The following is a 49,445-nucleotide window of genomic DNA, read 5'->3' as shown; positions in this document are numbered from 1 at the left end:
CCACTATTTTCCCAGTTCAGAGCACCCTTTCCCTGATTAAACACGCCTACCCACCGGCCCGCCATGAAAACCCCGGGTTAGAAGGCCGAGCACGCAAGCGTGTTGGACGCCGGTTACCAGCAGCACCGCGCCCAAAACGGGAGGGTAGGGAGTCCCCAGTACGGTGGCAGTGCCAACGGCAAACAAATAGGGAACTGTCGTGGCTAGCCATTTATGAGCATTCGATGCTGCTGGGCGACCGTGGTGCTGGGCCTTCAGGGAACATAGGGCAAATCCAGTGCCAACGACCAGCCCAACGAACCCTAGAACGGAGAGGTAGAGGCCCAATACAATTGCGAAGCCGATGTATTTGGAATCGGCCCAGAACTCATAACCTGGATTCACTATCAGCGTCAGCAAAATAGCAAAGAGTGCGGCGAGTGTGATGACTGAGAACCAATTCGCTGCGACGCGCAATGGGAGTAAGCGGCTGGTGGCCGGCGACCGGAGCGCGTAACCCCACCGTTGCCCCCAGGTCTGTTCAAGACGCCCCGCTCGATGGATGACCTCGTTGAGGTGCAACTGCCTTTGAATGCTTTGAAGTCCATAAACCGTCCCCATGGGTCCGGCAAGGAGCAGGAGGAGCCACAGGATGACGCAGGCTCCCGCGCTCGCGGCTGCCTGCTGGCTCCATCCAGGAGCGCCTACATGGAGAAACGTCCAAGTGATGGCACGATAAGGCGCTGTTGCCGCGAACAGCGTCAGGACAAACTGGATCAAACTCAAGAAATCCAAGCGCGTCGAGAGCTTGGCGGCGGCTTCCATTCCCAGTTCGTCTGGCGAGTGCCTGTCAAAGCGACCTATTGCAAGAATGACACCGGCGACAGCCAGAAAATGCGCCATGCCGGAAGGGTCGACGGCGAGGAATGACAAAGCATCAAGGAATATTGGCGCGAGGGCGGGGAACCCTGGCGCGGTAATCATCCACCTAGGGCCGACAAGCAACAAGACGAGCATCGCGTACAGGGTCAGGCCGCCGACGAATACTATCCCCACTTCGAATGCAATGCTCTTGCGCTCGCGTCGTCCCGAGTCGTGCAGGTCATTTATTGAAGTCAATGTTTCGGATGTGTTCATAACTCGAGCGTAGAAAGTACCTCGGACATATCAGTCTGGGCGCGGGCCGTTCTGGGTGACAATTGACGGCTGCCACGTGGCTTGGACTTGAGGCGTCACGCAGGGCAGGTTTCTGGCCGGCTTCCTCCTTGGAAGCCCGGAAATCCGCAGATCGCTCTGCCCGGTCAGCCCAAAAGCCTGTTGCATGTGACGCCAAGCCGCTGAGGAAAGTGAGAGAGGGTTGCAGCATTTGTTGCATTAAGTGAGAGAGCGTTGCCTAGCCGTGCAGTTTCCGGTAAGCGGCGGCGGCTGCCGGGTGCAAGGGCAGTCCGGCGGTGTTGATCAGCGATTCGGGGCTCAGGAACTGGACTCCCAGGCTGGAGCGAGGGATCAGTTCCTCGGCATGGCCCACCAGCAGTTCGACCGTCCTCTTCACGGTGCGCTCATCCAGGTCACTGCGGCACAGGAGAAGGTTGGCCACACCCACCGCCCAGACAGCCGGGATGCCCTCATAGGCGCCTTCCGGGATCAGCACCCTGTCGTAGAACGCGCCGTACTTGGTGCGGAGCTTCGGGAGCAGCGGGGAGAGGTCCAGGAATCCGAGCCCGACCTGGCTGTTGGTGGCGGCAATGGCGGCTGTGGGCACACCGCCGGACCAGAACAACGCATCCACTGACCCGTTCTGCAGGGCCGCAAGCCCCGCGTTGAGTCCGAGGTTCATCACGGTGACCGTTTTTTCGACGCGGGCGGCGGGGGAGGCGCCCACAGCCACAGACGCCAGCCCGGCAGCCTCAATCAGGCGCGGAGTGGTCAGCGATGTCCCGGAACCAGGCTCACCGACAGCCACGGTCCTGCCGGCCAGTTCCGTGAGATCGCGGATGCCGCTGGCCTTCCGCACCACGCAGTGGACGTAGTTTTCGTACACTCGTCCGAGGGCCGTGATGCCAACCTTTGATGAGCTGTTCCTTTTACTGGTTTGAGCCGCGGCATCCGCCAGTGCGACAGCCAGCGTGGCCTGCCCGGTGAGAAGCTGCTCCAGGTTGTCCAGGCTGCCGCCGGTTGTCAGTGCTGTAGCGTGGCCGGCTACGCCATGGCGCTGGAGGGACTCCGCCAGCAGCGTTGCGAATTCAAGATAGAAGCCGCCCGGTTCGCCTCCGGCAACCGTCACGGTGCCGGGCCTGTCCTCAGCGGTGCAGGCGTTGAGGGCCGGGATGAGCAGCCCGGCCAGCCCGGCGGCCAGCCCGGCTTTGAGGGCGGCCCTCCTCGGCGGAAGGGCTGCTGTCAGGTCAGCCATGCCGGTCATGAAAGGGCCTCCGGCCCGTCGTCATGATCCGGCCCGTGGCCATGGAAAGCACGCGGAAACTCGAGGCCCGCCATCAGGCCGTGCGGCGAGGCTTCCGTCAGCAGCAGGCGGCCGCCGTTGGCTCCCGCCAGTTTGTCGACGATGGTCATGCCCAGGCCGTTGCCGCGGATCTCCCGGGCCTGCGGGGAGCGCCAGAACCGGCTGGTGGCAGCAGCCCGTTCCGCAGCGGAAAGCCCGGGGCCGTCGTCGGAGATTTCCACGGTGACCGTGTCCGGACGTTCACGGACTGCCACGGAGATCCGGGCGCGGGGTGCGTATTTGATGGCGTTGTTGATCAGTTCCCCCACCATCTGGGCGAGTTCGGCGGCATTGCAGGCAATGTGCACCGCCGGGTCCGGCGGGTCCGCCAGCAGGATCGTCGAGCCGCTGCGCCTCGCGGCGGGTCCCGCCCGTTCGGTTTCCTCCTGCAGGACCGGGTATGGATCGATGACGGCGGGGCGGCCGCGGGAAGGGGTCCCCAGGGGCCCTCCGGCGGAGTCTTCGAAGGCCCGGTGCTCGGCGGTCGCGAGCCTCAAGACGCCGTCCAGGATTTCTTCCACCCGTTCCAGCTCCGCAAGGACGCCCGCCGCCGCTTTGTGTTCCCGGGCTGTCTGCAATTCGAGCTGCAGCAGGTCGATCCTCAGCCGCAGGGCGCCCACGGGATTCCGCAACTGATGCGACGTGTCGGCAATGAGCTGGCGCTGGGAGTCGATGCTGGCGCTGACTGTCCGGGCCATCCGGGTGAAGGAACGGCCCAGTTCCCTCAGTTCCGGCGGTCCGTCCTCCGGTAGCTGGCCCGTCCGGCCTGTCGCCTCAAGCTCCGTCACGGCGGCATTCAGGCGGTGCACGGGACGCAGCACCCAGCCTGTCACTCGGGCGGCACCGAGGAGGAGCACCGCAGTCAGCACGGCCGCAGCCAGTCCGACGAGGAGCCACCGTTCCCGCAGTTTCTGCCGGGCCGCGTCCAGGTTGACCTCCAGGACCGCTTCGCCAAGGACCTGGCTGGCGCTGCCGAAGGAACGTGAAATCACCTCGGAACCGGTGCCGAATGGCTGGAGCGGGCTGAGGGTGGTGTCATTCAGGTTCAGCTTTGCCCGGGCAACTGCATCGCGGACGTCCGCCCTGTCCTCGCTCAGGCCGCCAGAGCGCAGGGTGCCCTGCTGGAGGCCGATCAGCACCCCCTCACCGTAGAGTTCCGAGTATCTGTCCATCTCCGCCTGCAGCTGCGTGGATTCCCCGTCGGTCGCGGCGTCGAACGCCACCTGCGCCAGCCTGTTGAGGGCGGCCGCCCTGTTGATCTGGAGTTCCTGGGTGAGCTCCCTGCTGGCGGAGGTCAGGATGGCGGTGGAGGCGAAGACGACGATGAGGACGGACAGCACACTCAGGATTCCGAGGACACGCAGCTTCACGCCGGATCCGCCTCGACCCGGTAGCCCACGCCGCGCACGTTGATGATGAAACCGGGAAGTTGGAGCTTGGCCCGGAGGCCGGTCAGATGCACGTCAAGGGACCGCGACGAGGCCACGAAGGCGTCTCCCCAGAGCGCGTCCAGGATCTGTTCCCGGGTGACCACCGACCCCGCGTGCTTGGCCAGAAGGGCGAGGAGGTCGAACTCGGTGGCCGTCAGGGGCAGGACCTTGGGGCCGACGGCGGCCACCCGCCGTTCGAGGTCCACCTCGAGTTCCCCCAGCACTATGCTCTGCTGACGGCTGTCCTTTGCACGGCCCGAACGCCGCGTCACAGCCTCGATGCGGGCCAGCAGCTCAACCAGTTTCACCGGTTTGACGAGGTAGTCATCGGCTCCGGACCGCAGGCCAAGGACCACGCTTCGCTCGTCGTCGCGGGCGGTGAGGATCAGGATCGGGACCGGGGTGACCTGGCGGAGCTTCCGCAGCACGTCGAGGCCGTCCATGTCCGGAAGCCCCAGGTCCAGCAGGATGACCTCGAACCGGCGGTGCTCCAGGAGGGCGTCAGCCCCGCGGGCAACCCGGGACGCCGTGTGTCCGGCGGAAACCACTGCTGCGTCGAGGGCGGACGCCATGGCGTCGTCGTCCTCGACGATGAGCACATCCATTGCCTGGTCCTGTTCGTTGACGGGGCATCTTCGATCTGCCCGCTGTGGAGATTATCCCTTGTCCCGGCGAAACCTAAGGAAGTGTTAGGAATTCCCCTTTCACGTAGGTAGTGGGGTGGATCACCCATAGCGTGGATGGGTCCTCGGCTTTCGGAGGACCGTCAATGTCGAGGAGGAACCATGAGCAATGTTGCCATGGACAGCACAGGAATATGCCCGGAACGGTTCCCGGGAGCACAGTCAAGCGAGGTTCAGCGATGAGCACCCAGCAAGCCGAAATCCAGAGTGAGTCAGCCCAGACCCACCGCGCCGTGAGCAACATCCTCAAAGGCTCTGCCGGCAACCTGGTGGAGTGGTACGACCTCTACGTCTACACAGTTTTTGCCGCCTACTTCCAGTCCCACTTCTTCAACTCCAAGGACGAGCTGCAGGCCGGCCTGGAAGCGATGGCCGTCTTCTCGACGTCGTTCCTGATGCGCCCCATCGGCGCCTGGTTCTTCGGCCGCTACGCGGACCGCAAGGGCCGCAAGGCCGCGCTGACGCTCAGCGTCACTCTGATGTCCGCGGGCTCCTTCGCCATCGCGCTCCTGCCCACAACGCAGCAGGTCGGCGTCTGGGCCCTGGTGCTGCTGATCCTCATCCGCCTGATCCAGGGGTTCTCCGTGGGCGGCGAATACGGCACCAGCGCCACCTACATGTCCGAGGCCGCCACGTCCAAGCGCCGCGGCTTCTTCTCGAGCTTCCAGTACGTCACCCTGATCGGCGGCCAGATGCTGGCCCTTCTGGTCCTGGTCATCCTGCAGAACGTCATGCCCAAGGGCGACCTGACCGAGTGGGGCTGGCGCATTCCGTTCGCGATCGGCGGCGTGGCTGCGCTCGTGGTCCTGTGGCTGCGGCGCTCGATGGAAGAAACCGTATCGGCCGAGCAGGTCCGGGCCGCCAAGGCACCGGTCACGGCCGGCGAAGCACAGCCTGGCACCATGAAGCTGCTGTTCACGCAGTACTGGAAGCCGCTGCTGATCTGCATCGGCGTCACACTCGGCGGCACCGTGGCGTTCTACACGTACACCAACTTCATCCTGAAGTTCATGAACGATACGTCCGGCATCGCCAAGACCGACACCTCGGTGATCAACTTCTGGGCCCTCTTCATCTTCATGCTGCTCCAGCCCGTCTACGGCCTGATCTCGGACAAGGTGGGCCGCAAGCCGCTGCTGCTGTGGTTCGGCATCACCGGCGTCCTCTTCACCTGGCCGCTGCTGTCCACGCTCTCCAACACCAAGGACCCGTTCACGGCGTTCCTGCTCATGATGGGCGGCCTGCTCATCGTTGGCGGCTATACCTCCATCAACGCCCTGGTGAAGGCCGAGCTGTTCCCCGCGTCCATCCGGGCACTCGGCGTCGGGCTGGGCTACGCGATCGCCAACTCGCTCTTCGGCGGCACCGTCCCGCTGATCGGCGCCGCGTTCCAGAAGGCCGAGCGGGTGGACCTGTTCTTCACCTACGTCACGGTGGCCATTGCCATCTCGCTGGTGGTCTACATCTTCGCGCTGAAGAATAAGAAATCCACGCATCTTGATCACGAACAGGGCCACGCCTGGTCGCAGACCCGCAAGGACGACGACAAGGACAAGGACCTCCTGAACGTCTGATCCCGGTTCAGTCCGGTAAGAGTACGACGGCGGCTGGCCGGCCCGGCGGTGACCTTCCGGTCCCCGGGGCGGGGGCCGCCGTCGTCGTTCCCGTCCAAAACCTGGGAACGGCGCCAAGGTGGGCGGACTATATTGGCCCTGTCAGCTCATCGGACCCGATCGCGGGAGTGTGCACTCATGGCCAAGGAACTCGCCACCCAGCTCGTTGAACAACTCCAGGCTGCCGGAGTGCAGCGCATCTACGGGATCGTGGGCGACAGCCTCAACCCGATAGTCGATGCGGTCCGAAAAACCGGCGGCTCACAGCAGGGCGGCATCGACTGGATCCACGTCCGCCACGAAGAGGCAGCTGCTTTCGCCGCCGCCGCCGAAGCCCAGCTGACCGGAAAGCTGGCCGTCTGCGCGGGATCCTGCGGCCCCGGCAACCTGCACCTGATCAACGGCCTGTACGACGCGAACCGCTCAGGGGCACCCGTCCTGGCGATCGCCTCGCACATTCCGAGCAAGCAGATCGGCAGCGGATTCTTCCAGGAAACCCATCCGGACCGGCTCTTCAACGAGTGCTCGGTGTACTCGGAGCTGATCAGCACGGCAGAACAGGCGCCCCGGGTCATGCACAGCGCCATCCAGCACGCCGTCGGGCTCGGGGGAGTCGCCGTCGTTACGCTTCCCGGCGACATCGCCGGACTGGAAGCCACCGGCGAAACGCCGCTGCCCGCAACGTTCCGGCGCGCCACGCTGACTCCGGACGCTGCGAGCGTCCGGGAGCTGGCTGACGCGATCAACGCTGCCAACAAAGTCGCCATTTTCGCCGGTGCGGGAACGCAGGGTGCCCACGACGAGGTGGTGGCGCTCGCCGAAGTGATCGGCGCCCCGATCGGCCACTCGCTGCGGGGCAAGGACTTCATGCAGTACGACAACCCGTACGACATCGGCATGACCGGGCTGCTCGGCTACGGCGCCGCGGCCGAGGGCATCGAGGACGCCGACCTGCTGATCCTGCTCGGCACGGATTTTCCGTACGATCAGTTCCTTCCCGGCACCCGCACGGCCCAGGTGGACCGCGCCGCGCACAAGCTGGGGAGGCGGACCGACGTCGACATCGCCGTCCATGGCGACGTGCTGCCCACGCTCGCCGCGTTGAAGCCGCTGGTCGCAGCGAAGAAGAGCCGCCGGTTCCTTGACCAGATGCTCAAGAAGCATGACCGGCTTATGAACAAGGCAGTGGGCGCCTACACCCGCAAGGTGGAAAAGAAGCAGCCGATCCATCCGGAGTACGCCGCATCGCTGTTGGACCAGGTAGCCGCGGAGGATGCCGTTTTCACCGCGGATACGGGCATGTGCAACGTCTGGACTGCCCGGTACATCAATCCGCTGGGCACGCGCAGGCTGATCGGGTCGTACCTGCACGGCTCCATGGCCAACGCCCTGCCGCACGCGATCGGCGCCCAGCTGGCCTATCCCGGCCGCCAGGTCATTTCGGTGTCCGGAGACGGCGGGCTGTCCATGCTGCTTGGCGAACTGATCACCGTTGCCGCGCACCGGCTCCCCGTGAACGTGGTGGTCTTCAACAACTCAACACTGGGCATGGTCAAACTGGAGATGCTGGTGGACGGGCTGCCTGATTTTGGCGTGGACGTGCCCGACGCCGATTACGCGGCCGTCGCCCGAGCGCTCGGCTTCCACGCGGTCCGGGTCACGGATCCTGCCCGGATCGAGGGCGCTTACCGGGAGGCTTTCGCCCACCCGGGGCCGTCGCTGGTGGAGCTCATCACGGATCCGAAGGCACTGTCGATCCCGCCGAAAATCACGGGTTCGCAGGTCCTCGGCTTCGCGACCGCCATGTCGAAGGTGGTCCTGAACCGGGGCGCCGGCGAGGCCGTGAGCATGGCCAGGAGCAACCTGCGCAACATCCCGCGGCGGTAGTTTTCTGACGACAACGACGACGACGACGACGACGGGCGGCCGCCGTCGTCCGCTCGCTATGTGGGTGGAGAACCGCGGCGCTCCGCCGCAAGCAGCGCCGCGGTTTTTTCGATGAGTTCGTAAGGAACCGGCTTGCCCAGCGGGAATTTCAACGTTCCCTTGGCCGAGCGGTACGGGTCGATGTCAGCCTGGAAAGCGGGATCGCCTGACGGCACCGGATACACGGAAATGTGGTGCGCCCAGCCGGCAAAATACACCACGTACTTTCCGTTCAGTGTGACCGTGGGAATGCCGTAGCTCATCATCTCGCCGGAGTCCGGCACGGCGGCCCTGCACCGGCGCCGGACTTCCCGGAGGATGTCCTGCACGTCGGCCGGGAAGGACGTGATGTACTCCTCGACGCTTGTAAACCTCTGTACCATCCGTGCTCCTTCGACGTGTCTTGAGGATACGCCGCGGCTGTCCGTGCGTGAGCGTTTCCCGAAACGTTGCAGCAATGGAGAGAGGGTTCCCCGGGCGAGACCAAAACGACGGCAAACCGTGACCCTACGGGCATCGTGCTGCAGCGGGCAGGCTGGTTGACTGAAGGGGACAGGCGGATTCCCGCCGAGTGCCGGCATGGCATTTCCAAGGGGGAAACATGAAAACGTTCCGTTTGGCCAGGCTCGCGACGGCAGGTGCGCTGGTGGCGCTCACCGCGTGCTCGGCGTCGTCGTCTCCGGAGATCCTGAAGGCCGACGGCGTGCAGCGGGTTGCGGTGGACGGCGCGGCGTACGCCGCTGAACTGCGCTCCTTCCGCACCTCCGCTTTCGGGCTCGGCGAAGCCCTGCTGGCCGACGGCGGCGACGGCGCCCAAGGGAACGTGGTGTCCTCGCCCGGGAGCCTGCTGATAGCCCTGGCCATGCTTCGAGCCGGTGCTAGGGGCGGTACGGCCGCGGAGATGGATGCTGTCCTGAAACTCCCCACCGAGAACCGCGACGAGGCGATGAACGCGCTGCTCGCATCACTGGAGAAGTTCGACGGCGATCCGGGAGCGGTGGACGAGGAGAACCCGCCGCGAAAGCCCGTGATGCACGCCGCCAATGGCCTGTTTGTGGACAAGGACGTCCCCACTGGTAAGCCGTTCCTGGACACACTGGCCCGGCACTACGGAACCGGGGTGTACCCCGTGGACTTCAAGGACGAGGGCGCAACGAAGCCCGCCATCGATGCCTGGGTCAACAGGAACACCGGCGGCCGGATCAAGCAAGCCCCGGCAAAATACGACCGGGACAACACGTTCAGCCTGCTCAACTCCCTGTACTTCGCGTCCGCCTGGAGCGCGCCGTTCGACCCGAATGACACCTCGGATCTGCCCTTCACCACGGCCGCCGGCGAGGAAATCGAAGCACCGGCAATGCACAACGAGCTGAAAATGAAGTATGCGGAAGGGACCGGGTGGCAGGGCGTGGACCTTCCGTATGCCGACGGCTTTGTCATGCGTCTGGTTCTGCCGGAGGCCGGCGCGGACGCCGCATTGGGTGCTGCAGCACTCACCGACATCGCGGACGCGTTGGACAGCGCCCCGTTGGAGACCGTGCAGATCCAGCTGCCGCGCTGGGACCACAAGTGCAGCTTCGACCTGAGGAAAGTGTTTGAGTCGCTCGGACTGCAGAAGACGCTCAACACCACCGAGGACTTCAACAACATCCAGCCCAGGATGATGATCACCCAGGCCGCGCAGGCTGCCAACATCACTGTTGCCGAAAAGGGCACCGTCGCCGCGGCGGTCACGCAGATCAACGGAGCTGTCACCAGTGCGCCGCCGGAGCCTGAACGGACCATCACCTTCGACCGGCCGTTCCACTACCAGATCGTGCACGTGGAAACCGGGCTGCCGCTCTTCATGGGACGGGTGGCCGACCCCCGCTCCTAACACCACGGCCCGGCGGGGGTTAGCGCGGGCCGCCCTGCCAGAGGGCGTCGAACGGTGCGCCTGAGGCCACGCGGTTGCGGATTCCGGCGGTGACGAAGGCCTTGGCCGTGCGCGCAGCCTCGAGCGGGGTCGCGCCCTTGGCCAGTTCGGCCGCCACTGCGGCAGCGAGGGAACACCCGGCACCGGACACGGCCACTTCGCCCACCTTGGGGGCGGAGAGGATTTCCAGGGTGTCGCCGTCGTAGTAGACGTCGACGGCGTCGGGCCCGGCCAGGCGCACGCCGCCCTTGGCCAGCACCGCCGCGCCGCTCAGCTCATGGATACGGACGGCCGCGGCCTTGAGGGACTCGACATCGGTGATCTCCAGCCCGGACAGCGACTCCGCCTCGAAATGGTTGGGCGTGACGAAAGTGGCCAGCGGCAGGATTTGCGCCTTGAGTGCCTGGTCCGTGTCCAGTGCGTGGCCCGGCTCCTGCCCCTTGCAGATCAGCACGGGATCCAGCACCACGTTGGTGAACCCGCCGTCGGCCATGGCGGAGGCCACGGTCGAAATGGTGGCAGGGCTGCCCAGCATGCCGATCTTCACGGTGTCCAGCACGGACGGTGCGCCGGAAGCGGCACCGTAGGCCGCCGTCGTCGCCTCCAACTGATCCGCGATGACCTGCTGGTCTACCGGGACGAAACGGTGGTTCCAGTTGTCGTTCGGGTTGAAGGAGACGATGCAGGTCAGGTTGGCGATGCCGAAGACGCCAAGTTCCTGGAAGGTCTTCAGATCGGCCTGTGCGCCTGCGCCGCCGGTCGCCTCGGAGCCGGCAATGGTCAGGGCAACGGCGGGGAACGTGTCAACAGCTGCAGAAGTCATCCACCCATACTGCCACCGCCGCCGAACGGGCCGCATTGTGCGGATGACCAATGTGAACGCATGCTTCGGGCAGGGCCCGCCTGCCCGAAGCATGCGTTCCGCCAGCGGGGTTGTATTGGTGCGAGAATGGGAGACGGTTCCGGCGGAAGCACTTCGCGGGGGCCGTCTCCCAGTGCTAATACAGCCGGCCGCCGCCGCGGTTCATCACCGCGACTTGCCGTGCAGCCGAGCGAACCACTCCGAATGGATCACCCATGACCTCCGCCAAGACTTTCCCGGCCTCCGCGGCGCCGAAATTCGCTTCGATCGGTTCCCCCTATTTCGGCATCATGCTGGCCTGCATGGCCGTGGTGCTGATCCTGTCCAATATCGGGGCATCCAAAGGCGTGGCGATCGGTCCGATCATCACCGACGGCGGATTCTTCCTCTTCCCGCTGGCCTACATCCTGGGCGACGTCATCAGCGAGGTCTACGGGTTCAAGGTGGCACGCAAGGCCATCATCACCACGTTTGCCCTGTCCGTGTTCGCCTCCCTCTGCTACTGGGTGATCATCGCGCTGCCCGGGTTCGACGACGAGTTCGGTGCCTCCAAGCAGGCCGCCCTCGAAGGGGCGCTGGGGCCGGTTCCGCAGATTGTGCTGGCCTCGCTGCTCGCATTCTTCGCCGGGCAGACCATCAACTCCTGGATCCTGGTCCGGATGAAGGCGCGCACCGGCGAGAAGTCGCTGTGGGCGCGCATCATGGGCTCGTCGGTGGCCGGTGAGTTCGTGGACACGCTCATCTTCTGCAGCATCGCCGCGTCCGTCATCGGCATCACGGGCTTTGGCACGTTCGTGAACTACGTGCTGGTGGGCTTCCTTTACAAGACCCTGGTGGAGTTCCTCTTTGTGCCCGTGACCGCCCTGGCCATCGGCTGGATCAAGAAGCGCGAACCCAGCTACGGCGCCCCGACGGCCTCGGTGACGAACGTCGCGTAGCTGCCGCCCGGCGTCGTACCTTGTAGCCGCATCCATTGCTCCGTAACGGCCGTTTTGAGCCTTCAAAAGGGCGGGTACGGAGCAATCGATGGGGCTGCCCGCGGAACGTCAGCCCTGGAGCGTCCCGTCGAGGAGGTTGCGAAGCTCGCGGAAGTGCCGCTCCGTGGCCTCCGCATGAAAGGCCGAGGTGTCCGCCATCGAATAGCCGTGCGGTGCGCCCGCGTAGATCTCGTTGGCAGCCTCGAGCCCGGCGGCGCTAAGAGCCTGGCCCAGGCGGCCAACGGCGTCGGGATTCATGCTCCGATCGTGATCCGCGTGGCCGAACACGAACCGGGCCCGGGCGTTGCCGAGTCCGAGATGAGGGCTGTCGGGAGCCTCGCTCGCCAGGCCGCCGCCGTGGAAGCCGGCGCAGGCTGCAACCGCTTCACCGTGGGAGGTTGCCGTGCGCACGGCAAGGCGTGCGCCCATGCAGTAGCCGACGGTGCCGATCGGCCCGGGCGCTACGCCGTCCAGCTTCCTCAGCGCATCCACCCAGGCATCGATGTCCGGCAGCGCTTTGTCCGTAGTAAGCCGGCCCACCCGCGGGAACGCGGCCGCGCCTGCGGCTTCGCGGCCGGCCGGAGTGGTCATGTCCGTTTCCGGCGCCAACTCCTCTGCCGTTCCTTCGCGGTAGAAGACGTTCGGGGCCAGGACAATGTAGCCCCAGTCGGCGATTCGCTGCGCCATGTCGTGGATCCGGGGGCGCAGGCCGAAGGCGTCCATGTAGAGCAGGACGCCCGGGAACGGACCCGCGCCGGTGGACGGGCGGGCGACGACGGCTTCGGCAACGCCTTCTGCGGCCGGGATCTCGATGAGCATCCGGTCAGGATATCGGAGGACGACGGCGGGAGGCGCCTTTTCGACGACGGCGCCCGGCGGCGCGGCTCAGGCGTAGTAGCGCCCCAAAGTCTCGGCCTTGAAGTCGAAGAAGTTGCCGGCTTCGATGGCGAGCCGGGCGTCGTCGACCATCTTCACCACAAAGCGTTCGTTGTGGATCGAGATCAGGGTGGCCGAGACCATCTCCTTGGCCTTGAACAGGTGGTGGATGTAGGCCCGGGAGTAGTTCAGGCAGGCGTAGCAGTCGCAGCCTTCCTGCAGCGGACCGAAGTCGCGCTTGTATTTGGCCCCGGACAGGTTGAACCGGCCGTCGGGGTGGTAGAAGGCCGAGTTGCGGGCCACCCGGGTGGGGGAGACGCAATCGAAGGTGTCCGCGCCGTTCTCGATGGCGGTGAAGATGTCGTCCGGCTCGGAGATGCCCAGCAGGTGCCGCGGCTTGTCCTCCGGCAGTTCCTCATTGCACCAGCGCACGATCGTGCCGAGGTTCTCCTTCTCCAGTGCACCGCCGATGCCGAAGCCGTCGAAGTTCATGGCGCCGAGGTCCCGGCAGGCCTTGCGGCGCAGGTCCTCGTACTGGGCACCCTGGATCACGCCGAACAGCGCCTGGTACGGCTTGCCGGTGCGCTCGGACGTCAGCCGGAAGTGCTCGGTGATGCAGCGTTCGGCCCAGCGGCGGGTGCGTTCCAGCGACTCCTCCTGGTAGCCGCGGGAGTTCTGCAGCGTGGTCAGCTCGTCGAAGGCGAACATGATGTCCGCACCGATCTGGTGCTGCACACGCATCGAAATCTCCGGCGAAAAGCGGTGCCGGTCCCCGTTCAGGTGCGATTTGAACCAGACGCCGTCCTCGTCCACGTGGGCCAGCCGCTCCTTGCCAGGTGCCACGGCGTCTTCCGGGCCGGAGGAGTCAACAGACTTCATGTCGATGACCTTCTTGAACCCGGAGCCAAGGCTCATTACCTGGAACCCGCCGGAATCGGTGAAGGTGGGCCCGCGCCAGTTCATGAAGGCGCCCAGCCCGCCGGCCTCGTCCAGGATGTCCGCCCCGGGCTGGAGGTAAAGATGGTACGCGTTGGCCAGGACCGCCTGCGCACCAAGCTCGGCGACGGACTCGGGCAGCACGGATTTCACCGTGGCCTTGGTGCCGACGGCGATGAAGGCGGGAGTCTGGATCTCGCCGTGCGGGGTGCTGATGGTGCCGGTCCTGCCCAGGAAGCTACCGCCGTTGGCGGCTACCTGCTCCGGCGTCGGAGAGCAGGTTTCACTCAGCCGTTTGCCCACGGTGAAGGAAAACTCGGACTGCAGGGCTGCGGCACCGGGCTCGAGAGGCGAGAGTGAAGGTTCAGTATTGGCTGGCACGGTTCAAGTGTGCCAGCTTGGCTCCCGGAAACTTAGCCGGCGGTCAGTGCACGGGGTCCGATGTGGGATAGTTCTCAGCCCGCCAGTTGTCCCAGCCGGTGCGGATTTCCTCCAGCCGGTGCGCCCCCAGGTCGTAGGTTGAGATGATCACCATCGACCCGCCGTCGGGCCTTACCTCGGCAATGGGCGGCTGGTCGGCCACAATCAGCAGGCCGTCGCCGTGCTCGGCGTAGCTGTGGACCGTGAGGCCCACCTGGTGGTTCGTCCGGTACCAGACCTTGCCGGAGATCTCCTCGCCGGTTGGAAGCGTCAGCGAGTACGGCTCACCCCGTTTGGGAAGATCTGCCAGGCCGAGCTTGTCGATCGCGGAGCCGTCCCCGCCCGGAACGGAAAAGAAGGCAGTGCGGCGTTTACCGTGCGGGTGGTGTTCCAATGCGAACCGGAGCTGCTGGAGGAACGTCAGCCAGCTTTGGGTGATGTCCTCGTCCCAGGCGGCCCACTCCGAATTGTGGTCCAGGGCGGCCCGTGTCACGCTGACTTCGGTGCCGCTGGGAACGGGTTTCAGGTTGAACTCGTCCCCGCCGTCCACGGTCAGGCTGGTGTGGTCCGGGCCTTCGACCACGGTGTCCTTGAAGTAGATTTCGTTGATTTCGGCGGCAAGGTCGTCGGCCTCCCAGCCGTGCCACTGGGCCACCTTGGCCGGTTCACGCAGCATTGTCCAAACCTGCTGCGCATCGGAATTAATCACAACGCTCAGATTGTTCGTCATGGGGTGAATCTACAACTCCCGGAGCCCGCGGGGTAGGGCCTAACGGGTGGCGCACGGCCTCAGGCCCGCACGGACTCCAGTTCGTTGCCGATCCGGCGCTCCAGTTCCTTGAGCCCGATCGTTTCGGAGCCGCCGTGCGCCCGCAGGAACATCAGGGCCTCAAGCCGCAGCAGCCGCCATTCGCGTTCGGCGTCCGGGTTGGAATTGTCGATGGCCCGGAAGATTTCCTTGTCATACAGGTTGGGCTCGTTCAGCGAGCGCTGGCGGACCTTGGCGTTCATCCGGGCTTTGAACGGGTCTGTTTCCATCGCTTCGGGGGCCCGGAGGAGCTTTTCGTACACGTCGGCACGGTCCTCCTGCCCGGTCTGCCGGCAGATGTAGCTGGACAGGGAAAGCGCCGCCTCGACCGACGTCCACCGGCCCGGATTGCCATCGAAGGGCAGGACGTTGAGGAGGTCCGCAACGGCCAGGGCGTTCTCGGCGTCCTTGAGGGCGACGAACAGTTCGTGGGCGAGGTCGTTGAGGTCCTTGAGGCAGCTGCCGGACTTGGTGTTGATGCCCTTGGCCAGGCGGTCGCTGAGTAGCATCACGCCGAGCGCGTCCGGATGGGCGGCCGCGGCTGCCTCCACCACCGACTCGGGCGTTCCCGACGGCGCCGGGATCAGCGCCAGCTCTTCCTCGCTCGGGCCGGCCGGGACGGCCGCTGCGGCCGGGGTGGTGGCCGGGAGGGGAGGAACGACGACGGCGGGAGTCGCCGGGGCGGCGCCCTCCCCGGCAGACTCTGCCCCGGCGGCGGGGGACTCAACGAGCTGAAGGGAGGCGGCGGCGTCGGACTCTTCGGAAACTGCTGTTTGTTCGGGACCGCCGCTAAGCCCGGGAGTCCCGGTGGAATCTGCCTCAGAGCCCGTGCCGGAGCCCGCCACGAGAACCGTGGACCCGGCGGCGATGCGCAGGATCCCGCCGCCGGTGAGCGTTGCCAGGACCACAGCCGGTGTGCCGAAATCGTCTTCCTCGACGAGGACGCTCTGGATTTCGGCGGACCGTTCGCCGTCGGGGAGGAGCAGCAGGTGGCCGGTCTGCAGAGAGCCAGCCTTGAGCTCGCTGTAGTGCTGGGCGGCTGGGCGGTGGGTCATCGGGAGTCCTTAAGTTCTCTTGCGGTCCGCCCTACAGTCTACAAAGGAGCATGCCGAAAATCGGGGACGCCCGGGTTCCTTCGAGCGTCCCCGGTGAAGCCCGGGGAACTTAGCTGCCTACGCCCGCGAAGGCGAGAGCCTGCCGGACCAGCGCGCCGCGGCCGCCGCTGAATTCCAGCTGCACGTCCGGGCTCAGGACCTCTTCCGGGGTCATCCACGTGAGCTCAAGGGCGTCCTGGCGGGGTTCGCATTCGCCCGTGACCGGGATGATGTAGGCCAGCGAAACAGCATGCTGGCGGTCGTCCGTGAAGCCCGTGTGGGACGGCGCCGGGAAGTACTCGGCCACGGTAAACGGCACCGGGCTGATGGGCAGCTGCGGGAACGCCAGCGGGCCGAGGTCCTTCTCCATGTGGCGGAGCAGGGCGGCCCGGATGGTCTCGCGGTAGAGGACGCGGCCGGACACGAGGGAGCGGACCATGGTGCCGTCCTCGTCGGCCTGCAGCAGCGTGCCCACTTCGTTCACGAACCCGAGGGGATCAAGGCGGACGGGTACGGCTTCCACATAAACCATGGGAAGCCGGCCCCGGGCTTCGAAGAGGTCCTCATCGGACAGCCAGCCGGGATTCGGGTCAGGAGTGCGCACGTTCATGCTTAAGTTCTACCCCATCCCTGCCCGAACCCCGCGCCGGACCTTCACGCGTCCCGAATGCTGGCCCCGCAACCACGCCCCCGTCAGTGCCGCGAAGAAACCCAAAGCGCAGGAACGTCCCCGCCTGCGGCGTCGGGGTTGGCCACATGCAGGGTCCGGCCGAAGGCCTCTTCCGTCATGGTCACTTTGGTGCCCGCTGCGTCCAGCCGGTCCCGCAGCACCGAAAGCTCGCCCGTGTACTCGAATCCCAGCCCGGTCCGCGGAGCGCCGCTGGAGGGGCGCACCATCAGCACGCCGCCGTTCTTGGCGGTGAAATCCGCCGTTTCGTCGTCATCCGGCACCGGCCGGAGCCGCGCGCCCATGTTCCGCAGGGTCTGCGCCGCGGCCGTTGCGTCCGGCGTGAACCAGACTTCGACGACGGCGAGTCCCGGATCGGCGTCCGCGCACTGGGCGCCGTGGGCGGCTTTGTCCGCGAAGAAGCTGAAACCGTCCTCGCCGGTGATCCGGCAGGAGCCCCCGTGGTCCGCGTCGACCAGCTCGGCCGGCATGTTCCCGTCCTCCACGGAGGCCGCGTTGGTCCGCCGGGCGAATTCGGCGAGGTCGCCCACTTCGACGCCGAACGCCGTCGTGCCGTCCTCGGCGGAACCGGCTTCGGCGGCGTGCAGCGCCAGGCGGCCCGAACCGGAGTCGTACTCTTTCCAGGGACCGTCATCGACGGTCTTCACCATTCCCAGCTGCGTGAGGAGCTGCTCCCACCGGTCAGGACGGGACGTGAAATGGACGGGACGGACACGCAGCATGTGACACTCCTGGGCTGGCTTTGCGGTGGCGTCGACGGCGACACTGCCATGATGCCACGCCTTGATTAAGGAATCCCGGGTAGCAGAATGGTGCCATGGCCATCGAACTTGAAGAACTGCTGGTGAAGGACGCCGCCGAGTGGCGCAGCTGGCTGGAACAGCACCACGCCACCAGTCCGGGGGTCTGGCTGGTGCTGCACAAGAAGGGCGGCAACACCACAGAGCTGGACTACGAGGCCGCCCTGCAGGAGGCGCTGTGCTTCGGATGGATCGACGGCCAGGGCAAAAGGCGCGACGACGACAGCTCCTTCCAGCGGATGACGCGCCGGGGCCCCAAGAGCGTATGGTCGGCGCGGAACGTGGACCGGATCGAAAAACTCGAAGCAGCAGGCAGGATGACCGCGGCCGGCCGGGCCGTCGTCGAGGCCGCCAAAGCGGACGGACGCTGGGAGTCGGCCTATTCCGGAGCGGCTTCCGCCGAAGTCCCTGCGGACCTGGCAGCTGCCATCGCCGCCGAACCGCGGGCGCAGGCCATGTTCGATGTGCTGACGTCGGTGAACCGCTTCGCCCTGATTTACCGCACCAACTCGGTCAAGCAGGCTGCCACCCGGGAACGGAAGATCGCCGGATTCGTGGAGATGCTGGCGCGCGGCGAAACCCCGTACCCGCAGAAGAAGCGCCCCGCGGAGTAGCAGGCCTCAGGCGGTGGCGTCCTCGTCCATCGGGAAGGCCACGGCTTCGCCCACCACGCGCAGGCAGAGCTCCATGCCCGGCCGCGCGATGGAGGCGTTCCAGTGCCGGATGGTGATCACTTCGCCGCCGCCCGGGAAACGGTGGTCCGGGATGGCGCCGTCGGCCAGTTCCGGCGGCACGGCCAGTTTCAGGCGGACCGTGGTTTCCGGGCCGAAGTAGTCCGTGTCAACCACCACGCCGCGGATGGGGCCGTCCTCCGCGATGCGGATCTGCTCGGGCCGCAGCATGAGCTGCACGCGGCCCTGCGCCGGGGGCCTGCGGACCGGGATGCCGCCCAGCGAACACGTGGCCAGGGAACCTTCCATCCAGGCGTCCAGGATGACGGCGTCGCCCAGGAACTCCGCCGTTGCCCGGTCCGCGGGGCGGGTGTAGACCACGAAGGGGTTGCCGATCTGGGCCAGCCTGCCGCCGCGCATCACGGCTACCTGGTCCGCGAAGGAGAGCGCCTCGGCCTGGTCGTGCGTGACAAGGATGGTGGTCACCCCGGCTTCGCTGAGGACCTTGGCCACGGCGCGGCGGGTGGCCACGCGGAGCCCGGCGTCCAGTGCGGAGAAGGGCTCGTCCAGGAGCATCAGCTCCGGCTCGCGGGCCAGGGCACGGGCCAGGGCAACGCGCTGCTGCTGACCGCCGGAAAGCTGGTGCGGCCGGCGCTTGGCCATGGACGGATCGAGGGAGACCATCTCCAGGAGCTCGCCCACCCGGGCCGCGATCTCGCGGCGCCCGCCGGACAGGTGGCTGGCGCTGAGGCCGAAGGAGACGTTCTGGCCAACGGTGAGGTGCGGGAACAGGGCGCCGTCCTGGGCGACGTAGCCGACGTGGCGTTTGTGCGCCGGCACCCAGAAGCCCTCGCCGGCCACCTTGGTGCCGTTGAGCGAAATGCTGCCGGTATCCGGATGCTCGAAGCCTGCGATCAGCCGCAGCAGGGTGGTCTTGCCGGAGCCGGAAGGGCCAACGATCGCGGTGGTTCCGCCCTTGGCCACGGACAGGTTGACGCCCTTGAGGACCGCCTGGGAACCGAAGTTCTTGGTGACGGCCTCGATCTCCAGGTGGCTGTTGGTGCTGGGCGCCACGGACGCGGCGATCCGCGGTTCCGGAAGCCTGGAGGGGGCATCGCGGGAAGTGTAGGAATCGGTCACTGTCCGGCCACTTTCTTGGACTGCTGGAAAAGGAGGTAGGTCATGGGGGCGGAGATGAGGATCATCAACAGCGCATACGGCGCCGCGCCGGCGTAGTCGATCTCGCTGCTCTTGCTCCAGAATTCGGTGGCAAGGGTGCGGGTGCCGCTGGGCGAAAGCAACAGGGTGGCGGTGAGTTCGTTGACGATGGCCAGGAAGACAAGCGCCGCGCCGCCCGCCGCGGCAGGCGCGGTGAGCCGCAGCGTGACGCGGATGAAGGACACCAGCGGCGGCTTGCCCAGCGCCTGGGCGGCTTCGTCGAGTTCCTTGGGCGCCTGGGCCAGCCCGGCCCGGATGTTCACCAGTGCCCGCGGCAGGAACAGCAGTACATAGGCCGCAATCAGCAGCACCGTGGTCTGGTAGAAGCCGGGCGCGACCCTGATGCTGACGGTCACGAAGGCCAGGCCCACCACGATGCCCGGCATGGAACTGGTGATGTAGTTGGACAATTCCAGCGCCTTGCTGAACCAGCTGGGGTGCCGCACGGCCAGGTAGGCCATGGGGAAGGCCACCACGGTGGTTGCCAGGGCACCGGTCAGGCCGTAGCCCATGGTCTGCAGCAGGGCGGGAAGGAATTCGTCTGCCACCCAGATGTCTGCCCCGCCGGCGAAGATCCAGCGCAGCACGAACATCAGCGGAAGGCCGAACGCCAGGGCGGTGAGGCCGGTCAGGAAGAGCTGCGCCGGAACCTGGTAGGCGTGCAGCGGCAGGCGCAGCGCCCTGGCCTGTGCGCCCGAACCCACCCGGGCGTAGCGTGCGGTGCCGCGGCTTCGCACCTCAACCAGGAGCAGGATCAGGCAGAAGAACACCAGGACGCTGGCCAGCATGTTCCCGGCGGTGCCGTTGAACGTGGACTGGTACTGCACCATGATCGCGGTAGTGAAGGTGTCGAAGCGGATCATCGCGAATGCGCCGTATTCGGCCAGCAGGTGCAGCGAGACCAGCAGCGCCCCGCCGGTCATGGCGATGCGGAGCTGGGGGAGGACCACCCGGAAGAAGGTGCGCCACGCGCCCAGGCCCAGCGACGCCGCGGACTGCTCGATCGCGGGGTCAAGCCGGCTCAGTGTGGCCGCGGCCGGGATATACACCAGCGGGAAGTAGGACAACGTGGCGATCAGGACGCCGGACCAGAGCCCGCCTAGGGACGGCACGGCGGAAACCCAGGCATAGCTGTTGACGAAGGCCGGGATGGCCAGCGGCGCGGCCAGCAGGACGGCCCACCATTTGTGGCCGCGCAGCGTGGTGCGTTCCACCAGCCAGGCTCCGCCCACGCCCAGGACCACGCAGAGCGGCACGGTGATGGCCATCAGCAGCACGGTGTTGAGGAGTAGCTCCCCGACGCGCTCCCGGAAGATGAGCGCGACGGCGGTGTCCCACCCCGTGGCGGCCGTCATCACGATGACGTACCCCAGCGGGATCAGTGAAAACAGGGCAATGAGGACGGCGATGACGGATACTGCGGAAACGCCGAAAGGCGGGCGGGGGCGCTTGCCCCTGCCCGCCGTCGTCGTGCTTCCGGAAGTGTCCGGTGCCGCTAGGTCAGTTGGCACTGATTTACAGGAGTCCTGCCTTGGTCATCAGCTCGGTAGCCTTTTCGGAATTGAGCTTGGCCGGGTCAACGGTGGGCGCCTGCAGTTCCGTCAGCGGAACCAGCTTGTCGTTGGCCGGGACATCGGAGGCAATGGCGTACTCGAAGGAAGTGCCCTTCTGCAGGACCTCCTGGCCCTTCTTGCCGGTGATGAACTTCAGGAAGGACTGGGCCGCCGCCGCGTTCTTGGAGGACTTCAGCACGCCGCCGCCGGACACGGAGACGAAGGCGCCCGGGTCCTGGTTCTTGAAGTAGTACGGCGTGACGTTCTTGGAGTTCTCGCCGGTCTTGGCCTGGTCGCCGTAGTAGTAGTAGTGATAGATCAGGGCGGCATCGACTTCGCCGGCATTGACAGCCTTCATGGCAGTGCTGTTGCCCTTGTACGCCTTGAAGTTTTCCTTCATGCCCTTGAGCCATTCCTCGGCGGCGGCTTCGCCCTTGAGCTCAAGAAGTGCCGACACGATCGCGTTGAAGTCAGCGCCGGACGGAGAAGCGGCCCACTTGCCCTTCCACTCCGGCTTGGCCAGGTCCAGCATGGACTTGGGCAGCTTGTCTTCGCTCAGCTTGGCCTTGTCGTAGACCAGGACCGTGGAGCGCGCGGCAATGCCGGTCCATTTGCCGGTGGAGGGGCGGAAGTCGGCAGGCACCTGGTCGATGGTGGCCTTGTCCACGTCAGCGAACAGTCCGGCGTTCTCGACCTGCGCCATTGCGGGTGAGTTTTCCGTCAGGAACACGTCGGCCGGGGAGGCTGCGCCTTCCTGGATGATCTGGTTGGACATTTCCGTGTCCGAGCCTTGGCGCAGGGTGACCTTGACGCCGGTCTCCGCCGTGAAAGCGTCGATCCATTCCTTGGTGAGGCTTTCGTGCTGGGCGTTGTAGACGGTGATTTCGCCGGCAGCCTTGCCATCCGCTGCCGCAGTGCTGGCGGCGGGGGTGGAGCTTCCGGAGCCGCAGGCGGCCAGGCCGAGGGCTGCGGTGGCGGCGAGTGCGATTCCCGCCAGCGCGTTGGTGCGGATCTTCATGGGGGCTTCTTTCTGGAAAAAAGTCTTGGTGGACCGGAGTCCGCGTGAGGGGGAAGTTAGGGCATGCTCACTGCCAAAAACTGTAGGTTAGCCAAACCTAAGAGACCAAGTCGAAGCGGCCTTAAGTGATCAGGATCACATCAATTACGGAACTTTTACGTGACTTAATTCTGGATGGCCCATACCGCGGCTGCGGCTTCCAGAATCATCCAGGCCTGCAGCTGGGTGGAAAGTTCGACGGCGGCACCGGCCGGATAGGAGCCGCTCGCCGGCGTCTCGGGAAACACCGGGAACACGAGGTGCGCACCGTGGCGTGCCAGCGGCTCCCCGGGTCCCACCGCGCGGCGCCCCTCCCAGAGCGCCTGCGCGGTTTCGATGACCAGGGCTGCCGCGGTGGCCCTCGTCCGGTCGGACAGCCGTCCGTCCACTGCCCCCAGCGCAAGGTACCGCGCCAGGATCCCGGTGAACAGGCCGCCGTCGCCCGTTCCGTCACAGCGGAGCACGGCGGCGGTCTTGCCGGAGGCCAGGAGGGCGGGGCGGGTCAGGTTGCGGGACACGGCGTCCACCAGGCTGGCCGCCCTGTCAAGGTTCGGCTGGCCGCCGAGCTCCAGCAGCGCCCCCAGCACGGGTCCCTGGTTGTACGTGTAGATGGCGGCTTCCAGCACCACCGCACCGCCGGGGCCGATCCGCAGGCCGTCCTGGTACATGCCCTGGGCGGGGTCGAACAGTTTGGCGTGAAGCCAGTCCACCAAGGCCTGCGCCTTGGCCGTGTTCCCGGTGCGGGCGTAGTAGAGCGCCACCGGCGCCGTGGCAGGGGTGTTCTTGAAGTCCCGCTTGGTGCTCCAGAAGGTGCCGCCGCCCAGGTCATCCGTGGACGCGGAATCGAACTGCAGCGTGAGGCTTTTCCGGATCCGGGCGTGGCGGCGGGCGCCGGGCTTCCGCGTCTGTTCGGCGAGCTTCGCCAGCCGGAGGGTGGATAGGGCGAGCCAGGCCATGTCGTCGTAGTAGTTGTTGACCACGGTCAGGAAGTTGCGCAGCCGGATGCCGGTGACCAGCCGGGAGGCCAGCCGTCCGGCGCTGGGCCGGCTCCCGCCGTCGAACCGCGCGCCTTTCGCCAGCTCCCGGCGTCCTGCATCCACCAGGCAGTCCACGTAGTGGGCCTGCCACCAGTAGTGCCAGGGACGCCTCAGGTTCTTCAGCCCGCCGGAGGGGCGTTCAATGGCCGCGATATGCGTTCCGGGCAGGAAGAACAGCCGTTGCCCGAACATCCTGGTCACGGACCGGGCGGCCTCGTCGGCGCGGGCAGACCAGTCCGCGGTGGTGGCGTCGTCCGGGGAGATCATGGTGCCAGCCTAGCCCGGAGTCCGATCGGTGCGCAGGCGGGATGACCGCGCGGGGCGCGTCCGGGGCGGCGGCCGGGTGTGCGGTTTGGTCCCATTCCAGTTAACATTCATTAACTAGCGTTACGCCGGGGTTCCGGTTCCACATCAAGGAGGATGCATGGACATCAAAGGTACTGTCGCGCTCATTACGGGCGGGGCCTCCGGGCTGGGCGCCGCAACGGCACGGCGCCTGTTCGACGCCGGAGCCTCGGTGGTGCTGGTGGACCTGGCGTCCTCGCGGGGCATGGAGTTTGCAGCCGAGCTGAACGGCCTCGGCGGGGCCGGAACGGCTGTTTTTGTTCCGGCCGACGTCACCAGCGAGGACCAGGTGCAGGCCGCCGTCGACGCCGCCGTTGCGCTGGGGCCGCTGCGGATTGTGGTGAACTGCGCGGGCATCGCCACACCGGGGAAGGTCCTGGGCCGCGACGGCGTGCTGCCGCTGGACACTTTCAGCCGCGTCATCCAGATCAACCTGGTGGGCACCTTCAACGTGATCCGCCTGGCGGCCGCTGCCATGGCCGCCACCGAGCCCGTCTCGACCGAACTTGGCGGACCGGAGCGCGGCGTCATCATCAACACCGCCTCCGTGGCCGCATTCGACGGCCAGATCGGCCAGCCCGCCTACGCGGCTTCGAAGGGGGCAGTGGCGGCGATGACCCTGCCGATCGCCCGCGAGCTGGCCCGCTCCCTGATCCGCGTGGTCACCATCGCGCCGGGCATCTTCGAGACGCCCATGATGGCCGGGCTGCCGCAGGAGGCCCAGGATTCGCTGGGAAAGCAGGTCCCGCATCCGTCCCGGCTGGGCCGGCCGGCCGAATACGCCAGCCTGGCCGCGCACATCGTGGACAACGCCATGCTCAACGGTGAGACCATCCGCCTCGACGGCGCCATCCGGATGGGGCCGAAATGATGCCGGCAGCCATGCCGGGGGTGCCGGCTGCGAACGCTCTGGATTCACTGCCTACGGCCGACTTCTTCGGCTTCGAATCGCTGCTCAGCGAACGGGAACGGCTGAAACTGCAGGAGTTGCGGGACTTCCTGGCTGTCGAGATCGCGCCGTTCGCCACAGAGTGGTGGAACAACGCTGAATTTCCAGCCCACCTCCTGCCCAAACTGGCCGCCCTGGAACTGAGCGCACCGGCCCAGCGCGGCTACAGCCACCTGTTCGCGGGCCTGGTGATTGCCGAGATCACCCGGGTGGACACCTCCATTGCCACGTTCTTCCTGGTGCACCATGACCTCTTCGTGGAGTCGCTGTACGGATTCGGCTCCGACGAGCAGAAAGCCCGCCTGCTCGACGACGCCGCCAACCTCCGCACCACCGGCGCCTTCGCGCTGACCGAGCCGGAGCACGGCTCCGACGTGGCCGGCGGAATGGAAACTCGGGCCCGCCGCGTGTCCGGCTCGACGGGAGCTGCCGACGGCGGCGGGGACGTCTGGATCCTCAACGGAGCCAAACGCTGGATCGGCAACGGGACGTTCTGCGACTACATGCTGGTCTGGGCGCGGGACGAAGCCGACGGCGCCATCCGGGGATTCATCGTGGACGCGGCGCTGCCCGGGGTGAGCCGAAGCCGGATCGAGAACAAGATCGCCCTGCGCACGGTGCAGAACGCGGACATCGTTTTCCGGGATGTGCGGGTTGCGGAGGCAGACCGCTTTGCCGGCATCGGAAGCTTCGAGGACACCAACGAACTGCTCCGCGGCTCCCGGATCATGGTGGCATGGCAGGCGGTGGGCCAGCAGCTGGCGGCGTTCGACGTTGCCCGGCAGCACGCCGTCGAACGCCGGCAGTTCGGCCGCCCGCTGGCCAAATTCCAGCTGATCCAGCAGCAGCTGGTGACCATGCTGGGAAACGCCGTGGCCAGCATGGGCATGATGGTCCGGATCGCCCAGCTGCAGCAGGAAGGCAAGGCGGACATGGCGCAGGTGGCGTTGGCGAAGTCCTACACGAGCGCCCGGATGCGCGAAACCGTGGCCATGGGACGGTCCATCCTGGGCGGCAACGGGATTGTGTCCGATTTCCGGATGGCCAAGATCTTCGCCGACGCCGAGGCCATTTACACCTATGAGGGGTCGTTCGAGATCAACACGCTGATCGTGGGACGCGCCGTCACCGGGGTCTCCGCGATCGTCTAGGTGCCTCCCGGTCAGTCGGCGATCATCGGGTCCTTCTCGCCGGCTTCGATCCGGTAGTCCAGGCTGTTGTTCTTCACCGGCATGGGGCAGGTCCCGAAGGGCGTGAAGGCGCTCGGGTAGTTGATGGCGCGGTTGAAGTCGAGGACCACCGAGCCGTCCGGGCGGGGTCTGGCAGTGGACACCTTGCGCCAGTCGTCCGTTGAGTCCCCGTTGGTTTCATCGTGGAACGTGACGGTCAGGGCGCCGAGCTTCTCTTCTTCGGCCTGCAGGTGGAACTCGTGGTCCTTGCCGGGCAGCCGGAACACCAGTTCGCCCACGGTCCGGTGCACGCCGTCCACCAGCGGATTCGCGGTGCCGATCGGGACGTCCACGGGCTCCGGATAGGGGCGGAAACGTGCTTCGACCACCAGATCGGGGCGGTACTCAAAGGTGGGCACGCCGTCGAACTCGGTAAACACCGGCGACATCGAATCCCTGGTGCGGATGGCGTACTTGTCCGCCCGCATGGCCAGTTCCACCACCACCTGCTTGCCGTCGTCGCCGCCGAACTGCACCCACATCAGCGACTCCTCGTCCGCCAGCACGGCGGAAATAGTGCCGTCCACCGGCTGCCCGGAGTCCACCAGCGTCAGTCCGTCCGCCGCCGCGGCGGTGAGGAACGCCGTCGTGCCGTCCGTTGACCAGAGCCCCGGGACGAGGTCGACGGCGGCGGGCTGGCTTTCCAGCCACTGGAACGACGTGAGCGTCAACCAGCCGTAGTCGCCGGCCAGAGCCTTGTTGCGGTTGGCGCGGAACCGGTTCCAGCGTTCCACGAGGGCGTCAGGGGCAGTGGTCATTGTTCCTCCAAAGCGGGCGCGGGCGTCGCGGCAACCTTACTCCGCGGTGCCCAAGCTTGCAGCTATCAGGCGGGAGGCGGCATCCCGGGCCGTCTCGGCGGCCTCCGGGTCACCGTCCAGCACGCCGCTGGCCAGGCCGCCGTCGAGGATCAACGAGAGGCTCCGTGCGAGCCGGTCCGGACGCGCGGCGCCCGCCTCGGCAGCCAGCCCCTGCATCCACGCCAGCACAGCCCTCTTGTGCGCAACCGTGCGTTCGTGAACAGGAGTCCCCGATGCCGACTCGGCCGCAGCGTTGATGAAGGCGCAGCCACGGTAGCCGTCACGGCGGCAGGCTGAGGTGAGGGCATCGAACAGCCCGACGAGCTGCGCCGCCGGGTCCGGTCCAGCGGCCTCTGCGGCAGCGTGGAGCTGGCCGGTCCAGATGGCGTCGACCCTGTCCAGGTAGGCGAGGATCAGTTCGTCCTTCGCCGGAAAGTACTTGTAGAACGTGGCCTTGGAGATCCCGGACTCGGCGATGATGGTGTCAATGCCGGCGGCGCGCAGGCCGTGCGCATAGAACAGCCTGAAAGCGGTGGCCAGGATCTTCTCCCTGGCGGGGCCGGCGGAAGTTCGGGCAGCCTGCGGTGCAGAGGCTGCTGGCGTCGTCATACGCCAATGGTACACAGACAAGTCTGTCTCACGCCGGGTGGCCCGGGGCAGGGCGCAGGTCACGCCGGGTGGCCAGGTCAGGGGCGGGTACCCAGGCCGTTCACCAGCAGCTTCCACACCGCCGTCAAATCGTCGTGGATCGCCGGATCCGCCCACTCCGCGGCGTGCAGCGGGTGGTGGAAGCGGGCGGTGGCGTACAGGACCGCGCGGCCGGCAGTGACCGCGTCCGTCCGGGCGAACTCGCCGGTTTCGATGCCGTCCGCGATGATTTGCGTCAGCTGCGCGGCGAGGTGGTCCACGTGGGCGGCCACCACTTCCCTGGCTTCTGCGGTCAGCTGGCTGAAGGTCGCGAACAGTTCAGGATCTTTCAGGGCCATGCCCTGTTTGATGGCCGCGAGCCGCTGAAGCCAGCGAAGGAGGCGCTCGGCAGCCGGGCCGGCGGTGTCCAGCGACGGATCCAGGGGTTTGATGATCCGGTCAAGCCACCTCCTTGCCACCGCGTCCCGGAGGGCCACTTTCGTGGGGAAGTGCCGGTAGACGCTGCCGTGGCTCACGCGGAGGACCTTGGCAACGTCCACCACGGTGGCCTTGGCCAGGCCGAAGCGGCGGAGGACGTCCTCGGCGGCGTCCAGGATGCGTTCTTCCGTCAGTACGACGGCGGCAGGGCTCACTTCCGCTCGCTGTCGAGCATGGCCATCTGGCCTGCGTCGTATCGGGTGCCGGCTGCGGCGTCCGCGGGAACGGCTGCTTCGATGTCGGCGAGATCCTGGCCGGAGAGGGTCAGTGCGGCGGCGCCGAGGGATTCGGCCAGCCGGTCGCGGCGGCGGGCGCCCACCAGGGGGACGATGTCCTCGCCGCGCGAGAGCACCCAGGCGATGGCCACCTGGGCCACGGTGGCATCCTTGCTGTCGGCAATAAGGCGCAGCCGCTCCACGAGCTCGAGGTTGCGCTGCAGGTTTTCGCCGGAGAACCGGGGGAGGTGGGCGCGGAAGTCCCGGCGGTTGCCCTCGGCCTGGGCGGGCCAGTGACCGGAGACGAGGCCGCGGGACAGGACCCCGTAGGCGGTGATTCCGACGCCCAGCTCACGGGCTGCGGGCAGGATGTCTTTTTCGAGGCCGCGGGAAATCAGTGAGTATTCGATCTGCAGGTCTGAGACCGGGTGAACGGCGTGCGCGCGGCGCAGCGTTTCAGATCCCACCTCGGAAAGCCCGATGTGGCGGATAAGTCCCTGTTTCACGAGCTCGGCCAGCGTGCCCATGGTTTCTTCGACGGGGACGGCGGGATCGAGGCGGGCGGGCCGGTAGATGTCGATGTAGTCGGTGCCGAGGCGGCGCAGCGAGTAAGCGAGGAAGTTCTTGATGGCTGCCGGCCGGGTGTCGACGCCGTTCCAGCCGCCGCGCGCGTCCCGCAGGACGCCGAACTTGACGCTGATCTGCACGTCTTCGCGGCTCCGGCCGCGGATGGCATCGCGCAGCAGGAGCTCGTTGTGCCCCATGCCATAGAAGTCGCCCGTATCCAGCAGGGTGACGCCTGCGTCGAGGGCGGCCTGAATCGTGGCGACGCTCTCGGCGTCGTCCGCGGGTCCGTAGAGGTCGGACATGCCCATGAGGCCCAGTCCGATGGGGGCGGTGGCGGGTCCTGCGGAGCCGAGGGTGCGGCGGGACGCCTGCATGGAAGTGGTCATAAAACGAGAATACAACAATCAGCTGACAGATTTCAATAATTGTCAGCCAATACCACTGTGCCTTCAGTCGATCCCTTGCGGTGCTCAGGTGGGCCTGATAGCGTCAGGCCCAGCGGTAGACGGACCTGTCTACCCCGAGATCCCAAATGCCCAGAGGATGAGGACGCCATGCAAATTGCTGTACTAGGAACCGGGACCGTTGGCCGGACCATGGCCGGAGCGCTGGCAGGCCTCGGCCACGAAATCGTCATCGGAACCCGCGATCCGAAGGCGACCCTGGCCCGCACGGAGCCGGACTCCATGGGTGCGGCTCCCTTCAGCACGTGGCTCCAAGAGCACCCCCACGTCCACCTGGCTGCATACGCAGACGTGGCCGCCGGGGCGGAGCTGGTGGTCAACGCAACTGAAGGCGCGAGTTCCCTCGCTGCGCTTGCTGCCGCCGGTGCGGAGAATCTTGCCGGCAAGATTCTCGTGGACATCTCGAATCCCCTGGATTTCTCCCATGGCATGCCGCCGACGCTCAACCCGGTCAACACGGACAGCCTGGGCGAGCAGATCCAGCGGAAGTTCCCCGACGCCAAAGTGGTCAAGACCCTCAATACGATGAACGCGAGCCTGATGGTTGACCCCGGCCGTGCGGCTGGAGGGGACCATTCCGTGTTCGTCTCGGGCAACGATGCCGACGCCAAGCACGAAGTGGTCACGCTCCTCAAGAGCCTTGGGCATCAGGACGTGATTGACCTGGGCGACATCACTACGGCACGCGGCACCGAAATGCTCCTGCCGGTCTGGATCCGGCTCTGGGGGGCGCTGGGTACCGCAAACTTCAATTTCAAGATCGCACGCTGAGTCAGGGGCGGGGCATGGATGCACTGCTCACCGTAGTGGCCTGCCTCGCGCTTGTTGCCGGGTTCACCCGCGCAGTCCGGTAAGGGGCCCGACCACAACGAGGCCTACACCGGAAAAATCACCATCAGGGCTGTCCGGCCGCCCGCGGCGGCACCTGAGCAACCCGCGGCAGCACCTGATAGGCCCGCGGCGGCACCTAATAAAACAGGGGCCGCCGCGGACGTCAAGGGCACGAACACTATCTGAGACAAATTCCCACGCCGCAACAGTGCCGGGTAACATCCCATAGGAACACGTAACCCGGCTCACAGTATCCAGCGCAGTGTACGAGCCAAGTCCGAACCCTCGAAAGATAGTTTCCATGGCTGACACTGCAGTAAATCCAGGCTCCCATCTCGCAGCAGGCGCTGACCCGGCAGGCTCCGATGCCAGTAGCGATCTTGCGTCCGAACTCCGGGCGGATGTCCGCCGCGTCTCCACCCTTCTGGGCGAATCGCTGGTCCGCCAGCACGGGCCCGAGCTCCTCGACCTTGTGGAGCAGGTCCGCCTCCTGACCAAGGAATCCAAGGAAGCCGCCCGCGGCGGAGCCGATGCCACCGGCCCCTGGAGCTCGCACGACGTCGTCGCCCAGGTCCGCGAGTTGCTCGGTTCCCTGCCGATTGACCAGGCCACCGACCTGGTCCGCGCCTTTGCGTTCTACTTCCACCTGGCCAACGCCGCCGAGCAGGTCCACCGGGTCCGCGGACTGCGGACCCGCCAGGAAAAGGACGGCTGGCTGGCCAAGGCCGTGGAGGAGATTTCCGGCCAGGCCGGACCAGCCGTGCTCCAGGAAGTGGTCAACGAACTGGATGTCCGTCCCATCTTCACGGCCCACCCCACCGAAGCGTCCCGCCGCTCCGTCCTGGACAAGATCCGCCGGCTGTCCGACGTCCTGGCAGTTTCCACCGAGGAAGGCACCTCGGCCCGCCGCCGCCAGGACCGCCAGCTCGCCGAAGTGATCGACCAGATGTGGCAGACGGACGAGCTCCGCCAGGTCCGGCCCACCCCGGTGGATGAGGCCCGCAACGCCATCTACTACCTCAACAGCATCCTCACCGACGCCATGCCGGAGATGCTCTCGGACCTCTCCGAGCTGCTGGCCGACCACGGAGTCACGCTGCCGTCGCAGAAGGCCCCCATCCGCTTCGGCTCCTGGATCGGCGGCGACCGCGACGGCAACCCGAACGTCACCGCCGCCGTCACCCGCGAGATCCTCCAGATCCAGAACCAGCACGCCGTCCGGATCAGCATCGCCATGATCGACGAGCTCATCGCCATCCTGTCCAATTCCACGGCACTGGCCGGGGCGGACCAGGAACTGCTCGACTCGATCGACACTGACCTCAAGAACCTGCCGGGCCTGGACCGCCGGGTGCTGGAACTCAATGCCCAGGAGCCCTACCGGCTCAAGCTCACCTGCATCAAGGCCAAGCTGCTCAACACGGCCAAGCGCGTCGCGGCAGGATCCGCGCACGAGCCGGGCCGGGATTACACCTCAACCGCGGGTGTCCTCGCGGAGCTTGGCCTGCAGGAGGAATCCCTCCGCAACCACCACGCCGGACTGGCTGCCGACGGTGCCCTGGCGCGGGTGCGCCGCGCCATCGCCTCCTTCGGGCTGCACCTGGCCACCCTGGACATCCGCGAGCACGCCGACCACCACCATGACGCCGTCGGGCAGCTCATGGACCGCCTGGGCGGCCCCGGCGTGCGGTACTCCGAACTCAGCCGCGCCGAACGCCTGGAAGTGCTGGGGGCGGAACTGGGCTCCCGCCGTCCGCTGTCCGGCCACCCGATCAAGCTCGACGGCGTCGCTGACGGCACGTACGACGTCTTCCGTGAGATCCGCCGCGCCCTGAAGACCTACGGCCCGGACGTCATCGAGACGTACATCATTTCGATGACCCGCGGTGCGGACGACGTCCTGGCCGCTGCGGTGCTGGCCCGCGAAGCAGGGCTGGTCAGCCTCTTCGGTGAGGCGCCGTACGCGAAGATCGGTTTTGCGCCGCTGCTGGAAACGGTGGAGGAGCTGCGGGCTTCGGCGGAGATCGTGGACCAGCTGCTGTCCGATCCGTCCTACCGGGAACTCGTCCGGCTGCGCGGCGACGTGCAGGAAATCATGCTTGGCTACTCGGACTCGAACAAGGAATCCGGCGTGATGACCAGCCAGTGGGAGATCCACAAGACCCAGCGGAAGCTGCGTGACGTCGCGGCCAAGCATGGCGTGCGGGTGCGCCTCTTCCACGGCCGCGGCGGATCCGTGGGCCGCGGCGGCGGGCCCACCTACGACGCGATCATGGCCCAGCCGAACGGTGTCCTCGAAGGTGAAATCAAGTTCACCGAGCAGGGCGAAGTCATCTCGGACAAGTACTCGCTGCCCGAGCTGTCACGCGAAAACCTGGAGCTTTCGCTCGCCGCCGTCATGCAGGGTTCTGCGCTGCACCGGACCCCGCGCACCTCCGAGGACCAGCGCGAGCGCTACGGCCACGTCATGGAGACCATTTCCGACGCCGCCTTCGCCCGGTACCGCTCGCTTATTGACGACCCGGACCTGCCGGCCTACTTCATGGCCTCCACCCCCGTGGAACAGCTCGGCTCGCTGAACATCGGCTCGCGTCCGTCCAAGCGGCCGGACTCGGGCGCCGGGCTTGGCGGGCTGCGCGCCATCCCGTGGGTCTTCGGCTGGACCCAGTCGCGGCAGATTGTGCCGGGCTGGTTCGGCGTAGGTTCCGGGCTGAAGGCCGCCCGCGAAGCAGGCAACACGGAACAGCTCGTGGAAATGATGGAGGGGTGGCACTTCTTCCGCTCGGTCCTGTCCAACGTGGAAATGACGCTGGCCAAGACGGACATGGACATTGCCGGCTACTACGTTTCCACGCTGGTCCCGGAAGAGCTGCACCACCTGTTCCGGGCCATTCGGGACGAATACGAACTCACCGTCACCGAGATCCAGAACCTCACCGGCGAGCACGTGCTCCTCGACGCGCAGCCCACCCTCAAGCGCTCCCTGGAGATCCGCGACCAGTATCTGGACCCCATCAGCTACCTGCAGGTGGAACTGATGCGCCGCATCCGGGCCGAAGGTTCCGAGGGCGAGAGTATCTCCGGTGCAGAGATTGACGAGCGCCTGCAGCGGGCCATGCTCATCACCGTCAACGGTGTAGCGGCCGGCCTCCGCAACACCGGATAATGCCCAACGCTCTTTCACTTCCTGCGGGGATTCCCCCAACGCTCTCTCCCCGGTGAGAGAGCGTTGGGGGAAAAGCCCCGAAAAGTGAGAGAGCGTCGTGGGGTGAGGTTAGGGTTGCATTCATGCCTTCGTTCCAGACCAGACTCAAGATCACCGGGCTGAAGCCTGGCAACGCTCCCGAGGCCGTGATGGCTGCCGCCGTCGAAGCCCTGGGAACAAGGCACCACGTGGAATCCAACCAGCTGCAGATCGCCGGCGGAGTGCCGGAACTGAACCTCCGCTTCCTGGTGGAGGCGACCGGGTACACCGGGGAGAACAACCAGGCGCGGGAATCGGCAGCGATGATGCGCGACGCCGTCGAACGCGTTGCGGTGACCGGTGCACTTCTGGTGCTCCGCCGCAGCCGCGGCCGCTGGGCTCCCATCTGACCTGGGCTCCCGTCTAGCCCGAAGGCGCCGTGTCCGGGCTGGGGTCCTCCGCCGGCTCGTCCACCGGGGACCGGCTGCCGCGGCGGCGGGTGACAATCATGCCCACCACCGCTCCGATCACCAGTCCGAGGGCGACGCCGATCAGCGAGCTTGCCCAGAACGGCAGCTTGGTGGCGGAGCCGGTGAAGTAGCCGAGCCCCGTGAGCCAGGTGCCCCAGAGAACTCCGCCCACGGCCGCGCAGAAGCTGAACGCGCGGGTGGTGACGTCGGCGATGCCGGCAGCGGCAGACGTCGCCAGCCGGCCGCCCGGAATGAACCGGACTCCGATGATGGCCCCGTACGTGGTGGAACGGCCGGCCTTGGCGATGGCCGCGTGGATGCCGCGGTGGAATTTACGGCCCCACCGCCACCGGTCCAGGACATGGCCCAGGCGGCGCTTGAACAGCTGGAACACCACAACATCGCCGATCCACGACGCCAGCGCGGCAAGGAAGCCCACCAGCAGGAAATTGGCCCGGCCTTCGGCGGACAACGCTCCGCCCGTGATCACCACCATTTCGGAGGGGACGGGCGGGAAGATGGCGTCGCCAAGGACGATGGGGATGATCCAGAAATAGATCGCGGCGCCCCAAGTGTCAGCGTTGGCGAGGTCCATGGGCACAAGGTACCTCATTTTTGCGCCTCGGGCGGGCGGGGGAGGTCTTACTTACGCCAGACTTGGGCCGGGCTTACGCAGGAGCTTCGCTCAGCCGGAGCCGGCTGCGGTATTCCACAGGCTGCTTGGTGATGGGGTCCACGAAACGGATCCCGCGGGCCAGCAGCTGGAGCGGCCTGGTGTAGTCGTCCGGAGCCTTGTCCAGCAGGTCCGGGTAGAACGCATCGTTGACGATCCCCAGCCCCAGCGACGCCATGTGCACCCTGAGCTGGTGGGTCTTTCCGGAGTGCGGTTCAAGCCGGTACAGTGCGCGCCGTTCCGGGGCACGTACTGAACCCGCGGCACCTGCTGAAGTGCCGGCGTCGAACGTTTTCATCACGTCAATGCGGGTTTCCGCGTTGGGTTCGCCGTCGACGACTTCGGCGAGCAGGTAGCTGCGCGACTTGGTCATGCGGTTCCGCACCACCACGGGGAAGTCGACGGCGGGATGTCCCGCTGCCGGTTCCGCGGCGGACACGCACTCGTACTCCTTCTGGACCTGGCGCTTTTCGAACAGCACCTGGTACCTGCCGCGGGTCTCCGGGTTGGTGGAGAGCAGGAGGATGCCGGCCGTCATCCGGTCCAGGCGGTGCATGGGGATCAGGTCCGGGAGGGCCAGCTGGTTCCGGAGCCGGACCAGGGCCGACTCCTGGATGTAGGTGCCGCCCGGGGTGGTGGGCAGGAAGTGTGGCTTGTCCACCACCAGGATGTGGTCGTCCTGGTGCAGGATGCTGAGCTCAACCGGCAGCCGCGTCTCCGGCGGCAGCGTGCGGTAGTACCAGATGAAGGTGTGGTCCTCGAGCCTGGTCCGCCTGTCCAGGGGGACGCCGCCCTCGCCCACGATCTCGCCGGCGTCGAACCGGTCCTCGATGCCCTGCGGGTCGATGTGACCCCAGCGGTGCATCATGTAGTCCATCGCGGTGTCCCACGGCCCCTCGTCCGGGAGGCGCAGGCGGGTCGCGTTCACGCCGTCGCGCACGGGGAGGGGGGATTGCATCACCGGTCCATTCTACTTGGCTGCCTTCCCGGCGCCGACGGTAAAAAAGTTCTTGACAAATAAAATTGTCGGTGGCAATACTTAAACCATGTTGGACATCGAAGTGATCGAGGACCCGGCCGCGGCGGAAGCCTCGCTGGACCCCATCCGGACCCGCATCCTCCAGGAGCTTGCGGAGCCCGGCTCGGCCACCCAGCTGGCCGCTAAAGTGGGGCTGCCGCGGCAGAAGGTGAACTACCACCTCAAGGCGCTGGAGCGGCACGGCCTGGTGGAGCTGGTGGAGGAGCGCCGCAAGGGCAACGTCACCGAACGGGTGCTCCAGGCCACGGCCGCTTCCTACCTGATTTCGCCGGTGGCCCTGGCCTCCGTGGCCCCGGATCCGCACCGTTTCGCGGACCGGTTCTCCGCCTTCTGGCTGCTGGCGCTCGCCGGGCGCATGGTCCAGGAAGTGGGGAAGCTCATCGCCGGGGCCGCGGCCGCACGGCAGAAACTCGCCACGTTCGCGATCGACGGCGAAATCACCTTCCGCACCGCCGCGGACCGGGCAGCGTTCGCCGAAGAGCTCGGCGTCGCCGTCACCCGGCTCGTGGACAAGTACCACGACGGCGGCGGGACGGGCGGGCGGAAGCACCGGCTCGTCGTCGCGCTTCACCCGGCACTCAAAGAACCAAAACAAACCACCCCGTCCGGGGATAAGGAACAGGAGCAGGACAATGACTGACAACCGGAAATTCGAGATTGTTTACGACACCGAGCTGCCCGGCACCCCCGAGCGCGTCTGGGAAGCCGTTACCAACGGGACGCCCGGCTGGATGTTCCCCACGGACCAGTGGCCGGCCGTGAAAACCGTGGAGGAGTATCCGCAGCACCTGGTCTCGCGCATGGACGGGCCGGACGGCTGGTTCAACCAGCTGGAGCACGTCCTGGAACCGCTCGACGGCGGCCGGGCCAGGTTGCATTACGTGCACAGCGGCATCTTCGCCGACAACTGGGACGGGCAGTACGACGGCGCCAGCAAGCACACCGAGTTCTACCTCCACACCCTGGGCCAGTACCTGGAATACTTCGACGGCCGGCCCGTGGTGTTCACGGACATCCAGGGCCCTGCCGCCTCACAGGTCCCGGACGGCTTCGTGCAGCTGAAGAAGGCGCTGGGCGTCGACGCCGCGTCGCAAGGGGACACCTTTGATGTGGAGCTCGACGGCGTCGGGCAGCTGACGGGGCAGGTTGACTTCGCCAACGAGAACTTCCTGGGCCTGCGCACCGCCGACACCATGTACCGCTTCTTCGGCCGCAACGCCTTTGGCGCGCCGGTGGGCATGACCGTCCACGACTTCAGCGGCCGCGGGGATTCCGAAGCCACAGCGAAGGCCTGGGGAGACTACCTCGGGAAGGTCTACGCGTAGGCGTCGACGCGCAGGACGCGACACGTAAAATACCTGACGCTACGCAAAATGCCTGACGCTACCGGAATACGGGCCGCGTCAGGCATTTTGCGCGTCGCTAATGGATGCCCGCTCAGGCGATGGCGACGGCGGGTGTGTGCCGGAGGGTGCGCCGGAGCTGCGGTGCGGCGTCGAGTTTCTCCTGGGCCGAGCGGAGGGCCCGCACCGCTGTCTCCAGTTGCCCGGGCGGAAGAGTGAAGGGGAGGCGCAGGTAGTGCTCGAAAGCCCCGCCGACGCCGAAGCGGGGCCCGGCCGCGAGGCGCACCCCGAAATCCGGGCCGATGACTGTCAGTGCCGTGCTGACCGGTGCCGGGAGCCGGCACCACACGCTCAGCCCGCCGTCGGGCCGTTCCGGCTGCCAGTCGGGGAGGATGCCGCCGATCAGGTCCAGCAGCGCGGCCCGGTTTTCGCGAAGGTCTGCCAGCCGGGCCGGGAGCGGCTCGTCGAGGGACCGGACCAGGTGGGCCGCGGCCAGTTGTTCCACCACAGGTCCGCCCAGGTCCATGGTGGTGCGGGCAGCGGCGAAGCGCCGGATCAGCGAACTGCCTGCCCGGATCCAGCCGGTCCGCAGCCCCGCCCAATGCGACTTGCTCAGGGAGCCGATGGTGACCACTTCCGGGCTGAAGGCCGCCAGCGGGGCGGTGCCCACGGCGTCGAGGTTAAGTTCGCGCAGTGTCTCGTCCACTACCAGCACCGTCCCCGCCGCGGCCGCGGCCCGGACCAGGCGCCGGCGCTGCGGATCGGACATCAGCCGGCCCGTCGGGTTGTGGAAGTCCGGCACCACGTAGGCCATCTTGGGGCGCTGCTGCATCATGGCGGCTTCCATGCCGGACACGTCCCAGCCGCGGCCGTGGGGGAGGGCGACCGGCACGGGCCTGCAGCCGCTGGCCCGGATGGCAACGAGGGCGTGCGGGTATGTGGGGTGGTCCACCAGTACTTTGTCCTGCCGGCCTGCCAGGGTGCGGAGCACGATGTTCAGGGCATGCTGCGCGCCCGACGTCACCAGGATCTGGTCCGCCGTGGTGGGGGCGCCCGCCGCCGTGTACCGTGCAGCGATCGCTTCGCGGAGAGGCGCAATGCCAATGGCGTCGTAGCCAAAACCCGGGAGTAGGGCGGGGAGTTCGGTCAGCGCGGCGGCGAAGGCGCGGTGCACCACCTCGCCGCTGGCCGGCAGGGACGCGTAGGCCAGGTCCAACAGTCCCGGCGGCGCCGCCAGTCCCGGTGCGCCGGTCAGGGCGGTGGGGCTGATCAGCTCGGTGGCTCCCGGCCCGCCCGCGCCCGCGGGAATCTGCCGGGGGATGCAGGTCCGGCCGCGGCTGCCTTGGCGGCTGCTCAGGAACCCCTGCTCACGGAGGCTCGCATAGGCGGCCGTCACCGTGGTCCGGCTGACTCCCAGTGTTTCGGCCAGGGCGCGCTCGCTGGGCAGCGCCATATCCAGGGGGACGCGTCCGTCCAGAACCAGGAGGCGTACGACGTCGGCAAGCTCCCGGTACGCCGGGGCGGCGCCGCGGTTCCATCCGCCCAGGAGACGCATCAAGGCAGTGGGGTTCAGGGAGCCGGACATGTAGCCAGTATCTCAAACTGGATATGGATTGCAAGGCCAGTTCTGGCGGAGGATGGATTTCATGATGACTCGTAGACTCCTCCAACTGTTCGCCGGCCTGGCCATGTACGGCATCTCGCTGGCTATGTTCATCCGCGCCGGCCTGGGCCTCGATCCCTGGGATGTCTTCCACCAGGGTCTGGCAGGAAAGACGGGCCTCTCCATTGGAGCGGTGGTGGTCATCGTGAGCTTCCTTGTCCTGCTCCTATGGATTCCGCTGCGCCAGTGGCCCGGGTTCGGCACCTTGTGCAACGCCGTGCTGGTGGGTGTCTTCGCTGATGTGGGGCTTGCGCTGATTCCGGAGTTCTCACATCTGGGCGGCCAGATCGGCATGCTGGCGGGGGCCGTGCTGCTCAACGGGATCGCGTCGGCCTGCTACATCGGCGCACGCTTCGGCCCGGGCGCCCGCGACGGCCTCATGACCGGCCTGGCGCGGCGGACCGGGTGGTCAGTGCGGACGTCCCGGACGGGCATCGAAATCGTTGTCCTGGCGACAGGCTGGCTGCTGGGCGGATCCGTCGGTGTGGGCACGGTGGTCTACGCCTTGGCCATCGGCCCCCTGGTGCAGCTGCTGCTGCCGCGGTTCACGGTGCCGGAGGCTTCCCGCCCGCTGCCGCCCGGGTCAGGCCCGGATCAGCCGGTTCCCGCAGGTGGCGGCTGGCAGCTCGGGCACCAGTAGATGTCCCGTTCCTCGGTGCCGGCCTGGGTGGCCAGTACGCCGTGGCGGACGGGCGTGCCGCATTTCAGGCACGGCCGGTGCTCACGACCGTATACCCAGTATCCAGGCCGGCCGGACATCCGGCCCACCGGCGTTCCGCGCGGGCTGAGGACGGTGGTGCGGCGGCCCGGTCCGAGATTGGCCTCCAGCAACTGTTTGGCGGTGGCCATCATGGCGGGCAGGTCGGTCACGTGGGAGACCGGCGCGGCGGGGTGGATGCCGGACAGGAAACAGGCTTCGCAGCGGTAGATGTTGCCGATGCCGGCGAGGTTGCGCTGGTCCAGCAGGGCTACGCCGATGGCAACGTCCGGCGCCGCGCGCAGCCGCCGTTCGGCCTCCTCCATGTCCCAGTCCGGACCCAGGAGATCCGGCCCGAGATGGCCGACGACGGAATCCTCGTCAGCGGTCCGGACCACCTCCAGGATGCCGAGGGAAAAGCCGACGGCATCCGCGGTGGCAGTGCGGAGCACGCACCGGGCAGTGAACCCCGGTTTACGCCACCGTCCGCCGGGCGGGTAGACCTGCCACGCACCCTCCATCTTCAGGTGCGAATGGATGGTCAGCCGTTCGTCAGCGGGGCTTCGAAGGCGCATGAGGAGGTGCTTGCCGCGGGGCACCACCTCGTCCACGGTCCAGCCTGCCAGCTTCAGGGTGGCGAACCGGGGCACGCGGAAATCGGAGGATGTGAGCTGTTGCCCGGCCAGGGCGGCGTGAAGCTGCGCGGCCGCCCGCCAGACGGAGTCGCCTTCAGGCACGGATTCTCAGTCCTTTCGGAGTGGAATAAGCGCCGGCGTGCGTCAGTGCGGCGGCCACGGGCGTGTCCAGGATGCCGTGGCCGTTGACCTTCTCCATGATGAGCTTGTCCACGGCACCGCGCTGGACTACGCCGACCAGCGCGGCCGCGGCGGCGGCCAGTACCTCCGGCTCGTCGTCGAAGGCGAGCAGCGTCTTGCCGCCGCGTTCCACGTAAAGCGCCAACGCGCCGTCGACCATCACCACCAGGGCACCGGCCTTCCTGCCAGGGCGGTGGCCGCTGCCGGCTTCGACATTGAGGGCTGGCCACGGCAGGGCCGCGCCGTAGGGGTTGGCGGGGTCCGTCGCCGCCAGCGCCAGCGCCACGGGCTCCGGCTTCGCCAGCTGGGAGTCATCCGAGTATGACCGCAGCCGGTCCACCGTGGCCGGAACAGCGAACTGGGCGGCGCCGAGGTGTTCGATGAAATAGCCCCGGCGGCAGCGCCCGGCCTCTTCCAGCCTGGCGAGGACTTTGTACATCAGGCCGAATCCACCCAGGATGTTTTCCGCCATGACGGAACCGCGCGTCACGACGCCGTACCGGTCCAGCAGCAGTTCGGCCGTGGCACGGGCATGGATGGTGGGGTCCAGCTCCGGCGACGGGAGGGCTGACCACCTTCCGGCTGCCAGCGGCGGGGTGGGAGCGGCGCCGGTCACGGACCCGTAGCGTCCGCCGGTCAGCCCGGCGGATCCCATCAGGCCCGTGCCGTGGGCGCGTCCCAGCCTGCTCAGGCGTGGTGCGCGGGCCCGCGGCGTCCGGGCTACCTGCCGGTGCGCCGTGTGGCCGCCGGCGATCATGGCACGGACCGGAGCGAAGGTATCGCCGGTGATCCTGCCCGCCCAGGCGAGGTCCCAGAGGGCGGCCACAACATCCTGGTCGCTCAGCACCGAGTCCATGCCGCCGGCAATATCCTTCAGCTGGCGGAAGAAATAGCCGCCGCCGTTGTCCTGCAGGTGCTCCAGCAGCCGCTGCTGAGCGTCCCCGGGCTCGTAGTCCGGTGCAGGGTTGAGGGTGAGTTCGGCGGAGTCCGCGAGGTGCAGGCTCACCCAGCCGTCATTGCCGGGCAGCGCGCCGGCGCCGGACCAGAGGACTTCTCCGGCGGCCATCAGTTCATCCAGCATGGCGGGCTGGTAGTCACTGACGCGGCTGGCGAGGATCAGCGGTTCCCACGCGGAGGCCGGAACCGGTACACCGGAGAGCTGGTCGACGGCAGTAATGATGCCGTCCAGACCCCGCAGGGCGGACTGGCCCCGGCCGCGTCCGGGGATCCGGACGTTTTGCCAGGCCGGGAGGAACCGCCCGTAGGCGGCGCCGTCCACCGGCTCCACTTCGGCCCGAAGCGCGGCCAGCGAGCGGCGGCGCAGTTTTCGCAGCACCTCGGCGTCGCACCATTCACTGGTGCCGGCCAGCGTGGTGACGGAGGCTGGCGGCGCGGCAGGGACCGCAGCCTCGCCTGGTACTTCGGTTTCGACGGCGGGGGCGGTGGCCTGTCCGGACTGTTGTTCCGGCAGCTGTTCCGGCAGCGGGGCATGCGGGCGGAACTCGCCTTCCACCGCGCGGCCGTCCGCGGCCAGCCGCTTGAGCGCGGTGCTGACGACGGCGACGCCGAGTCCCAGCCGGGCCGCGGCTTCCGCCGCGGTGAACGGCCCGTGGGTGCGGGCGTAGCGGGAGACGAGGTCGCCCAGGGGGTCGGCCACAGGCTCGATGAACGCGAGCGGCACGCCCATGGGCAGGGGCACTCCGATGGCGTCCCGCAGGCGGGCGGCGTCCTCCACGGCCGCAAAGCGTTCGACGCCGCCGATGTTCACCTTGAGTGCGCGGTTGGCCCGCTGCAGGGAGGTGAGGTGGGCGACGGCGTCCGCCACCGGGGCGGGCGCAACACCAGGGGTCGCGGCAGGCTCGACCGCCGGGACAGGCTCGACCGCCGGGACAGGCTCGACCGCCGGCTCCAGCCGGGCGGCAACCTCCTCCGGCGTCAGCGGTCCGAGCAGGCGCAGCAGGTCCGCGACGCCTTCCATGCCGCGCACACGGCGGTCCGGGGCCAGCCGCTGCAGTTCACGCTCGGTGGCTTCGATGACCTTGGCGTCCAGCAGTTCGCGCAGCTCCACCCGGCCCAGGAGTTCGTTGAGCAGGGTCGAATCCAGGGCCAGCGCCGCGGCCCGGCGCTCCGCGAGCGGCGAGTCGCCCTCGTACAGGAACTGGGCCACGTAGCCGAACAGAAGGGACTTCGCGAACGGGGAAGGCTGCTGGGTGGTGGTCTCCAGGATCCGCAGTTCGCGCCGCTCAATGGACGCTGCGATGTCCTTCAGCGCCGGGAGGTCGTAGACGTCCTGCAGGCACTCGCGCACTGTTTCCAGCACGATGGGGAACGTCGGATATTTCCGTGCCACGTCCAGCAACTGTGCGGACCGTTGGCGCTGCTGCCACAGGGGCTGCCGCTTCCCGGGGTTCTGCCGCGGCAGCAGCAGGGCCCGGGCGGCGCACTCGCGGAAGCGCGAGGCGAAGAGCGCACTGCCGCCCACCTCCGCCGTCACGATCTGCTCCAGCTCGTCGGGTTCGAAGAGGAATAGCTCGGCGCCCGGCGGCTCATCCTCCATCATGGGCACCCGCAGCACAATGCCGTCGTCCGCGGCCATGGCGGAGCCGTCCATCCCGTAGCGTTGGTGCAGGCGCTGGCCCACGGCGAGCGCCCAGGGTGCGTGCACCGGCATGCCGAAGGGGCTGTGCAGCACCACCCGCCAGTCGCCCAGCTCGTCATGGAACCGCTCCACCACCAGGGTGGTGTCGCTGGGGACCACTTCGGTGGCGAGCTTCTGCTCCGCCAAGTACTGGATCAGGTTGTTAGCGGCGAAGTCGTCCAGGCCGCTGGCCTTGCAGCGCTCGGTGGCGGGCCCGACGTCGGACGCGGACAGTTCGCGGACGAATGCGCCGAGGGCCCGGCCCAGGTCAACCGGCCGGCCCAGCGAATCACCCTTCCAGAAGGGGAGCTTGCCCGGCTGCCCGAAGGCCGGGGAAACGAGGACGCGGTCGTGCGTGATGTCCTCGATCTTCCAGCTGGTGGCGCCCAGGGCAAAGATGTCGCCCACCCGGGACTCGTAGACCATTTCCTCGTCGAGTTCGCCCACGCGCCGCCCGCCCTTGGCGGCCGAAGCACCCGGGCTGGCGGCTTTGCCCTCGGTGGAGGGCGACGCGGAGCCTTCCACCTCGGTACCGATGATGTAGACGCCGAACAGCCCTCGGTCCGGAATGGTGCCGCCGGAGGTCACGGCGAGCCGTTGCGCCCCCGGCCGGCCTTCGATGGTGCCGGCATTGCGGTCCCAGATGATCCGCGGCCGCAGCTCGGCGAATTCGTCGGACGGGTAGCGGCCGGCCAGCAGGTCCAGGGTGGCCTCGAATGCGGAGCGGGGGAGGGACGCGAACGGTGCCGAGCGGCGGACGGTGGAGAACCATTCCTCCACGTCGATGGAGCCCAGCGCGGTGGCGGCCACGGTTTGTTGTGCCAGGATGTCCAGCGGGTTGGCGGGAACGCTGAGCCGTTCGATCTTGCCGCCCAGCATGCGTTCCACGGTGATGGCGGTGTGCACGAGGTCGGCGCGGTGCTTGGGGAACAGGACGCCCTGCGAGACTTCACCCACTTGGTGACCGGCGCGGCCCACCCGCTGCAGCCCGCTGGCCACGGACGGGGGCGACTCCACCTGGACCACCAGGTCCACGGCGCCCATGTCGATGCCAAGCTCCAGGGAGGACGTGGCAACAACGCACCGCAGCCGGCCCGACTTGAGGTCGTCCTCGATCAGCGCACGCTGGTCCTTCGAGACGGAGCCGTGGTGTGCCCGCGCCAGGACGGGGTCGGCGCCCGCGGTGCTGCCTGCCTGTGCCATCATGTGCGCGGGCGTTGCCGTGGACGTCGGCATGCCGGCCCCCGCCGATGGCCGTCCGGCCGGCACCGCATCGAAATCCGGTGCCCCGGCGCCGAATTCACCCCAGCCGCCCGCCGCCACCAGCTGGCGTTCGGCGTGGATCTCGTTGAGGCGGGCGGTCAGCCGTTCAGCCAGGCGCCGCGAGTTGGCGAACACGATGGTGGACTGGTTGGCCATCACCAGGTCCACTATCTTTTCTTCGACATGCGGCCAGATGGAGGCCTGCGGCTGCAGCCCGGAGGCCGGACCGGAATCGAAGGCACCGGCGGCCTCTTGCAGATCGGACATGTCCTCCACCGGCACGGAGACCGTCAGGTCCCAGTTCTTTTTCGATGGCGGTGCCACGATTTCCACCGGGGCCGAACCTGCCAGGAACTGGGCCACGAGTTCGCGGGGTTCCACTGTGGCCGAGAGGCCGATCCGCTGCGCCGGCTTGGGCAGCAGCGCATCCAGGCGTTCCAGAGAGACAGCCAGGTGCGCGCCGCGCTTGGTGCCGGCGACGGCGTGGACTTCGTCCACGATGATGGTGTCCACCTCGGCCAGTGTTTCCCGGGCCCTGGACGTGAGCATCAGGAACAGGGATTCCGGGGTGGTGATGAGGATGTCCGGCGGGTGGCTGAGCAGCGCGCGGCGGTCCGCCGTCGTCGTATCTCCTGAACGTACGCCTACGGTGATGAGCGGGGCTGGCAGGCCCAGCCTTTTGGCGGTCTGGGTGATCCCGATAAGCGGCGCACGGAGGTTGCGTTCGACGTCGACGCCAAGCGCCTTGAGCGGCGAAATGTACAGGACGCGTGTTTTCCGCTTGGGTGCCTTCGGTTTCCTGCCTTTTGCTGCCGGGTCGAGGCCCGGCAGGGCGTCCGGTTCGGCGGGAGCGGATGACTGGAGGCGGTCGAGCGCCCAGAGGAATGCCGCGAGGGTTTTGCCGGAGCCCGTCGGGGCGACCACCAGAGCATGGGAACCGGAGGAGATGGCCTGCCAGGCGCCGATTTGCGCGGGAGTGGGCGCGGAAAACGCGCCGAGGAACCATTCCCGGGTGGACTGGCTGAACCTGTCCATGGTCCGCGCGGATGAAGGCGCGCCGGCCGGCGTTCCTGATGGTGTGCCGCCTGATGGCGTTGCCCCCGGTGTCTCACCGGATGCGTCCCCGGCGGGCTCCTTCCCCTGCATTCCTCCATCATGCCTTACACCACTGACACTCTTGGCGGCACCCCCAGCGGGCTCGGGTGCCGCTCCCGCCGGGTCAGTCAATCTGGCGGAGGTTCCGGGTGGCTGGTCCTTCCAGCACCGTCCCGTCGCTGCTGAAGCGGGAGCCGTGCAAGGGGCAGTCCCAGGACTTCTCGCTGTCGTTCCAGCGCACGATGCCGCCCAGATGGGTGCAGACGGCGGACAGTGTGCAGCGGGCGCCGTCCACGGTGGATACGGCCACGGGCTTCCGGCCGCGGCGGGTCACCAGGCCTGCCCCTTCGGACGGCTGCTCGAGGGACTCATCCAGGCGCTTGAGTCCCACCTGACCCCAGTCTTTTGCCACGGTGGCCGCAACGGCAGCATTGAGGGAGACGGCGGAGGCTGCCCCGGCCGGGGACGTGACCCGGTGGTGGATGATGCTGGCCCAGGGGAGCCGCGAGCCGAGGATGTCGGCGGTGATGTCCAGAGCCGCGCCGACGGCGTTGGCCATGCCCCATTTGTTGTAACCGGTGGCGAAATAGACCCGGCCCTGCCCGCGCGGCAGCTTGCCGAAGAACGGCATCAGGTTGGTTGCCTGGTAGTCCTGCGCGGACCACGAGTGGGTGAGGCTGGCACCCGGGAACTGGGCCGTCGTCCATTCGACCAGGGTGTCGAGGTAGGCCTGTGCTGACCTGGCGCGGCCCACAGGGTGCCCGTTGCCACCGACCAGGAGGAGCCGGCGGCCGTCGCCGGGGTAGTCGCGCAGGGAACGGACCGGCTGCTCAACCGAAAGGAACATGCCGTCCGGGACGGCGGTTGTGCCCGGCAGTTCGAATGCCGCCGCATAGGACCGCAGGGCTTTGAGCTTGGCGAAATAGAGCCCGCGGTCCAGGACAGGTGTGCCGGTGGCGAGCACCACCTCCCGGGCGCGAACAGGGCCGTGGTCGGTCTGGACCACCGCCGGACCGGGCCCCGTCAGTCCACGGAGCCCGTTCAACCGCACGCCGGAGACGATCTGTCCGCCGTGCGAGCGGACGTCATCCACGAGGGCATCGATGGCCTCCAGGGGATGAATCTGGGCCTGTCCGGGAAGGCGGATGGCACCTTTGACCGGGAAAGGCAGTCCGGGATCGGTAACGTACTCGGCCTCAAGTCCGGCGGCCCGGGCAGCGGCCAATTCGAGGCGGAGGGTTTCGGTTCCGTCCGTTGAGGTGGCATAGGTGTAGGCGTCGCGATGCTGGAACGGCACACCCCGCTCCGCCAGGTACCGCAGCAGCCACGCCTGGCCTTCGCGGTTCATCTCGACGTAGGCGCCCACGACCTTCTCTGAATACTGCTGGCGCAATGCCGAGAGCACCGTTCCCTGCAGCAGGGAAACCTTCGCTGTGGTGTTGCCGGTGGTGACGGCGCCCGGACTCCGGGCTTCGACAACCAGCACTTTCTTGCCGGACCGGGCCAACAGCAACGCGGTCACCAGTCCGGTCAGCCCGGCCCCTGCCACCACCGTGTCAACCGTGCTGCGGGGGTGGAACTGGTCGCTGCGGAAGGCGTGGTCACGGTCCAACCAAAGCGAGATCACAGTCCTGCCTGCCTTTCCCGGTCCTGCGAAGGCCCGTGCCGTTGCGCTGCCGGCGGGACTCCGAAGGGGTTCGTAAGTAGACTTATCATGTCATGAGCAGCTTGACCGGGGAACAGGAGCGGCACCATGAAATCATCCGAAGCCGCCAGGGCCCGATTCGGCCTGCGGAAGAACGTCCAGAAGTCATCACTTCTCGCCGGAGTGGCGGTATTTGTGCTGGGCGTGCTGGGGTTCATTCCGGGCGTCACCGCAAACTACGGCACGCTGGCGTTTGCCGGACACGGCTCGGAGGCAATGCTCCTTGGGGTCTTCCAGGTGTCCGTGCTCCACAACCTCATCCACTTGCTGTCAGGAGTGGCAGGCGTGCTGATGTCACGGCGTCCGCTGCCGGCCCGGAATTTCCTCATCGGCGCCGGGGTCACCTACATGGTCCTTTGGAGTGTGGGGCAGTTCCTGGCACTGGACTCGCCGGTGAACATCCTTCCCGTGAACAGCGCCGACAACTGGCTGCACCTTTTTCTGGGCATGGCGCTGATCGGGTTCGGGGTTGCGTTCTCCCGCGATGCGCCCGCAAGATTACGGGAATCCCGGGCGTAAGGCCGGCAAGTCCCGGCAGGGCCTACGCGGCGTGGAATGCCCCGATGGTCAGCAGTTCGATCGCCTCGTTGCCGCACGCGGTCCGGGGTTCGGCGAGGAACAGCGACGCGGTCTCCTCCGGCGGATAGACCCGGTAACCTGCAGCCTGGGTGGGCGTGCAGTCGCTGTAGTTTCCTGCCTGCGTGTAGCGCATTTCGGCGGCTCCCGCCTGCCCCGGAGCGAGGAGGACGTCCGCAACGGGCGAGGACCCGTCCTGCCGGGCGGGGGCCCCTATCGGGGCGCCGTTGGCGTCCGCGGTGAGGGATACTCCCGGGAAGCCCCGCAGAAGGCAGGCCTCGGTGCCGGAGTTGGTAAGGATGAGCTTGGAGTAGACGCTGCCGGCGGCGCCGCCGCCGGCGGAATCCGAGGACACCGTCAGGTTTGCTGCCTTGCACCGTGACGGTCCCGCGGACGACGGCGGCGTCGCCGACGACGACGCCGGGGTGCTGGCCGCCTCGCTGCCGGCCGGGGTGGACGTGGCGGGAGCGGCGCTGGACGTGGAGGCGCCCGCGGAGGTTCCCTGGGGCTGCGGCTGGCTGGGCCCGCAGGCGGTGAGCAGGAAGGCGGCGGCCGCAACCGCCGTCGTGATGGCAAGTCCGTTTTTGAATGGCTGAGACCTCATGGGTCACACTTTATGCCCGCCGTTGCCTGAGTCAACGATGCCACGACCGCTGCCTCGGATTGATGCCCGGATTGTGATTTCCGGGCATCAATCCGGTGCGCTATTTTCGGGGTTCCGAAGAGGTTTCTGCGACGGCGGCCTCGGCGGGTTTCCGGCTCCGGCTGCGCATCAGCGCCACCCCGCCCAGGGCGAGTCCGCCGACGCCTGCCACCAGGCCGGCCCAGCTGCGCGCCTGGGATCCGTCGTCCGTCACCGAGGAGGCCTGGGCGGTGCCTGCCGCTGTGTCCGTCTCCGCCGACGCATGGCTGCCGTGTCCGTCCGCGGCGGCCGCCGTGACGGTGAGCGAGGGCGCAGGCGCCTCGAGCGAGTGCGGGTCCTGGCCGTCCTTGGCGATCTCGGACCAGTCCGTCTGCCCCTGCTCACAGTTCTGCAAGGTGGGGAAATGGAGAGTCTTGCCGGCGGCGTCGGGAAGCTTGACCGAGAGCACCAGGGCGTCCCGCAGTTCGGGGTCCAGCGGAGCCTTGGCGGTGTAGACGATCTTGCTGGTCCGCTTGGTGATCGTGGCGCCGTCGGCCAGCTTTTTCGGTTCGGACAGCTGCTCCACCACTTTCTCCACGGTCCAGTTCGGATTCACCGTGGGCTGGGCGTCGTTGAGCTCTTCGGGCAGCGTGATGGTCACCTTGGTGGTGCCCGATTCATCGCAGCCGTGCGGAATCCCGAAGGTGAGCAGTGCGTAGGAGTTGGCGTCCGTCTTGTCCGGCGTGACGCCGACGTGTGCGGAGGCGGCCGCGACTCCCGCCAGCATGAGGGCTGCGGTGCCGCCGGCCGCAGCCGTAACGGAGAGGGCACGGCGGAAGGACATGCGTGATGACTTTTTCAATGGGGGGCCTTTCAGGGGTGCACGTCGCGCAAACGGCGGTGCACAAAACGATTGATGGGGCGTCCAGGCGCCGGGCCGATACCGCCCTAGCGGGCGGATCAGCAGGCAGGGCGGAGCCGGGAAAAGAGTGTCAGGAATGTGAAAGCACGACGACGGCGGGCGGGCCCCGCGGGCAGTCAGCCCTGAGGTTTCGCCAGGGGAGGGGAGCCGAATCGGACGGCCGGCCGGCGGCGGCAGGTGCCGCGACGACGTCGGGCATGGCCGCTTCGGGAAGTTGAATGAGTGGCCGGAGCCAGGCTGCGAGCGACCACAGGGCAGCTTCGCCCTTGGCCAGCAGGAGGGCGCATGCGAGGGTGGCAAGGGCGTGTCCGCCGAGCATGAGGCCGGCGGCCCAGGCGGAATCGAACTGGTGCAGGTGGCCGGCGGTGCCGTCGGCGGCGTCCAGCCGGATGCCCGGCGGCCAGGCCGCGGAGTGGTGCCCCGGTGCGCCTGATAGTCCGGTGCCGGCAGGAGAGCTGAAGGCGCTGAACGCCTCGTGGAGGACAAGTTGCCCGGTCCCCAGCAGCGACGCCATCGCGGGGAAGTTCAGTTTGAGCCGGGTGGCCGCAGTGGCCGCCATTACGGTGAGGGCCAGCACGGCTGCCATGATGACCGGGGCGGGCAGTTCGCCGCCGCCAAAAACGTGGGCCGAAGCTGCGAGGGTCACCATCGTCACGGCGACCATGGCCGCGCGGAGGGAATGGAAAGGAGTCCGGGCGTTGTGAGTGCGCACGGAGTCCTCCCTCGGTTCGGTTCGTTGCCTGTAATTCTAGCGGGGAGATGTGCTGGCCCGGTTAGTCCGTTTCGGGGCCTGAGCAATAGTGGCAGTCGTCCTCGCAGTGCGTGGTGCCGGAGGCTGGCTGCTGCGGGGCGTCCAAGGCTGGAGTGCTGCTCACCAAATTGTCCTGCAAAGTCACGATGGTCCCCGATGCCGTTTCTGAAGCCTGGTTGAATTCCGGTGCCGTCGACTGGTGGTCAGCGCCGACCTGATCCATCTAAGCGGCCGGCCGCGGACGCGCTCAATGGATGAAGTGCTGAGGCGGACGGGAGCGGATTGTGCACGCGCCCAGCAGCACTATCCCGCGCCGGGAGCCCGGCCTAGTACTACAGTCGCGTTTATTAGTGACTTTCGGCGGTTTAATCGGACTTTCGGCTGGGAACCTGTTAATCGTTGGTGGTGAGTGATGATATTTGTGTGG

General features: G+C 67.3%; 43 protein-coding genes. 14 read left to right on the top strand and 29 right to left on the bottom strand.

Annotation, left to right across the window (positions count from 1 at the left end):
* Positions 1–36: 36 nt before the first annotated feature.
* From PV761_RS18295 to PV761_RS18280, 4 genes are all read right to left on the bottom strand, one after another.
* Positions 37–1,116 (bottom strand): hypothetical protein, encoded by a 1,080-nt coding sequence (locus PV761_RS18295; RefSeq protein ID WP_347898948.1) that lies wholly within the window; start codon positions 1,114–1,116, stop codon positions 37–39.
* Positions 1,117–1,372: 256 nt separating this feature from the next.
* Positions 1,373–2,398, bottom strand: a complete 1,026-nt coding sequence (locus PV761_RS18290) for a TAXI family TRAP transporter solute-binding subunit (protein ID WP_347898946.1) — start codon at positions 2,396–2,398, stop codon at positions 1,373–1,375.
* Positions 2,395–3,846 (bottom strand): HAMP domain-containing sensor histidine kinase, encoded by a 1,452-nt coding sequence (locus PV761_RS18285; RefSeq protein ID WP_347898944.1) that lies wholly within the window; start codon positions 3,844–3,846, stop codon positions 2,395–2,397. The genes PV761_RS18290 and PV761_RS18285 overlap by 4 nt, the downstream gene beginning before the upstream one ends.
* Positions 3,843–4,511 (bottom strand): response regulator transcription factor, encoded by a 669-nt coding sequence (locus tag PV761_RS18280; RefSeq protein WP_028271128.1) that lies wholly within the window; start codon positions 4,509–4,511, stop codon positions 3,843–3,845. Before PV761_RS18280 ends, PV761_RS18285 begins: the two co-directional genes overlap by 4 nt.
* Positions 4,512–4,768: 257 nt before the next feature.
* Here PV761_RS18280 and PV761_RS18275 point away from each other — a divergent pair, with 257 nt between their 5' ends.
* Both PV761_RS18275 and PV761_RS18270 read left to right on the top strand, forming a co-directional pair.
* A complete protein-coding gene (locus tag PV761_RS18275) occupies positions 4,769–6,163 on the top strand; it encodes an MFS transporter (protein WP_347898943.1) in 1,395 nt (464 codons plus the stop codon).
* A 177-nt stretch (positions 6,164–6,340) separates the two neighbouring features.
* The gene (locus PV761_RS18270; protein ID WP_347898941.1) at positions 6,341–8,089 is read left to right on the top strand and encodes a pyruvate dehydrogenase; all 1,749 of its coding nucleotides are present in this window, start codon (positions 6,341–6,343) and stop codon (positions 8,087–8,089) included.
* A 56-nt stretch (positions 8,090–8,145) separates the two neighbouring features.
* Here the strand turns inward: PV761_RS18270 and PV761_RS18265 are convergent, their stop codons facing one another.
* A complete protein-coding gene (locus PV761_RS18265) occupies positions 8,146–8,511 on the bottom strand; it encodes a DUF1801 domain-containing protein (protein ID WP_347898939.1) in 366 nt (121 codons plus the stop codon).
* A 218-nt stretch (positions 8,512–8,729) separates the two neighbouring features.
* On the opposite strand from PV761_RS18265, the gene PV761_RS18260 reads away from it, so the two are divergent.
* Positions 8,730–10,004, top strand: coding sequence for a serpin family protein (locus PV761_RS18260; protein WP_347898937.1), 1,275 nt, complete (start codon positions 8,730–8,732; stop codon positions 10,002–10,004).
* A gap of 19 nt (positions 10,005–10,023) precedes the next feature.
* Here PV761_RS18260 and PV761_RS18255 read toward each other — a convergent pair whose 3' ends face one another.
* Entirely contained in the window at positions 10,024–10,866 is an 843-nt protein-coding gene (locus PV761_RS18255) for a hydroxymethylpyrimidine/phosphomethylpyrimidine kinase (protein ID WP_347898935.1), read from the bottom strand.
* A 254-nt stretch (positions 10,867–11,120) separates the two neighbouring features.
* Here PV761_RS18255 and PV761_RS18250 point away from each other — a divergent pair, with 254 nt between their 5' ends.
* The gene (locus PV761_RS18250) at positions 11,121–11,843 is read left to right on the top strand and encodes a queuosine precursor transporter (RefSeq protein ID WP_347898933.1); all 723 of its coding nucleotides are present in this window, start codon (positions 11,121–11,123) and stop codon (positions 11,841–11,843) included.
* Positions 11,844–11,951: 108 nt separating this feature from the next.
* Here the strand turns inward: PV761_RS18250 and PV761_RS18245 are convergent, their stop codons facing one another.
* From PV761_RS18245 to PV761_RS18220, 6 genes are all read right to left on the bottom strand, one after another.
* Positions 11,952–12,701 (bottom strand): dienelactone hydrolase family protein, encoded by a 750-nt coding sequence (locus tag PV761_RS18245; protein WP_347898931.1) that lies wholly within the window; start codon positions 12,699–12,701, stop codon positions 11,952–11,954.
* 66 nt (positions 12,702–12,767) lie between these two features.
* Positions 12,768–14,075, bottom strand: coding sequence for a tRNA guanosine(34) transglycosylase Tgt (gene tgt / locus PV761_RS18240; protein ID WP_347898929.1), 1,308 nt, complete (start codon positions 14,073–14,075; stop codon positions 12,768–12,770).
* Between the two features lie 43 nt (positions 14,076–14,118).
* Positions 14,119–14,844: a hypothetical protein gene (locus PV761_RS18235; RefSeq protein ID WP_028271119.1), complete on the bottom strand. Its 726-nt coding sequence runs from the start codon at positions 14,842–14,844 to the stop codon at positions 14,119–14,121.
* Between the two features lie 59 nt (positions 14,845–14,903).
* Positions 14,904–15,977 carry a DUF6707 family protein gene (locus tag PV761_RS18230; RefSeq protein ID WP_347898926.1) on the bottom strand — a complete coding sequence of 358 codons (1,074 nt, stop codon included), beginning with the start codon at positions 15,975–15,977 and terminating at the stop codon, positions 14,904–14,906.
* A 109-nt stretch (positions 15,978–16,086) separates the two neighbouring features.
* Entirely contained in the window at positions 16,087–16,626 is a 540-nt protein-coding gene (locus tag PV761_RS18225; protein ID WP_028271117.1) for an NUDIX hydrolase family protein, read from the bottom strand.
* An 83-nt stretch (positions 16,627–16,709) separates the two neighbouring features.
* The gene (locus PV761_RS18220) at positions 16,710–17,426 is read right to left on the bottom strand and encodes a VOC family protein (RefSeq protein WP_347898924.1); all 717 of its coding nucleotides are present in this window, start codon (positions 17,424–17,426) and stop codon (positions 16,710–16,712) included.
* Positions 17,427–17,521: 95 nt separating this feature from the next.
* Here PV761_RS18220 and PV761_RS18215 point away from each other — a divergent pair, with 95 nt between their 5' ends.
* Positions 17,522–18,118, top strand: a complete 597-nt coding sequence (locus PV761_RS18215) for a YdeI/OmpD-associated family protein (RefSeq protein ID WP_028271115.1) — start codon at positions 17,522–17,524, stop codon at positions 18,116–18,118.
* 6 nt (positions 18,119–18,124) lie between these two features.
* On the opposite strand, the gene PV761_RS18210 is transcribed toward PV761_RS18215, so the two are convergent.
* The 4 genes from PV761_RS18210 to PV761_RS18195 form a co-directional block, all read right to left on the bottom strand.
* Positions 18,125–19,315 carry an ABC transporter ATP-binding protein gene (locus tag PV761_RS18210; protein ID WP_347898921.1) on the bottom strand — a complete coding sequence of 397 codons (1,191 nt, stop codon included), beginning with the start codon at positions 19,313–19,315 and terminating at the stop codon, positions 18,125–18,127.
* On the bottom strand, positions 19,312–20,904 hold the full coding sequence (locus PV761_RS18205) for an iron ABC transporter permease (RefSeq protein WP_347898919.1): 1,593 nt from the start codon (positions 20,902–20,904) through the stop codon (positions 19,312–19,314). The genes PV761_RS18210 and PV761_RS18205 overlap by 4 nt, the downstream gene beginning before the upstream one ends.
* A 4-nt stretch (positions 20,905–20,908) precedes the next feature.
* The gene (locus PV761_RS18200; protein WP_347898917.1) at positions 20,909–21,964 is read right to left on the bottom strand and encodes an iron ABC transporter substrate-binding protein; all 1,056 of its coding nucleotides are present in this window, start codon (positions 21,962–21,964) and stop codon (positions 20,909–20,911) included.
* Between the two features lie 164 nt (positions 21,965–22,128).
* A complete protein-coding gene (locus PV761_RS18195) occupies positions 22,129–23,307 on the bottom strand; it encodes a glycoside hydrolase family 76 protein (RefSeq protein WP_347898915.1) in 1,179 nt (392 codons plus the stop codon).
* A gap of 157 nt (positions 23,308–23,464) precedes the next feature.
* Between PV761_RS18195 and PV761_RS18190 the strand changes: the two genes are divergently transcribed.
* Together PV761_RS18190 and PV761_RS18185 are read left to right on the top strand one after the other, a co-directional pair.
* A complete protein-coding gene (locus PV761_RS18190) occupies positions 23,465–24,256 on the top strand; it encodes an SDR family NAD(P)-dependent oxidoreductase (protein WP_347898913.1) in 792 nt (263 codons plus the stop codon).
* A complete protein-coding gene (locus tag PV761_RS18185; protein WP_347898911.1) occupies positions 24,253–25,485 on the top strand; it encodes an acyl-CoA dehydrogenase family protein in 1,233 nt (410 codons plus the stop codon). Before PV761_RS18190 ends, PV761_RS18185 begins: the two co-directional genes overlap by 4 nt.
* 11 nt (positions 25,486–25,496) lie before the next feature.
* Here the strand turns inward: PV761_RS18185 and PV761_RS18180 are convergent, their stop codons facing one another.
* From PV761_RS18180 to PV761_RS18165, 4 genes are all read right to left on the bottom strand, one after another.
* Entirely contained in the window at positions 25,497–26,321 is an 825-nt protein-coding gene (locus PV761_RS18180) for a DUF1684 domain-containing protein (protein WP_347898909.1), read from the bottom strand.
* Positions 26,322–26,357: 36 nt separating this feature from the next.
* Complete coding sequence (locus PV761_RS18175) at positions 26,358–26,969, bottom strand: TetR/AcrR family transcriptional regulator (protein ID WP_347898907.1); 612 nt, start codon at positions 26,967–26,969, stop codon at positions 26,358–26,360.
* A gap of 77 nt (positions 26,970–27,046) precedes the next feature.
* Positions 27,047–27,640 carry a TetR family transcriptional regulator gene (locus PV761_RS18170; protein WP_347898905.1) on the bottom strand — a complete coding sequence of 198 codons (594 nt, stop codon included), beginning with the start codon at positions 27,638–27,640 and terminating at the stop codon, positions 27,047–27,049.
* A complete protein-coding gene (locus PV761_RS18165; RefSeq protein ID WP_347898903.1) occupies positions 27,637–28,653 on the bottom strand; it encodes an aldo/keto reductase in 1,017 nt (338 codons plus the stop codon). The genes PV761_RS18170 and PV761_RS18165 overlap by 4 nt, the downstream gene beginning before the upstream one ends.
* Before the next feature lie 168 nt (positions 28,654–28,821).
* On the opposite strand from PV761_RS18165, the gene PV761_RS18160 reads away from it, so the two are divergent.
* The 3 genes from PV761_RS18160 to PV761_RS18150 all read left to right on the top strand — a co-directional run bounded on the left by PV761_RS18160 (position 28,822) and on the right by PV761_RS18150 (position 33,156).
* The gene (locus PV761_RS18160; RefSeq protein WP_028271104.1) at positions 28,822–29,502 is read left to right on the top strand and encodes an NAD(P)-binding domain-containing protein; all 681 of its coding nucleotides are present in this window, start codon (positions 28,822–28,824) and stop codon (positions 29,500–29,502) included.
* A 361-nt stretch (positions 29,503–29,863) separates the two neighbouring features.
* On the top strand, positions 29,864–32,728 hold the full coding sequence (ppc, locus tag PV761_RS18155) for a phosphoenolpyruvate carboxylase (protein ID WP_347898901.1): 2,865 nt from the start codon (positions 29,864–29,866) through the stop codon (positions 32,726–32,728).
* A 122-nt stretch (positions 32,729–32,850) separates the two neighbouring features.
* A complete protein-coding gene (locus PV761_RS18150) occupies positions 32,851–33,156 on the top strand; it encodes a hypothetical protein (protein WP_347898899.1) in 306 nt (101 codons plus the stop codon).
* 13 nt (positions 33,157–33,169) lie between these two features.
* On the opposite strand, the gene PV761_RS18145 is transcribed toward PV761_RS18150, so the two are convergent.
* Positions 33,170–33,829, bottom strand: coding sequence for a VTT domain-containing protein (locus tag PV761_RS18145; RefSeq protein WP_028271100.1), 660 nt, complete (start codon positions 33,827–33,829; stop codon positions 33,170–33,172).
* Between the two features lie 55 nt (positions 33,830–33,884).
* Complete coding sequence (locus PV761_RS18140; RefSeq protein WP_347898950.1) at positions 33,885–34,847, bottom strand: RluA family pseudouridine synthase; 963 nt, start codon at positions 34,845–34,847, stop codon at positions 33,885–33,887.
* 88 nt (positions 34,848–34,935) lie between these two features.
* Between PV761_RS18140 and PV761_RS18135 the strand changes: the two genes are divergently transcribed.
* Entirely contained in the window at positions 34,936–35,568 is a 633-nt protein-coding gene (locus PV761_RS18135; protein ID WP_028271098.1) for a helix-turn-helix domain-containing protein, read from the top strand.
* Entirely contained in the window at positions 35,561–36,253 is a 693-nt protein-coding gene (locus PV761_RS18130; RefSeq protein WP_347898896.1) for an SRPBCC domain-containing protein, read from the top strand. Before PV761_RS18135 ends, PV761_RS18130 begins: the two co-directional genes overlap by 8 nt.
* A gap of 112 nt (positions 36,254–36,365) precedes the next feature.
* Here the strand turns inward: PV761_RS18130 and PV761_RS18125 are convergent, their stop codons facing one another.
* Positions 36,366–37,856 (bottom strand): PLP-dependent aminotransferase family protein, encoded by a 1,491-nt coding sequence (locus PV761_RS18125; RefSeq protein ID WP_347898894.1) that lies wholly within the window; start codon positions 37,854–37,856, stop codon positions 36,366–36,368.
* 61 nt (positions 37,857–37,917) lie between these two features.
* Between PV761_RS18125 and PV761_RS18120 the strand changes: the two genes are divergently transcribed.
* Positions 37,918–38,574, top strand: coding sequence for a hypothetical protein (locus PV761_RS18120; protein WP_347898892.1), 657 nt, complete (start codon positions 37,918–37,920; stop codon positions 38,572–38,574).
* Here the strand turns inward: PV761_RS18120 and PV761_RS18115 are convergent.
* From PV761_RS18115 to PV761_RS18105, 3 genes are all read right to left on the bottom strand, one after another.
* Positions 38,529–39,368, bottom strand: a complete 840-nt coding sequence (locus tag PV761_RS18115) for a DNA-formamidopyrimidine glycosylase family protein (RefSeq protein ID WP_347898890.1) — start codon at positions 39,366–39,368, stop codon at positions 38,529–38,531. The genes PV761_RS18120 and PV761_RS18115 overlap by 46 nt on opposite strands.
* Positions 39,361–44,382, bottom strand: coding sequence for an ATP-dependent helicase (locus PV761_RS18110; protein WP_347898888.1), 5,022 nt, complete (start codon positions 44,380–44,382; stop codon positions 39,361–39,363). Before PV761_RS18110 ends, PV761_RS18115 begins: the two co-directional genes overlap by 8 nt.
* Before the next feature lie 184 nt (positions 44,383–44,566).
* The gene (locus PV761_RS18105; RefSeq protein WP_347898886.1) at positions 44,567–46,069 is read right to left on the bottom strand and encodes an FAD-dependent oxidoreductase; all 1,503 of its coding nucleotides are present in this window, start codon (positions 46,067–46,069) and stop codon (positions 44,567–44,569) included.
* A 126-nt stretch (positions 46,070–46,195) separates the two neighbouring features.
* On the opposite strand from PV761_RS18105, the gene PV761_RS18100 reads away from it, so the two are divergent.
* Positions 46,196–46,666 (top strand): DUF4383 domain-containing protein, encoded by a 471-nt coding sequence (locus PV761_RS18100; protein WP_347898884.1) that lies wholly within the window; start codon positions 46,196–46,198, stop codon positions 46,664–46,666.
* A gap of 22 nt (positions 46,667–46,688) precedes the next feature.
* Here the strand turns inward: PV761_RS18100 and PV761_RS18095 are convergent, their stop codons facing one another.
* From PV761_RS18095 to PV761_RS18085, 3 genes are all read right to left on the bottom strand, one after another.
* Positions 46,689–47,327, bottom strand: a complete 639-nt coding sequence (locus PV761_RS18095; RefSeq protein ID WP_347898882.1) for a DUF4232 domain-containing protein — start codon at positions 47,325–47,327, stop codon at positions 46,689–46,691.
* A 100-nt stretch (positions 47,328–47,427) separates the two neighbouring features.
* Entirely contained in the window at positions 47,428–48,189 is a 762-nt protein-coding gene (locus PV761_RS18090) for a YcnI family protein (protein ID WP_347898880.1), read from the bottom strand.
* Positions 48,190–48,337: 148 nt separating this feature from the next.
* Positions 48,338–48,979 carry a hypothetical protein gene (locus PV761_RS18085; RefSeq protein WP_347898878.1) on the bottom strand — a complete coding sequence of 214 codons (642 nt, stop codon included), beginning with the start codon at positions 48,977–48,979 and terminating at the stop codon, positions 48,338–48,340.
* Positions 48,980–49,445: the final 466 nt, after the last annotated feature.

The organism is Arthrobacter sp. CC3 (genome assembly GCF_039907775.1).
Taxonomy (GTDB): Bacteria; Actinomycetota; Actinomycetes; order Actinomycetales; family Micrococcaceae; genus Arthrobacter.
The sequence above is the reverse complement of the archived record's forward strand: the minus strand, read 5'-3'. Positions and strand labels throughout refer to the sequence as shown.

Excerpts from the sequence above, each read along its gene's own strand:
- PV761_RS18295 (WP_347898948.1), bottom strand. The coding sequence starts at position 1,116 with ATGAACACATCCGAAACATTGACTTCAATAAATGACCTGCACGACTCG.
- PV761_RS18290 (WP_347898946.1), bottom strand. The coding sequence starts at position 2,398 with ATGACCGGCATGGCTGACCTGACAGCAGCCCTTCCGCCGAGGAGGGCC.
- PV761_RS18280 (WP_028271128.1), bottom strand. The coding sequence starts at position 4,511 with ATGGATGTGCTCATCGTCGAGGACGACGACGCCATGGCGTCCGCCCTC.
- PV761_RS18275 (WP_347898943.1), top strand. The coding sequence starts at position 4,769 with ATGAGCACCCAGCAAGCCGAAATCCAGAGTGAGTCAGCCCAGACCCAC.
- PV761_RS18270 (WP_347898941.1), top strand. The coding sequence starts at position 6,341 with ATGGCCAAGGAACTCGCCACCCAGCTCGTTGAACAACTCCAGGCTGCC.
- PV761_RS18265 (WP_347898939.1), bottom strand. The coding sequence starts at position 8,511 with ATGGTACAGAGGTTTACAAGCGTCGAGGAGTACATCACGTCCTTCCCG.
- PV761_RS18260 (WP_347898937.1), top strand. The coding sequence starts at position 8,730 with ATGAAAACGTTCCGTTTGGCCAGGCTCGCGACGGCAGGTGCGCTGGTG.
- PV761_RS18255 (WP_347898935.1), bottom strand. The coding sequence starts at position 10,866 with ATGACTTCTGCAGCTGTTGACACGTTCCCCGCCGTTGCCCTGACCATT.
- PV761_RS18250 (WP_347898933.1), top strand. The coding sequence starts at position 11,121 with ATGACCTCCGCCAAGACTTTCCCGGCCTCCGCGGCGCCGAAATTCGCT.
- PV761_RS18245 (WP_347898931.1), bottom strand. The coding sequence starts at position 12,701 with ATGCTCATCGAGATCCCGGCCGCAGAAGGCGTTGCCGAAGCCGTCGTC.
- PV761_RS18235 (WP_028271119.1), bottom strand. The coding sequence starts at position 14,844 with ATGACGAACAATCTGAGCGTTGTGATTAATTCCGATGCGCAGCAGGTT.
- PV761_RS18230 (WP_347898926.1), bottom strand. The coding sequence starts at position 15,977 with ATGACCCACCGCCCAGCCGCCCAGCACTACAGCGAGCTCAAGGCTGGC.
- PV761_RS18225 (WP_028271117.1), bottom strand. The coding sequence starts at position 16,626 with ATGAACGTGCGCACTCCTGACCCGAATCCCGGCTGGCTGTCCGATGAG.
- PV761_RS18220 (WP_347898924.1), bottom strand. The coding sequence starts at position 17,426 with ATGCTGCGTGTCCGTCCCGTCCATTTCACGTCCCGTCCTGACCGGTGG.
- PV761_RS18215 (WP_028271115.1), top strand. The coding sequence starts at position 17,522 with ATGGCCATCGAACTTGAAGAACTGCTGGTGAAGGACGCCGCCGAGTGG.
- PV761_RS18200 (WP_347898917.1), bottom strand. The coding sequence starts at position 21,964 with ATGAAGATCCGCACCAACGCGCTGGCGGGAATCGCACTCGCCGCCACC.
- PV761_RS18195 (WP_347898915.1), bottom strand. The coding sequence starts at position 23,307 with ATGATCTCCCCGGACGACGCCACCACCGCGGACTGGTCTGCCCGCGCC.
- PV761_RS18190 (WP_347898913.1), top strand. The coding sequence starts at position 23,465 with ATGGACATCAAAGGTACTGTCGCGCTCATTACGGGCGGGGCCTCCGGG.
- PV761_RS18185 (WP_347898911.1), top strand. The coding sequence starts at position 24,253 with ATGATGCCGGCAGCCATGCCGGGGGTGCCGGCTGCGAACGCTCTGGAT.
- PV761_RS18180 (WP_347898909.1), bottom strand. The coding sequence starts at position 26,321 with ATGACCACTGCCCCTGACGCCCTCGTGGAACGCTGGAACCGGTTCCGC.
- PV761_RS18175 (WP_347898907.1), bottom strand. The coding sequence starts at position 26,969 with ATGACGACGCCAGCAGCCTCTGCACCGCAGGCTGCCCGAACTTCCGCC.
- PV761_RS18165 (WP_347898903.1), bottom strand. The coding sequence starts at position 28,653 with ATGACCACTTCCATGCAGGCGTCCCGCCGCACCCTCGGCTCCGCAGGA.
- PV761_RS18160 (WP_028271104.1), top strand. The coding sequence starts at position 28,822 with ATGCAAATTGCTGTACTAGGAACCGGGACCGTTGGCCGGACCATGGCC.
- ppc (WP_347898901.1), top strand. The coding sequence starts at position 29,864 with ATGGCTGACACTGCAGTAAATCCAGGCTCCCATCTCGCAGCAGGCGCT.
- PV761_RS18150 (WP_347898899.1), top strand. The coding sequence starts at position 32,851 with ATGCCTTCGTTCCAGACCAGACTCAAGATCACCGGGCTGAAGCCTGGC.
- PV761_RS18145 (WP_028271100.1), bottom strand. The coding sequence starts at position 33,829 with ATGAGGTACCTTGTGCCCATGGACCTCGCCAACGCTGACACTTGGGGC.
- PV761_RS18140 (WP_347898950.1), bottom strand. The coding sequence starts at position 34,847 with ATGCAATCCCCCCTCCCCGTGCGCGACGGCGTGAACGCGACCCGCCTG.
- PV761_RS18135 (WP_028271098.1), top strand. The coding sequence starts at position 34,936 with ATGTTGGACATCGAAGTGATCGAGGACCCGGCCGCGGCGGAAGCCTCG.
- PV761_RS18130 (WP_347898896.1), top strand. The coding sequence starts at position 35,561 with ATGACTGACAACCGGAAATTCGAGATTGTTTACGACACCGAGCTGCCC.
- PV761_RS18125 (WP_347898894.1), bottom strand. The coding sequence starts at position 37,856 with ATGTCCGGCTCCCTGAACCCCACTGCCTTGATGCGTCTCCTGGGCGGA.
- PV761_RS18120 (WP_347898892.1), top strand. The coding sequence starts at position 37,918 with ATGATGACTCGTAGACTCCTCCAACTGTTCGCCGGCCTGGCCATGTAC.
- PV761_RS18110 (WP_347898888.1), bottom strand. The coding sequence starts at position 44,382 with ATGGACAGGTTCAGCCAGTCCACCCGGGAATGGTTCCTCGGCGCGTTT.
- PV761_RS18100 (WP_347898884.1), top strand. The coding sequence starts at position 46,196 with ATGAAATCATCCGAAGCCGCCAGGGCCCGATTCGGCCTGCGGAAGAAC.
- PV761_RS18095 (WP_347898882.1), bottom strand. The coding sequence starts at position 47,327 with ATGAGGTCTCAGCCATTCAAAAACGGACTTGCCATCACGACGGCGGTT.
- PV761_RS18090 (WP_347898880.1), bottom strand. The coding sequence starts at position 48,189 with ATGTCCTTCCGCCGTGCCCTCTCCGTTACGGCTGCGGCCGGCGGCACC.